This window comes from Streptomyces sp. NPDC050842, from assembly GCF_044456565.1.
Classification (GTDB): Bacteria; Actinomycetota; Actinomycetes; order Streptomycetales; family Streptomycetaceae; genus Streptomyces.
The window spans coordinates 280,712-324,333 of sequence record NZ_JBITGA010000012.1 but is presented as its reverse complement, the minus strand read 5'-3'; the positions used below and the strand labels follow the sequence as shown (position 1 = coordinate 324,333).

34 protein-coding genes (1 of these 34 cut by a window edge) are annotated in these 43,622 nt (G+C 74.1%); 13 read left to right on the top strand and 21 right to left on the bottom strand.

Annotated elements, in window-relative coordinates; translation table 11 throughout:
• Positions 1 to 520: 520 nt before the first annotated feature.
• Together ACIBG6_RS34265 and ptsP are read left to right on the top strand one after the other, a co-directional pair.
• Positions 521 to 970 carry a PTS glucose transporter subunit IIA gene (locus ACIBG6_RS34265; RefSeq protein WP_399226603.1) on the top strand — a complete coding sequence of 150 codons (450 nt, stop codon included), beginning with the start codon at positions 521 to 523 and terminating at the stop codon, positions 968 to 970.
• A gap of 80 nt (positions 971 to 1,050) precedes the next feature.
• Positions 1,051 to 2,721: a phosphoenolpyruvate--protein phosphotransferase gene (gene ptsP / locus ACIBG6_RS34260; RefSeq protein ID WP_399226602.1), complete on the top strand. Its 1,671-nt coding sequence runs from the start codon at positions 1,051 to 1,053 to the stop codon at positions 2,719 to 2,721.
• A 71-nt stretch (positions 2,722 to 2,792) separates the two neighbouring features.
• Here ptsP and ACIBG6_RS34255 read toward each other — a convergent pair whose 3' ends face one another.
• A complete protein-coding gene (locus ACIBG6_RS34255; RefSeq protein WP_399226601.1) occupies positions 2,793 to 3,683 on the bottom strand; it encodes a hypothetical protein in 891 nt (296 codons plus the stop codon).
• 23 nt (positions 3,684 to 3,706) lie between these two features.
• Entirely contained in the window at positions 3,707 to 4,993 is a 1,287-nt protein-coding gene (locus ACIBG6_RS34250; RefSeq protein ID WP_399226599.1) for an MFS transporter, read from the bottom strand.
• Between the two features lie 45 nt (positions 4,994 to 5,038).
• Here ACIBG6_RS34250 and ACIBG6_RS34245 point away from each other — a divergent pair, with 45 nt between their 5' ends.
• A complete protein-coding gene (locus ACIBG6_RS34245; protein WP_399226598.1) occupies positions 5,039 to 6,358 on the top strand; it encodes an aminotransferase class I/II-fold pyridoxal phosphate-dependent enzyme in 1,320 nt (439 codons plus the stop codon).
• A 78-nt stretch (positions 6,359 to 6,436) separates the two neighbouring features.
• Here ACIBG6_RS34245 and ACIBG6_RS34240 read toward each other — a convergent pair whose 3' ends face one another.
• Complete coding sequence (locus tag ACIBG6_RS34240) at positions 6,437 to 8,044, bottom strand: serine protease (RefSeq protein ID WP_399226597.1); 1,608 nt, start codon at positions 8,042 to 8,044, stop codon at positions 6,437 to 6,439.
• Positions 8,045 to 8,177: 133 nt separating this feature from the next.
• Between ACIBG6_RS34240 and ACIBG6_RS34235 the strand changes: the two genes are divergently transcribed.
• The gene (locus ACIBG6_RS34235; RefSeq protein WP_399226596.1) at positions 8,178 to 8,891 is read left to right on the top strand and encodes an RNA polymerase sigma factor; all 714 of its coding nucleotides are present in this window, start codon (positions 8,178 to 8,180) and stop codon (positions 8,889 to 8,891) included.
• Complete coding sequence (locus tag ACIBG6_RS34230) at positions 8,888 to 9,976, top strand: CU044_5270 family protein (protein ID WP_399226595.1); 1,089 nt, start codon at positions 8,888 to 8,890, stop codon at positions 9,974 to 9,976. The genes ACIBG6_RS34235 and ACIBG6_RS34230 overlap by 4 nt, the downstream gene beginning before the upstream one ends.
• Before the next feature lie 66 nt (positions 9,977 to 10,042).
• On the opposite strand, the gene ACIBG6_RS34225 is transcribed toward ACIBG6_RS34230, so the two are convergent.
• Complete coding sequence (locus ACIBG6_RS34225; RefSeq protein WP_399226594.1) at positions 10,043 to 12,013, bottom strand: acetoacetate--CoA ligase; 1,971 nt, start codon at positions 12,011 to 12,013, stop codon at positions 10,043 to 10,045.
• Positions 12,014 to 12,227: 214 nt separating this feature from the next.
• On the opposite strand from ACIBG6_RS34225, the gene ACIBG6_RS34220 reads away from it, so the two are divergent.
• On the top strand, positions 12,228 to 14,618 hold the full coding sequence (locus ACIBG6_RS34220; RefSeq protein WP_399226592.1) for a TIM-barrel domain-containing protein: 2,391 nt from the start codon (positions 12,228 to 12,230) through the stop codon (positions 14,616 to 14,618).
• Between the two features lie 27 nt (positions 14,619 to 14,645).
• Here the strand turns inward: ACIBG6_RS34220 and ACIBG6_RS34215 are convergent, their stop codons facing one another.
• The 4 genes from ACIBG6_RS34215 to ACIBG6_RS34200 all read right to left on the bottom strand — a co-directional run bounded on the left by ACIBG6_RS34215 (position 14,646) and on the right by ACIBG6_RS34200 (position 18,526).
• Positions 14,646 to 16,715 carry a hypothetical protein gene (locus ACIBG6_RS34215; RefSeq protein WP_399226591.1) on the bottom strand — a complete coding sequence of 690 codons (2,070 nt, stop codon included), beginning with the start codon at positions 16,713 to 16,715 and terminating at the stop codon, positions 14,646 to 14,648.
• 7 nt (positions 16,716 to 16,722) lie between these two features.
• A complete protein-coding gene (locus ACIBG6_RS34210; protein ID WP_399226590.1) occupies positions 16,723 to 17,493 on the bottom strand; it encodes an ATP-binding protein in 771 nt (256 codons plus the stop codon).
• A 34-nt stretch (positions 17,494 to 17,527) separates the two neighbouring features.
• Positions 17,528 to 17,863: a hypothetical protein gene (locus tag ACIBG6_RS34205; protein WP_399226589.1), complete on the bottom strand. Its 336-nt coding sequence runs from the start codon at positions 17,861 to 17,863 to the stop codon at positions 17,528 to 17,530.
• 129 nt (positions 17,864 to 17,992) lie between these two features.
• Complete coding sequence (locus ACIBG6_RS34200; RefSeq protein ID WP_399226616.1) at positions 17,993 to 18,526, bottom strand: NUDIX domain-containing protein; 534 nt, start codon at positions 18,524 to 18,526, stop codon at positions 17,993 to 17,995.
• 62 nt (positions 18,527 to 18,588) lie between these two features.
• Here ACIBG6_RS34200 and ACIBG6_RS34195 point away from each other — a divergent pair, with 62 nt between their 5' ends.
• From ACIBG6_RS34195 to ACIBG6_RS34185, 3 genes are all read left to right on the top strand, one after another.
• Complete coding sequence (locus ACIBG6_RS34195) at positions 18,589 to 19,410, top strand: M15 family metallopeptidase (RefSeq protein WP_399226588.1); 822 nt, start codon at positions 18,589 to 18,591, stop codon at positions 19,408 to 19,410.
• Between the two features lie 62 nt (positions 19,411 to 19,472).
• Positions 19,473 to 19,946, top strand: a complete 474-nt coding sequence (locus ACIBG6_RS34190; protein WP_399226587.1) for a Zn-ribbon domain-containing OB-fold protein — start codon at positions 19,473 to 19,475, stop codon at positions 19,944 to 19,946.
• 26 nt (positions 19,947 to 19,972) lie between these two features.
• Complete coding sequence (locus ACIBG6_RS34185; RefSeq protein WP_399226615.1) at positions 19,973 to 21,130, top strand: lipid-transfer protein; 1,158 nt, start codon at positions 19,973 to 19,975, stop codon at positions 21,128 to 21,130.
• 49 nt (positions 21,131 to 21,179) lie between these two features.
• Here the strand turns inward: ACIBG6_RS34185 and ACIBG6_RS34180 are convergent, their stop codons facing one another.
• From ACIBG6_RS34180 to ACIBG6_RS34165, 4 genes are read right to left on the bottom strand one after another with little or no spacing between them, the layout of a single operon-like run.
• Positions 21,180 to 21,785 (bottom strand): ATP/GTP-binding protein, encoded by a 606-nt coding sequence (locus ACIBG6_RS34180; protein WP_384150512.1) that lies wholly within the window; start codon positions 21,783 to 21,785, stop codon positions 21,180 to 21,182.
• Positions 21,766 to 22,191 carry a DUF742 domain-containing protein gene (locus tag ACIBG6_RS34175; protein WP_399226586.1) on the bottom strand — a complete coding sequence of 142 codons (426 nt, stop codon included), beginning with the start codon at positions 22,189 to 22,191 and terminating at the stop codon, positions 21,766 to 21,768. Before ACIBG6_RS34175 ends, ACIBG6_RS34180 begins: the two co-directional genes overlap by 20 nt.
• A gap of 10 nt (positions 22,192 to 22,201) precedes the next feature.
• Entirely contained in the window at positions 22,202 to 22,651 is a 450-nt protein-coding gene (locus tag ACIBG6_RS34170) for a roadblock/LC7 domain-containing protein (RefSeq protein ID WP_399226585.1), read from the bottom strand.
• A complete protein-coding gene (locus ACIBG6_RS34165) occupies positions 22,648 to 25,485 on the bottom strand; it encodes a nitrate- and nitrite sensing domain-containing protein (protein ID WP_399226584.1) in 2,838 nt (945 codons plus the stop codon). Before ACIBG6_RS34165 ends, ACIBG6_RS34170 begins: the two co-directional genes overlap by 4 nt.
• Before the next feature lie 453 nt (positions 25,486 to 25,938).
• Between ACIBG6_RS34165 and ACIBG6_RS34160 the strand changes: the two genes are divergently transcribed.
• Positions 25,939 to 26,319 carry a hypothetical protein gene (locus ACIBG6_RS34160; protein WP_399226583.1) on the top strand — a complete coding sequence of 127 codons (381 nt, stop codon included), beginning with the start codon at positions 25,939 to 25,941 and terminating at the stop codon, positions 26,317 to 26,319.
• 57 nt (positions 26,320 to 26,376) lie between these two features.
• On the opposite strand, the gene ACIBG6_RS34155 is transcribed toward ACIBG6_RS34160, so the two are convergent.
• From ACIBG6_RS34155 to ACIBG6_RS34135, 5 genes are all read right to left on the bottom strand, one after another.
• Positions 26,377 to 31,107: a hypothetical protein gene (locus ACIBG6_RS34155; protein ID WP_399226582.1), complete on the bottom strand. Its 4,731-nt coding sequence runs from the start codon at positions 31,105 to 31,107 to the stop codon at positions 26,377 to 26,379.
• A gap of 76 nt (positions 31,108 to 31,183) precedes the next feature.
• On the bottom strand, positions 31,184 to 32,095 hold the full coding sequence (locus ACIBG6_RS34150; RefSeq protein WP_399226581.1) for a hypothetical protein: 912 nt from the start codon (positions 32,093 to 32,095) through the stop codon (positions 31,184 to 31,186).
• The gene (locus ACIBG6_RS34145; RefSeq protein WP_399226580.1) at positions 32,092 to 32,841 is read right to left on the bottom strand and encodes a hypothetical protein; all 750 of its coding nucleotides are present in this window, start codon (positions 32,839 to 32,841) and stop codon (positions 32,092 to 32,094) included. Before ACIBG6_RS34145 ends, ACIBG6_RS34150 begins: the two co-directional genes overlap by 4 nt.
• Complete coding sequence (locus ACIBG6_RS34140) at positions 32,838 to 34,382, bottom strand: hypothetical protein (RefSeq protein WP_399226579.1); 1,545 nt, start codon at positions 34,380 to 34,382, stop codon at positions 32,838 to 32,840. Before ACIBG6_RS34140 ends, ACIBG6_RS34145 begins: the two co-directional genes overlap by 4 nt.
• 106 nt (positions 34,383 to 34,488) lie before the next feature.
• Positions 34,489 to 35,193, bottom strand: a complete 705-nt coding sequence (locus ACIBG6_RS34135) for a GntR family transcriptional regulator (protein WP_399226578.1) — start codon at positions 35,191 to 35,193, stop codon at positions 34,489 to 34,491.
• Positions 35,194 to 35,355: 162 nt separating this feature from the next.
• On the opposite strand from ACIBG6_RS34135, the gene ACIBG6_RS34130 reads away from it, so the two are divergent.
• Genes ACIBG6_RS34130 through ACIBG6_RS34120 form a run of 3 tightly spaced genes read left to right on the top strand, consistent with a single transcriptional unit; the run spans position 35,356 to position 37,633 of the window.
• On the top strand, positions 35,356 to 36,120 hold the full coding sequence (locus tag ACIBG6_RS34130) for a LamB/YcsF family protein (protein WP_399226577.1): 765 nt from the start codon (positions 35,356 to 35,358) through the stop codon (positions 36,118 to 36,120).
• The gene (locus ACIBG6_RS34125; protein WP_399226576.1) at positions 36,117 to 36,764 is read left to right on the top strand and encodes an allophanate hydrolase subunit 1; all 648 of its coding nucleotides are present in this window, start codon (positions 36,117 to 36,119) and stop codon (positions 36,762 to 36,764) included. The genes ACIBG6_RS34130 and ACIBG6_RS34125 overlap by 4 nt, the downstream gene beginning before the upstream one ends.
• Positions 36,761 to 37,633, top strand: coding sequence for a biotin-dependent carboxyltransferase family protein (locus ACIBG6_RS34120; RefSeq protein ID WP_399226575.1), 873 nt, complete (start codon positions 36,761 to 36,763; stop codon positions 37,631 to 37,633). Before ACIBG6_RS34125 ends, ACIBG6_RS34120 begins: the two co-directional genes overlap by 4 nt.
• Before the next feature lie 9 nt (positions 37,634 to 37,642).
• On the opposite strand, the gene ACIBG6_RS34115 is transcribed toward ACIBG6_RS34120, so the two are convergent.
• The 4 genes in view from ACIBG6_RS34115 to ACIBG6_RS34100 are tightly spaced (at most 32 nt apart) and all read right to left on the bottom strand, a layout consistent with a single transcriptional unit that may run on beyond the window.
• The gene (locus tag ACIBG6_RS34115) at positions 37,643 to 41,251 is read right to left on the bottom strand and encodes a hydantoinase B/oxoprolinase family protein (protein WP_399226574.1); all 3,609 of its coding nucleotides are present in this window, start codon (positions 41,249 to 41,251) and stop codon (positions 37,643 to 37,645) included.
• Complete coding sequence (locus ACIBG6_RS34110) at positions 41,248 to 42,147, bottom strand: SGNH/GDSL hydrolase family protein (protein WP_399226573.1); 900 nt, start codon at positions 42,145 to 42,147, stop codon at positions 41,248 to 41,250. The genes ACIBG6_RS34115 and ACIBG6_RS34110 overlap by 4 nt, the downstream gene beginning before the upstream one ends.
• A complete protein-coding gene (locus ACIBG6_RS34105) occupies positions 42,144 to 43,484 on the bottom strand; it encodes a glycosyltransferase (RefSeq protein ID WP_399226572.1) in 1,341 nt (446 codons plus the stop codon). Before ACIBG6_RS34105 ends, ACIBG6_RS34110 begins: the two co-directional genes overlap by 4 nt.
• Before the next feature lie 32 nt (positions 43,485 to 43,516).
• On the bottom strand, positions 43,517 to 43,622 hold the 3' portion of the coding sequence (locus tag ACIBG6_RS34100; RefSeq protein WP_399226571.1) for a glycosyltransferase family 4 protein. The gene runs 1,016 nt beyond the window's last position; 106 of the gene's 1,122 nt are visible here — the last part of the coding sequence; the start codon falls outside the window, past its right edge — the gene reads right to left on this strand; the stop codon is at positions 43,517 to 43,519.

Sequence of the window (43,622 nt, the reverse complement as noted above, 5' to 3'; positions counted from 1 at the left end):
TGGCGTTGATTTTTGGCACGCTGTTGAGTTCTCAAGGAACGGACGCTTCCTTTGTACTCACCCTCTCGGGCTTTCCTCCGGGCTTCCCTTCGGTATTTCGTGTTTCCAGCTTAGCAGATCCGATTTCCCGTTTCTGCCACCCGCTGGAGCGGGCTGCCAGGTGTGGAATTCGCTTTCGCGTTTTCCGTTCCCGGCGGGGTCAAACATTACCAGGCTTTCTCGGTCCCCCTGACCACTCCCCCGGCGAGCTGACGCACGCAGAGGTGTAGACCACTGGGGTTAGGATCTGGCTTGATAGGTGCTGCCGACCCGCGACTCAAGGCCGCGTTGGGGTCAGGCAGGAGTACGACAGTACATCCCACCGTCAGTAGAGGCAAATCGTTTCGGGGTAGCCCTAGGTCCGCCAACTGGTACGTCTCGTGCGGAACTAGGACTTCTTATGACTTACGCTTCTGAACAGTACGCCGTCCAGGACAGGTAGTGACGGCGCCACACAATCTCCGCCCCTGGGAGGCTTCCCATGACATCCGTGACGTCGCCGCTTGCCGGACGCGCCATCGGTCTCGCCGCAGTTCCCGACCCGGTCTTCTCCGGTGCGATGGTCGGGCCTGGTACCGCCATCGATCCCGTGCGTGAGCCCTCGGAGGCGGTGTCCCCTCTCGACGGGGTCGTCGTCTCCATGCACCCGCACGCTTTCGTCGTCGTCGACAGTGAGGGGCACGGCGTGCTCACCCACCTCGGCATCGACACCGTTCAGCTCAACGGCGAGGGCTTCGAGCTACTCGTCAACAAGGGTGACACCGTGACGCGCGGACAGGCCGTCGTGCGCTGGAACCCCGCCGCGGTCGAGGCCGCCGGCAAGTCCCCCATCTGTCCCATCGTGGCCCTGGAGGCCACCGCGGACTCGCTCTCCGACGTCGTCGAGGACGGCGACGTGAAGGCCGACGACCTGCTCTTCAACTGGAGCTGAGTCGGTTCGTCGTCGTGACGACCGCGAGTTCGACATTCAACGCGGCGGCCGGGGCCGTCGCTCAATCGGAGACGGGTGAGATGGAGACAACGCTGCGAGGCGTCGGCGTCAGCCACGGTGTGGCTATCGGCGAGGTCCGGCACATGGGCACGGCGGTTCTCGAACCGCCGGCCAAGCAGATTCCGGCCGATGAGGCGGAGCGCGAACAGGGGCGCGCCCGTCAGGCGGTGGAAGCTGTGGCCGCGGACCTCAACGCGCGGGGCAATCTGGCCGGCGGCGAGGCACAGGCGGTGCTCGAGGCCCAGGCGATGATCGCCCAGGACCCGGAGCTCATGGCCGACGTCGACCGCCGGATCGCGGTCGGCAGCACCGCGGAGCGCGGGATCTACGACGCGTTCTCGCACTACCGGGAGCTGCTCGCGGGTGCCGGTGAGTACATGGCCGGGCGCGTCGCCGACCTCGACGACGTACGGAACCGGATCGTCGCGCGGCTGCTCGGTGTCCCTATGCCTGGTGTGCCGGACAGCGACGAGCCGTACGTGCTGATCGCGCGGGACCTTGCGCCCGCGGACACCGCGCTTCTCGACCCGACGCTCGTGCTCGGTTTCGTCACGGAGGAGGGCGGGCCGACCAGCCACAGCGCGATTCTCGCGCGGGCGCTGGGTGTGCCGGCCATCGTCGCGCTGCCCGGCGCGGGTGAGCTGGCCGAGGGCACGCTCATCGCCGTCGACGGTTCGACCGGTGAGATCTTCGTGGACCCCAGCGAGGAGAAGAAGGCGGAGCTGACGCAGGCCGCCGCCGCGCGGAAGGCCGCGCTCTCCTCGTCGAGCGGTCCTGGTGCGACCTCGGACGGGCACAAGGTGCCGCTGCTCGCCAACGTCGGCGGTCCTGCGGACGTGCCGGCCGCGGTGGAGGCGGGTGCCGAGGGCGTCGGTCTGTTCCGTACGGAGTTCCTCTTCCTGGACGACAGCAAGCAGGCGCCGTCCGAGGAGAAGCAGATCGAGGCCTACCGCAAGGTGCTCGAGGCGTTCCCCGAGGGCCGTGTGGTCGTGCGGGTGCTCGACGCCGGTGCGGACAAGCCGCTGGACTTCCTGACGCCGGTCGACGAGCCGAACCCCGCGCTCGGTGTGCGCGGGCTGCGGTCGCTGCTCGACCACCCGGAGGTGCTGCGGACGCAGCTGACCGCGCTGGCGAAGGCGGCCGAGGGGCTGCCCGTGTACCTCGAGGTCATGGCGCCGATGGTGGCCGACCGTACGGATGCGAAGGCCTTCGCCGACGCGTGCCGTGAGGCGGGGCTGCGGGCGAAGTTCGGTGCGATGGTCGAGATTCCCTCGGCCGCGCTGCGGGCGCGCTCGATTCTCCAGGAGGTCGAGTTCCTGTCGCTCGGCACCAACGACCTCGCGCAGTACACCTTCGCCGCCGACCGTCAGGTCGGTGCCGTGTCCCGGCTCCAGGACCCGTGGCAGCCCGCGCTGCTCGACCTGGTCGCGCTGTCCGCCGAGGCGGCCAAGGCCGAGGGCAAGAGCTGCGGTGTCTGTGGCGAGGCCGCTTCGGACCCGCTGCTCGCCTGTGTCCTGACGGGTCTGGGGGTCACCTCCCTGTCGATGGGCGCCGCGTCGATTCCGTACGTGCGGGCGACGCTTGCCAAGTACACGCTGGCGCAGTGCGAGCGGGCCGCTGCCGCGGCGCGTGCCGCGGACACCGCGCACGAGGCACGCCTCGCCGCGCAGGCGGTGCTGTCCGGGGAGTGATCCCTGGTTGTTGCCGGTATTAAGGGGCTTCCCGTCACTTTGGTGGCGGGGAGCCCCTTCCGCGTGTGCGGTCAGTGGTGGGCGGGCCACTCGTCGTCGGGGGCGGGGGCGAGGGGGAAGCCCGCGCGGTAGTCGACGCCCGGCTCCGGGGAGAGGGGCTCTCCCGTGCGGGCGTCGGTGCAGTAGGCGGCGAAGACCTCGGCCTCGGTGAGGGGGGTCAGTGTGCCGTCGGTGAGGCGCCAGCCGTGGAGGCGGTCGGCGACGCCGGGGCTGGTGGTCCGCAGGACGAGGCCGCCGGGCGCCGCGAGGGTGATGCCCGCCGCGAGGACTGCCGTGAACTCTGCGGCCTCGGTGCCTTCGAGGTCGCTCGCGCCGTGGGTGTGGAGGACCGCGAGGAGTTGGTCGTCGGCCGCGGGGACGCTGCAGACGAGGTGGTGGGCGCCTGGGCCCGCTGCTTCGAGGAGGCGTACGAGCAGCCGGGAGGCCTGCTCGAAGGCCGCCCTTCCGATGTCCTTGCCGCAGGTCGCGCAGTCGCCGGCGGTGGCGAGGACCGTGGTCGCGTACTCCCAGGTGGCGTGGCGGACGGCAGTGTCGACGAGTTCCGGCAGGAGGGCGCTCAGGGGCTGTCCTGTATAGGTGACGCGGGCTCCTGTGGTGGCGAGGTGCGCGGTGAAGCGGCTGCGGCTCGTGGGGTGGTCCGGGTCGATGGCCGTCTCCGTGCAGTAGGCCTCGTACTCCTCGGGGTCGAAGAGGGTGACCGTCGTGTGTCCGCCCTGGGTGGCGAGGGATTTGAGGAGCGCCTCGATCTGCTGGAGGTAGGTCGTGTGGTCGTCGAAGGCGAAGGTGCTGTAGCGGCGCATGGCCGCGAAGTCCTGCGCGTCCGCGAGGAGTCCGACGGTGCTGGGGACCTCGCGGCGGAGGGCGCGGCGGAGGTGGGTGGTCGTGGTGCCGGTCCTGGTCATGTCTCCCCCTGGTGACAGTCCGATCAGTGCTCACTCACCGTAACCTTCGGCACTGACAGTGACGGTTCGGTGAGGCGTCGGCGGACCAGGCGGTTCTGTGCCGTGCAGGTGGCGACGAGGGCCGCGCCGAGGAGGGGCCAGCCGAGCGGGCCCGTGGAGACGAGTCCTGTCATGAGGAGGGGGCCGGCGAAGCGCTGGGTGGACTGGGCGAGGCCGTGGACGCCGAGGTAGGCGCCTTGGGCGTCGTCCGGGGCGAGGGCCACGGAGATCTCCCAGGAGGCGATGGTGTGGATCATCTCGGCGAACGTGAGGACCACGGCCGCGGTGATCAGGGCGGTGATGGAGAGGGTGCGGCCGGTCAGGGCCGAGGCGGCGACGGCAAGGGTGCCCGTCGCGAAGAGGACTGCCAGCGGGGTGTAGAGGCGGCGGGCGGCTTCGGTGGTCGCGCCGAAGCGGGAGAGCGGGACCTGGAAGATCACGACGAGGGCGCTGTTGAGGACCAGGAGGAGCGGTGCGAGGCCCACGGGGGCTTCGGTCGCGTGGACGATCCAGAGGGGCAGGGCGACCTGGAGGATCGAGTCGTGGAGGAAGAAGACGCCGTCGCCCGCGGTGAAGGCGAGGAAGCCGCGGTCGCGCCAGGGGTTGGAGGGCTTGGCACTCGGGGTCGCGTCGGTGGAGGCCGCCACTACGCGGGACGTCGCTGGCGCCGGGGGCTCGGCGCAGCGGAGGGTGAGTGCGGCCATGACCAGGTAGGAGAGCGCGTCGCCGATGAGGAGGAGCTGGAAGGCGGTGGTGGAGCCGACGGCGAGGGCCGCTGCCGCGCCGAGGCCGCCGAGGGTCCAGCCGAGGTTGGAGGTCGTGCGGTTGATGGCCTGGTAGCGGACGCGGTCGGCGCCTGCCACGCGGGCCGCGTAGAGCTTGGTGAGGACGTTCGTGGCGCGGTCGGGGAGGGCGCCGACGGCCGAGAGCAGGACGAGGAGTGCGTAGTCGTCGGTCGTGAGGAGGGCCAGGAGGGCCGCCGCGCGCAGGAGTTGGGCACCGATGATCACGCGGACGAGGGGGAAGCGGTCCGCGAGGCGGCCGCCGAGGGGCGCGCCCGCGATGCCGGCGGCGCCCGAGAGGGCGATGAGGAGGCCCACCTGGCCGAGGCCGAGCCCGGTGACGTAGGTGAAGTAGAGGGCCATGGCGGTGGACCAGAGGCCGGTGCCGCACTTGTCGATGAAGCCGATGACGAGCATGCGGCGGCCGTCGCGGCCACCGGGGATGCGGTCCTTGAGGGGTGGGCGGGTCGGACGGGCGGTGCGGCTCATGGGTCCCCCTTGCATGTTCCTTTGTATTGATACATACTGTGTTACGTGGCAGCACAATATGTGATCGAAGGGGCTACGGCCAAGGGGATTGCCGCGTCCGTGGAGAGGGGCGTGGCCGAGGGCCGGCTCGCGCCCGGCGACGCCCTGCCGCCGGTGCGGCGGCTCGCCGACGACCTCGGAGTGAGTCCGGGGACGGTGGCGACGGCCTACAAGGAGTTGCGGCAGCGGGGGCTGATCGTCACCCGCGGGCGGGGCGGCACGGTGGTGGCGGACGTGCCGTCGGTCGCCTCCCGGCGGCCCCCGCGCGTGCCGGCCGGGCTCGTCGATCTCGCCGGCGGGCATCCCGACCCCGCCTTCCTGCCCGTACTGCGGCCGCCTTCGGCCGTCGCCCCGGTGTACGGCTCCCATCGCGCGGCCCCGCGCCTCGCGGCGCTCGAGGCGCTGTCCAGGGAGTGGTTCGAACGGGACGGGGTGCCCGCGGAGCACGTGACGTTCGCGCACGGCGCGCTGGACTGCATCGCGCGGCTCCTCTCGACGGAGCTGCGGCCCGGCGACGCCGTGGCCGTCGAGGATCCCGGCTTCCACCACCTGCTCGACCTCGTCCCCGCGCTGGGGTTGCGGATGGTGCCTGTCGCGGTGGACGGCGAGGGTCTCGTCGCGGAATCGCTGCGGACGGCGCTGCGGGGCGGGGTGCGCGCGGTGGTGTGCAGTCCGCGCGGACAGTGCCCCACCGGCGCCTTCTTCACCCGGTCACGGCGGGACGAACTCGTCGCCGTACTACGGAAGTTCCCCGAGGTCCTCGTCGTCGAGGACGATCACAACGCCGAGGTGGGCGGGGCCGCGGCGTACACGCTCGCGGCTGCGGGGCTCGACCGGTGGGCGCAGGTGCGGACCGTGTCCAAGCACCTCGGCATCGACCTGCGGTGGGCCGGGGTCGCTTGTGACGCGGTGACGCTGGCGCGGCACGACGGGCGGATGCTGATGACCTCGGGCTGGGTCAGTCACGTACTCCAGGAGACGGTGACCGGGCTGCTCGCCGACGATGCGGTGCGCGAGCTCGTGGCGGCCGGCGAGGCCGCGTACGCGGAACGGCGTGCCGCGCTGATCGGTGCGCTCGGCACGTACGGGATCCGTGCTGTGGGGGCGAGCGGGCTGAACGTGTGGGTGCCCGTGCGGGACGAGTCCGCCGTCGTCAACGGGCTGCGGACGCAGGGCTGGTGGGTCGCCGCGGGCGCGCGCTTCCGGATCGCCGCGCCGCCGGCCGTCCGGATCACGACGGCGACGCTCGCGCCTCCGGACGCGGTGCGCCTCGCGGCGGACTTCGCCGGGGTGCTCGGGGATTCGCAGGCCACGTACGGGGGGTGAGAGGGCGGTAGACGTGCGGGTGCTCCGGGGGAGTTTACGTCCTCCTCCCGGAGCTTCTTCCGCCGCTTGGACGTCAGTTCATCGGGTGCGGTAGGCGTTCCGCAGGGTCTCGGTGAAGGTGTTGCCCGCGGTGTCGGTCAGTTCCGCGCGGAGCGAGACCGTGCCGCCGGGGCCGGGGGTGCGGAACCCCGCCCGGCCGTCGAGGACCGGGACCCGGGTCCATGTGGTGCCGCCGTCCGTGGACACCGACACGGTGAGGGAGCGGACGCCGGTCGTGGCCGCCGCGCCCTGGACGGTCACCGGGACCCGCGTCAGGGCGCCCGCCGGGGCGGTGCCGTCGAGGTCGAGGGCCGGGGCGAAGCGGACCGTGCTGAGCGGGAGTTCCGCGGGGTGGGAGGCCGCGGCCGAGGTGAAGGTCCAGGACGCCGTGACGCGTCCGCCCGCCGTCGGGCCGCTGCCGTGGGTCGCCATGGCCGTGAGCGTGTACGCGGCTCGGCCGGGTGTGGTGGTGAACTCCGCGCGGCCCGGGGTGCCGTTCCGGGTGCCGATCAGGACGCCGTCGCGGTGGAACGTGGTGGTGGCCGCGTGGAAGCGCGGCGCGCTCGGCGCGTGACCGTCCCCGTCCGCGAGGAGCGGGATGTCGAGGGCGAGGGTGTCGCCGGTACGGAGGCCTGCCGGACGGGCGCCGGGGGACGGGTCGAGGGCGGGGCCGTAGACCGCGTTGTCGAAGGTGTGCGTGGTGGTGGCGCCCGGGCGCACCGCGAAGTCGTTCGCGAAGTAGCGGTTGGGCGGGGTCTCGGGGGCGGCGGGGGCGGCGTAACCGACGTCCCACAGGCCCCGCTCCGGGGTCACGAGGAAGGTCGCGGTGGCGAGGGGTGCGAGGGGCTGGCTGAGTCCGACGGTGGGGCCGGCGCTGGGCTGGATGTCGACGAATCCGGTGCCGGTGGCTCCGCCGGGGGCGGCCGCGCGGACCTTCACGGTGGCCAGCGCGCCGGGGGCGGGGTTCCGGACGAGGCCGGTCAGGGCACGGTCGGACGTGAAGGTGTAGCCGAGTGCGTAGTCGGCGCGCTCGCCGGACCAGTAGGTGTCGATCCACTCCTTCACCGAGCCCGATTCGGCGGCGGGGCCGAGGTGGGCCACTCGCAGGCGGTCGCTCGCCATCATGATGTTCGCCGAGCGGGTCGTCCCCTCGTGGGTGGCCTCCACGAACGCCATGCTGTGGAGGTACCGGGCGCCGGCGTCCTGCGGGCGGACGTTCACCGGGGCCGTGGTGCGGGCGTCGACGGTGATCGCCGTGTCGTGGTCGAGGTCCAGACGGGGCTGGACGATCCAGTCGGTTCCCTCGGCCGGGTCGGCGCCGAGCAGGGTGGAGTCGAGCAGGTAGCGGCCCTTGGGCAGTCGGACGGTGACCGTCCCGGACTCGTCGTAGGGGGTTGCCGAGGCGTCGGCTCCTGGGCCGGAGATGCCGGTGACGCTCGTCTGGTAGCGGCCTGTGGCGGCTCCCGCGCGGTCCAGGTGCCGGATCGTCAGCGTGTACGTCTCGGGGGTTCCGTCCGCGGCGACCGCTGTCGGGTTCAGCGCGGAGAGGGAGGTTCCGGCGAGGACTCCGGCCAGGGCCAGGGTGCGCAGGGCCGAGCGCCGGGTCGTGCGTCGGGTCGTGGAGCGGGGTGTCGTGGGTTCGTTCATGTCCAGCACTGCTCGCGGCGGGCGGGGCGTTCCCGTGACCTGGGACACATCGCGGGCAGGTCGGCCCGGCGGTGTGTCCCAGGTCACGGGAACGCCGGCGAACCAGCGCCCAGTGCCTTGTGTGGAATCACCTATGAGAGATCGTTTCCGCGCCGGAGACCCGGCGGCGCTGGGCGAGGCGTACGACGAGCACGCGCGGGTCCTGTACCACTACGCGTTCCGGGTGTGCGGCGACCGGGCGGCGGCCGAGGACGTCGTCTCCGCCACGTTCCTGGAGGCGTGGCGCTGCCGCGGAAAGGTGCACGCCGACGGCGGCACCCTGCGGCCGTGGCTGCTGGGCATCGCGACCAACATCATGCGTGGCGCCGCGCGGGAGGCGCGGCGCCGGGACGCGGCGCTCGCCAGGCTCCCCGAGCGGGGTGTGCTGCCCGACTTCGCCGACGACGTCCTCGCCCGGATGACGGACGGGGAGCAGGTACGGGCGGCCCGTGCCGCGCTCGGGAAGCTCCGGCGCCGTGAACGGGAGGTCTTCACGCTGGTGGTGTGGGCCGGCCTGGACTACGCCGCTGCCGGAGAGGCGCTGGGCATACCGGTCGGGACCGTGCGGTCCCGGCTGTCCCGGGCCCGTGAGCGGCTTCGCAAGCTCGCGGACGCCGAGCTGCGCGCGCTGCGGCGGCGAGGGCGGTCCGCCGGGCCGGCGGCCGGACGTTCCGGATGGTCCGGACATTCGCCTGGCCTGCCCGACGTCCAACAGTCCGTTGTCCGGGAGCCGCATGTCCCGCACGCCGTCCGCCCCGCCGTCCGCCCCGCCCTCGTGCCCCTCACGACCCCGGAGAACCAGGCATGAACACCTCCCGAAAGACGCACTCGACGCACTCCCCCTCGGACGAGCTCCTGCGCGGCGAGCTGACGGAGCTTCTGCCGCCGCCGCCCGTGCCCGACCTCGCACCCGAGCGGGAGCACGCCCTCCGGTACGCCGTCCTGCGCGACGCCCTGGCCTCCGGGCCCGCCGCGCGCCGCCCGCGTGCCCCCCGCGCCGTCCCCCGCTTCACCTGGATCGCCGCGCCCGCGGCGGCCTGCGCGCTCGTGGCCGGTGCCGTCGTCCTCGCCCCGGCGGAGGTCCCGTCCCGGCCCTCGGGGCAGGTCTCGGCCGGGCAGCCGACGGTGCGCGACGCCGGGCGGCTGCTGTCCCGCGCCGCGCTCGCCGCCGCCGTGGCGCCGGCCCCGGACGCCCGGCCCCAGGACTTCGTCTACGTGCGGAGCCTGGTCGCCCACGCCGGGCGCAGCGCGGCCGGGGGCGTCGCCACGCTGCCTCCCGTACGTCAGCGTGAGGTGTGGCTCTCCGCCGACGGCAGCCGCGCCGGGCTCCTGCGCGAGGCCGGCGCGGCCGACTCCGTACTCTCCCCGCGCCTGCCCGTGTACGAGCTGGACCACCGGGGGGCGTCGCCGGAACCGTCCACGCTGGAGGCGGCGGCGCCGTCCGTCACGAACCCGACGCATACGTACGTGGCCGGCCTGCCGACCGACCCCGATGCTCTGCTGCGGCTGGTCCGGGAGGAGACCCGTGGGGGCGGGGGCGACGCCGATCAGCGGGCCTTCCGCGCGATCGGGACCCTGCTCGCCGAGACCTGGGCTCCTCCGAAGGTGACGTCCGCGCTGTACGAGGCCGCGGCGCGGATCCCCGGGGTCGGCGTCCTGTCGTCCGCGAAGGACGCCGCCGGGCGGGAGGGCGTCGCCGTCTCCCGTACCGCCGACGGCGAGCAGACCCAGTGGATCTTCGACCGGGCGACGTCGGTGTTCCTCGGCGAGCGCACGGTGCTCACCGAGACCACGGCTGCGGGGAGGAAGGGCACGGTGCTCGGTGTGTCGGCCGTCCTCGCCAAGGGCGCCGTCGCCAGGACCGGCGAGCTGCCGGCCGCGCCCCGCGCCTGAGTCCCGCCGCACGCGTACGACGCGAGGCCGGTCCCTGTTCCGGGGACCGGCCTCGTCTCGTGTGCGTCAGGACCTGCGGGTGGCCGCCAGGGTCTCGTAGAAGTGGAGGAGACCGAGGTTGTCGACCGAGCCGGCGTTGACGGCCTTGGCCAGGGGCGTGCCCTGGAGGAGGCGCTTGACCGGGACCTCGATGCGCTTGCCGGTGAGGGTGTGCGGGACGCCCGGCACCTCGATGATGTCGTCGGGGACGTGGCGCGGGGAGAGCTCCGTGCGGATCGTTCGCTTGATGCGGCCGATCAGCTCGTCGTCGAGGGTGGCGCCGTCCACGAGGTGGACGAAGAGCGGCATCCAGTAGCCGCCGTCCGGCTCCTCCAGGCCGATCACCAGGGATTCGCGGATCTCCGGGAGGCGTTCGACTGCCTCGTAGATATCGGCGCTCCCCATCCGCACGCCCTGACGGTTCAGGGTGGAGTCGGAGCGGCCGTGGATGACGACCGAGCCGTGGTCGGTGATCGTGATCCAGTCGCCGTGGCGCCAGACGCCCGGGAACATCTCGAAGTAGCTGTCGCGGTAGCGGCTGCCGTCGGGGTCGTTCCAGAAGTGGATCGGCATGGACGGCATGGGGTTGGTGACGACGAGCTCGCCGACCTCGCCGATCACCGGCTTGCCGGAGGGGTCCCAGGACTGGAGGTCGGTGCCGAGGCCGGCCGCCTGGAGCTCGCCGATGTGGACGGGGAGCGTGGGGACGGCGCCGGCGAAGCAGGAGCACACGTCCGTGCCGCCGCTGACGGAGGCGATCCACAGGTCCTCGCGGACCTCGTCGTGGAGCCAGCGGAAGCCGTCGGGGGGCAGCGGGGAGCCGGTGGTGGCCACACACTTCACGGCCGAGAGGTCGAAGTCACGGCCGGGGTGCACGTCCGCCTTGGCGCAGGCCATGACGTACGCGGCGGAGGTGCCGTACAGGGTGGCGTGGGTGCGTTCGGCGACCCGCCACTGGGCGCCGGTGTCGGGGTAGCCGGGGCTGCCGTCGTACAGGACGACGGTCGTGCCGGTGAGCAGGCCGGAGACGAGGAAGTTCCACATCATCCAGCCGGTGGAGGTGTACCAGAAGAACACGTCCTCGGGGCCGAGGTCGCAGTGGAGGCCCAGCTGCTTGACGTGCTCGACGAGGATGCCGCCCTGGGACTGGACGATCGCCTTCGGCAGGCCGGTGGTGCCGGAGGAGTACAGGACCCACAGCGGGTGCCCGAACGGGACCTGCTCGTAGACCGGCTCGACGTCGGCGGCGACGAGGTCGGCCCAGTCGAGGGTGCCTTCCGGGGCGGGGGTGCCGAGGAGCGGGATGTGGACGACGGCGCGGAGGGTGGGCAGCTCGGCGCGGAGTTCGGCGACGGTCTCGCGGCGGTCGTGCTCCTTGCCGCCGTAGCGGTAGCCGTCGACGGTGAAGAGGACGACCGGCTCGACCTGCTGGAAGCGGTCGAGGACGCTGCGGGCGCCGAAGTCCGGGGCGCAGGACGTCCACACGGCGCCGACGGCGGCGGTGGCGAGGAGGGCCACGACGGACTGCGGGACGTTCGGCAGGTAGCCGCTGACGCGGTCGCCCGGCTGTACGCCGATCGTGCGCAGTTCGGCGGCGAGGGAGCCGACCTGGCGGCGGAGCTCGGCCCAGGTGGTCGGCGCGGGCTCATGTGTCTCGTCCACATGGAGCAGTGCCGTGTCATGGGGTCGCTCGTCCGCGGCGCGCAGGGCGTGCTCGGCGTAGTTGAGCGTGGCGCCGGGGAACCACTCGGCGCCCGGCATCGAGCGGTCGCCGAGGACGCGCTCGTACGGGGTGGAGAAGCGGAGGTCGAACCACTCGACGACGGCCTGCCAGAAGGCTTCGAGCTCGTCGACCGACCAGCGGTGGAGCGCCGGGTAGCCGCCCTCGGCCGGTGCACCGTGGTGCTCGGCCGCCCAGGCCTGGAAGCGGGTGACGGCGGCGGAGGCGATGCGTTCGTCGTCCGGCTGCCAGAGCGGCTCGGTCTGCGCTGATGTCATGGGGCTGCTCCCTGGCTGTACGCGGGGTCGGCGTGTGTCCCGCGCACGTGCTGGGGTGTGCGCGCGACGCGGCTGACAGGACGATGCCATGTGATCGTCTTTCGCACCAGGTCTGCCCGCCCATGGTCGGGTAGTTGAATATGTGCTCCCACCACGGGTGAACGGAAGTTGAACGGAGCTCGTATCGCCCCTGGTGGGTGGCAGGGTGATCACCATGGACGGTCGGGAACTGGTGCGTTCGATCAAGGTGTTCGGCTCGGCGCGGGGCTTGCGGACGGTGCGGGCGGCATGGCGGCAGCGGCGTACGGACGCGTGGGGGCTGCCGCCGAAGGGGGCGGAGCGGGCACGGGTGCCGGGCCTCGCGACGGAGGGGGAGTCGCTGCCGGGCGGGGGAATCGTCCGGTTCGCGCGTTCCTCGCTGCGGATCTCCGTTTCGGTGGGCGGCGCGGTGTTCTGGGGGTGGGACGGGGCCGAGCCTCTGCCGTCGTACGCGTTGGCCGGCGAGGCGCCTGAACCCGATCCGCGGGCCGCCCTGGAGCCGGACACGGACGGCGGGTGGCGGATCGTCTCGGAGCGGGTGACGGTGGCGGTCTCCCGTCACGGGGCGGTGGAGATCCGGACGCCGGGCGGGGTGATGCTGCGCCGGGACCTGCCGCCGCGGTGGTGGGAGCAGGTGGCGGGGGCGGATTCACGGCCGGGTTCGGGGTCGGGCGCGGCTGCGGGCTCGGCGGCGCGGTGGGTGCAGCGCAGTGAGGTGCCGGCGGACGCGCGGTTCTTCGGCCTCGGCGGGCGGGCGGCGGGGCCGCGCCTGCGGGACGGCTCGTACCGGCTGTGGAACACCGACCCCAAGGGGGGCTTCGCCCCCGGGGACGATCCGCTGTACCTCACCATGCCCGTGCAGTTCGTCGTCTCGGACGCCGGGACGCACCTCGCCTTCCACGACAACTCCTGGGACGGGCGGGTCACCCTCGCCGAGGGCGAGGAGGGCGCCGGCTCGGGTCACGACCGGCCGGGGACCAGTGAGGTCCGGATGGGGGGCGGTCCGCTGCGCTGCTGGGTGGTGGTCGGCACCCCCGCGCGCGTGCTGCACGGCTGGGCGGCGCTGACGGGCGCGCCCGCGCTGCCGCCGTCCTGGGCGCTCGGGCCCCAGCACGCGCGCTGGGGGTTCGGCAGCGCGCGGGAGGTGCGGCGGGTGGTCGCCGGGTACCGGGAGCGGGGGCTCCCGCTGTCCGCCGTACACCTGGACATCGACCACTACGACGGGCACCGGGTGTTCACCGTGGACCGGGAGCGGTTCCCGGACCTGCCGGGGCTCGCGGCGGAGCTGCGGGAGCAGGGCGTCCGGCTCGTGTCGATCGTGGACCCGGCGGTGAAGGCCGAGCCGGGGAACGCCGTCTACGACGGCGGGCGGGCGGTCGGGGCGTTCGTGCGGGACGCCCGGGGCAACGAGGTCCGCGGGGAGGTGTGGCCGGGCGAGTGCGCCTATCCGGACTTCACCGATCCGGCGGTACGGGAGTGGTGGGGCGGGCTGTACGAGGAGCGGCTCCGGCAGGGCTTCGCCGGGGTGTGGCACGACATGAACGAGCCGGTGTCCTTCGCGCCCTTCGGTGACATGACGCTGCCGCGCTCGGCGCGGCACGCGCTGGACGGGCGGGGCGGTGACCACCGGGAGGCGCACAACGTGTACGGGCTCACGATGGCCCGGGCGGGGTACGACGGGCTGCGCCGGCTGCGGCCCGACGAACGGCCCTTCCTGTTCTCCCGTTCCGGCTGGGCGGGCATGCAGCGGTACGGCGGCACCTGGTCGGGCGACGTGTCGACCGGGTGGCCGGGGCTGCGGGCCTCGCTCTCCCTGGTGCTGGGGCTCGGGCTGTGCGGCGTGCCGTACTCGGGGCCGGACGTGGGCGGTTTCGACGGGAGTCCGTCGCCGGAGCTGTACCTGCGCTGGTTCCAGCTGGGGGCGTGGCTGCCGTTCTTCCGTACCCACTCGGCGATCGACGCGGGGCGACGCGAACCCTGGGAGTTCGGCCCCGAGGTCCTGGAGCACGCGCGCGTGGCACTGGCCGAGCGGGAGCGGCTGCGGCCGTACTTCGAGACGCTGGCCCGGCTCGCCCGGATGACGGGCGCGCCGTACGTCCGTCCGGTGTGGTGGGGGACGCCGGAGGACCGGGGGCTGCGCGACTGCGAGGACGCGTTCCTCCTTGGTGACGCGCTGCTGGTGGCGCCGGTCCTGACGCGGGGCGCGGACCAGCGGGCGGTGCGGCTGCCGCGCGGCCGCTGGTACGACACGGCGACGGGGCGGGCGTACGAAGGGCCGGGGCAGGTGCTGCTCGACGCGCCGCTGTCGCGGGTGCCGGTGCTGGCCCGGGCGGGGGCGGTGCTCCCGGTGCGCGGCGACGGGGACGGACCGGCTCTGGAGGTGTGGGCGCCCGCGGCGGGGCGGACGGGCGGCGGGCTCGTCGTCCGGGACACCGGGGACGGCTGGGAGCCGGCCGAGATCGAGCGCTACCAGTCACGGCTCGTGGACGGCCGGGTGGTGGTGGAGCGGGTGACGGACGACGGGGTGGAGGCGGTGGGGCTGCCGGTGCGAGTGCGGGGGCTGTGAGGCGTGAGAGGGGTGTGAGGGCCTGATTCAGCCGGTGAGTGCGCGCGCACGGCGGCGTCCGCCGCGCGCCGGAAGATACCGGTGGCGCAGCCTCATCAGGACGGCCGCGGCCAGGAAGGCGCAGACCGCCGCTCCGCAGACGGACAGGGCCACTCCCACGGCGTTCCCCAAGGGCATGGTCGCCATGGCGAGGACCGCCACGCCGATGCTCGTCGTCCTCACGATGCTCAGTGGCTTGTACGCGACGGCGTGCAGAGCGTGGGGTTTCGCGTCGCCGCCTCGGTGGCCCGCCCGGACGGCCTCCACCACGAGGGCGCCGGCGGCGACGAGCGCCGAACCGACCTGGGCCCAGACGAACGGATCCAGCAGGATCTGCAGGACCGCGGCCGTCATCGAGACCGCGGTCCCGAGGACCGTCGCGACGAAGGCGTGGACGAAGTCCTCCCGGGGCAGGACGTACGGCAGCCGCACATGGATCCGCGTCAGGCGTTCGCCACGTTCCCAGGCGGCCTCCCGGCCCTCCGTGGTGTCGAGCGAGAACTCCAGGACATCGTCGGCCGCGTCGGCGTCGACGAGCGGCCGGATCTCGGCGTTCTCGCTCACCAGCGGAGGCCCCGCGACCTCGAGCCCCTCCGGGGTCACGACATGCAGCCGGTTCTGCCGCACTTCCTGGGGGAAGGCGACCTCCGTCGACACCAGTACGGCGCCCCAGCCGAGCCGGTCCACCCGGCACTTGCCGTCGAATTCGTAGCTCACCTCCGACGACATCCCCGGGTGGGCGTCGACGAGTGCCACCACCGGCATGTAACGGATCAGCCGGCGGATCCGCCACCGGTACCTGTCGTCGAGGTCGTCGTTCTCGGCCGCCTGCGTGAGCACGGAGGTGATCTCGTCCGTCTCCGGGCTCCACGCGAGGGCCTGGAGGCTCCGGGCGATCTCCCGTCCCGGAGCGGTGTCCGCGTCACCGTCCGGGGTGAGGAGCCGGTGGACGCCCCGGGCGATCTGCAGCTTCACGTCGGTCGACGTGAGCATGTTGACCGGGCGGCCGTTGCGGTCCTTGAGGTGGAGGTCGTCCAGGAACCTGTCCTCGTCCCAGGGGACGAGATCCACGATCACCGGTGTCCGGGGAGCCGTCTGGACCTCCGCGCCGACGAGCGCGCTGAGCTTCGTCCTGACGTGGTGGCGCGCGACGCTCCGGTCGGGGAACTCCAGCCGGTGGGTGCGGGTCGTGATCGTGGCGGAGATCTCGTCGAGCTCCTGGAACATGCGCAGTTCGTCCCAGCCCGGGGCGGCGGGCAGGCCCCGCGGGTCCACGGTGGTCATCGCCGCGGGCATGACGGAGGCCGTCAGGGACAGCGCCGGGGCCCGCCTCTCCGTGTAGTACGCGACCAGGTCGGCGGCGAGCATGACGATCCGTGAGACCGCGGGGTCCTGCGACGGCGGGTGCTCCGCGAGGTGCTGTTCCAGTTCCATGACCGTGCCGTGCTCCGCCCGGTCCGGGGCGCTGAGGATCTCGGCGACGGACCGGACGATCCGCGCCAGCGGGACGGCGTCGGGGGTGGGCGCGGCGAGGGCGTTCACCGCCGCGGTCGCGGCCCGGCCTGCGGCCTCGGCGCGGCCGACGAGGAGGGCGCTGTGCGCGAAGGAGGCGAGCCGGGTGACGGAGGCGCCGGGCCGGACCGCCGCGAGGTGGCGTACTTCCTTGACGTACCGGTCGAGCCGGTCGAGCCGCAGGGGCTCCAGCGGTTGGTGGTAGTAGGCGGCGGCGAGGCGATGGGCTCGTGCGTGCCGGTCCGGGGCCGTCTCACGGAGGCGGGTGGCCAACGCCGTACGGAAGAAGGACCGGAGGACGTACGCCGTCCGTTCGGGTCCTTCGTCGTCGTCGGCGGCCCAGGGATGTGCCACGGCGTCCTTCTGGACGAAGGGGTTCGCGGCGATCTCGCGCGTGCCGATGCCCAGCGCGAGCGCCCTCGCCGTGTAGGCGACGAGCGGCGGGTCGAAGAGGTCGTGGACGCACAGGGCTTCGATCAGTCGTCGCTCGTCGGTGGGCAGGCGGTCGAAGCGGTCGAACGCGCGCTGGGTCAACTCGTCGTTCATGGCTGCCTCACCCGGTCCCGAGCGGTTCGCTGTGGAGGTCGAGGAACTCGCGTATCAGGCCGGGAATGCCTTGGTGGCTCCGGTGGATGCTCGTCGCCTGTCCCTTGAGGCTGTCGAAGCCGAGCGTGGTGATCCACTCCTCGACGGCGTCGATACCGAACGGGGGCAACACCATGGTGTGGACCGCGGTGACATGGGGGTACGCGAGGCGCGGCACGTGCCGTCCGGCCACGAAGACGCTCGTGCCGCGTCGGCTGAGCAGTTCGGGCAGCAGGTCCGTGCCGAGCCAGTCGCGCATGGGCGCCTCGCAGTGTTCGAAGGCGTCCAGGCAGATGACGGGGTTGCGGGGGTCCCCCGCAAGGGTGTCCAGGAGGGCGTCGCTCATCGCGTCCAGCTGGATCTTGTGGTCCCTCGAGGTGTTGACGACCATCTGGATGTTGGCGTTGCGCGCCCTCATGTCGTGCACGTTCACCGTCGCCGTCGACTGTGCGATCTGGGAGCGCACCGCCTGGTAGCCGGGGACGGGGACGTCCTGGCGGCGGGCCTGCCGCGCCAGATCCCTCAGGACGTCGTCCTTCTCGACCACGCGCTCCAGGTCGACGTAGTAGACACCGGAAGCGATGTGCCGCCGGTAGATCTCCCGGAGCAGCGAGGTCTTCCCGATGCCTTCCGGCCCTTCGAAGAAGAGCGCCTGCTGTTCGTTCCTCGCGTCGACGACGGCCGCGGAGCGTGCCAGCTGCTCCGTCCGGTCGACATGGACGTGTTCTCGACTCTGCACCCCGTCGCCCCCGCTTCCGATGTCCCGATGCGTGTCAGGTGCGGTCGGTGCCGGTGGGCTCGCCGGTGGGAGCGCTGTCGGTCCCGTCGCCTCCGGTGATCGTGAGCTTCGACCGTTTGGCCTTCGAGCGGAAGAACGCGGTCCGCGCGCCCTTCGGCATCGTGAGCTCGGAATGCTTGAACACGGAGTCGTGGGCCTGGAACTCCTGCTCGCTGAGGCCGCGCTGTTCCTCGTTGCTCTCGAAGCCCGCGCTGACGCCGGGCATCTGCACCGTCGCCTTGCGCAGCCTGTGCCTGAGGGCGAAGACGATCGCGACGACCGCTGCGACCCCGACGATGGCGATGACGGCCTCGGGCCAGCCGACATTCATGGACGCTCCCCTCCACATCGTCGTCTTGGGGCGACGGCGAGCGGACAGCATGCCACAACAGTCCGGCACTCAGGGAGAGTTGGAGGCGCAGGTGCACACGCCCGCGCCCCGGCGTACGCCCCCCGCTGCTCAGTCGTACGCCCCTGCTCGGTCGTACGCGCCCGCGAACCACTTCCGTACCGCCTCCGTGTGGAGCGGGAAGGCCAGCTCCTCGGGTGCGTGGAGCAGGTGGTGGCCGCTGGTCTCGTCCGTGGGCTCCGAGGGCGGGAGCGCGGTGGCGGGGCGGGGTGGGAGCAGGCCGAAGAGCAGGAGGTGGCCGCCCGGGGAGCTCATCGCGTCGGCGAGCCGGACGTCCCCGGCGGAGGCCTGGATGCCGGTCTCCTCGCGCAGTTCGCGCGCGACGGCGGTGCGCCAGTCCTCGGCGTGGTCGATGAAGCCGCCGGGGAGGGCGATCCCGCCCCTCTGCGGCTCGATGGTGCGGGTGATGACGACGAGTCCCGTCCCCCGCTCCCCGTCCCCGTCGGTGACGGGGAGGAGGGCGACGGCGACGGGCAGCGGGTTGCGGTAGGCGGTGTGGCCGCAGGCCGGGCAGGTGCGGGGCCAGTCGCCCCTGGCCGAGTGCGCGGCGCCGCAGGCGGAGCAGTGGGAGCTGTGGGAGTCCATCACGGCCCCGACGGTATGCGATCACCCTTTCCCGGCGCTGCCGGAACTGATAGACGGTGCGCATGACAGGACTCGCTTCCGCCCTCCGTACCCTCGCCGTCACCGCCGCGGCCGGTCTGTTCGCCGTGACCGGCGCCGTCGCCGCCCCCGCTCCCCCGGCCTCCGCCGCGCCGGAGCCCAAGGCCCCACGGGAGTTCGTGGCCCTGAGCTCGGTCGACCGGACGATCGTCCAGGAGATGCGCTACACGACGGCGCACAACTTCGTGGGCGAGCCGATCGACGGCTACCGGCAGCCGCTCTGCATCCTGACGCGGCCGGCCGCCGAGGCGCTGCACCGCGCGCAGGTGCGGCTGCTCGCCCGCGGCTACACCCTGAAGGTCTACGACTGCTACCGGCCGCAGCGGGCCGTCGACCACTTCGTGCGCTGGGCGAGGGACCTGGAGGACGAGCGCATGAAGGAGGAGTTCTATCCGCTCGTCGACAAGTCGAGGCTGTTCGCGGACGGATACATCGCGGAGAAGTCCGGGCACAGCCGGGGTTCGACGGTGGACCTGACGATCGTGCGGCTGCCGGCGGTACCCACGCGCGCGTACGTGCCGGGCGAGGAGCTCGTCGAGTGCTACGCGCCGCGGGAGGAGCGGTTCCCGGACAACTCCGTGGACATGGGCACCGGGTACGACTGCTTCGACACGCGCTCGCACACCGACGACCCGCGGATCCAGGGCGAGCAGCGGGCCAACCGGCAGCTCCTCAAGGGGCTGCTCGCGGAGCAGGGCTTCGTGAACCTGCCCGAGGAGTGGTGGCACTTCACCTTCAAGCCGGAGCCGTTCCCGAGCACGTTCTTCGACTTCCCGGTGGCGAGGAGGTCGGTGGCCGGGCACTGAGTCTTTCCCGTCCGGGGCACCCGTGCCACACTTCTGACGGTTCGTCAGAATGGGAGGGTTCGATGGCACGGACGCGCAGACCGGTGGTGGCCCGGTGGTTCACCGACGACTCGGTGCCGGAGGCGGAGTTCCGGCTGCTCGGGACCCGCTGCACGGCCTGCACCTCGGTCTTCTTCCCGCGTGAGGACGACTGGTGCCGCAATCCGGGGTGCCCCGGCGGCGGTGTGCTCGCCGAGGTGCCGCTCTCGCCGCGCGGCCGGGTCTGGTCGTACACGGACGGCCGCTACCGGCCGCCGGCCCCGTACGTCTCCGATCCGGACGCGCCCTGGGAGCCGTACACGCTCGTGGCCGTGGAGCTGGCGGCCGAGGCGATGGTGGTCCTCGGGCAGGCGGCCCCCGGGGTGCGGCCGGCCGATCTCGCGGTGGGCACGGAGGTCGAGGTGGTGCCGGGGGTCCTGAACGAGGACGAGGTCCACATCTGGACCACCTGGAACTGGCGGCCCGTCGCGCGGCAGGAACGGGAGGAGCAGTCGTGAACGACATCGCCGTCCTCGGGGCCGGAATGCACCCGTGGGGCAAGTGGGGCCGGAGTTTCGTCAGTTACGGGACGGCCGCCGCCCGCGCCGCGCTCGCCGACGCCGGGCTCGGCTGGGAGGACGTCGGCTCGATCGTCGGCGCGGACACCATGCGGTGCGGCTACCCGGGTTACGTGGCCGGGGCGACCTTCGCCCAGGCCCTCGGCTGGCAGGGGGCGCGGGTCACCAGCGTGTACGCGGCCTGCGCCTCGGGCGCGCAGGCCATCGGGACGGCCCGCGCCCAGATCCTGGCCGGTCTCGCGGACGTGGTCCTGGTCGTCGGCGCGGACGCGACGCCCAAGGGGTTCCTCGCCCCGGCCGGCGGCGAGCGTCCGGACGATCCGGACTGGCTGCGGTTCCGGGTGCTCGGGGCGACCAACCCCGCGTACTTCGCGCTCTACGCCCGCCGCAGGATGGCCCTGTACGGCGACACGGCCGAGGACTTCGCCCAGGTGAAGGTGAAGAACGCGGCGGCCGGCGCGCTCAATCCGCTCGCCCGCTACCGCACGCGCGTGACCGCCGAGGAGGTCGCGGCCTCCGCCGTCGTCGCCGATCCGCTGCGGCTCCTCGACATCTGCGCGACCTCGGACGGGGGCGCCGCGCTCGTCCTGTCCAGCATGGAGTTCGCTCGCCGGCACGGGCGGCCCGATCCGGTGCGGGTGCGGGCCGTGTCCACGGTCTCCCCCACGTACCCCAAGGCGGTGCTCGACCTGCCCGACATCGCGACCGACTCGGCGGCCGCGGTCTCCCCCGCGGCGCACGGATTCCGCGCGTCGATCGCGCGGGCCGCGTACGAGGAGGCGGGGCTCGGGCCCGAGGACCTGTCCCTGGCGGAGGTCTACGACCTGTCGACGGCTCTGGAACTGGAGTGGTACGAGGACATCGGGCTGTGCGGGACGGGCGAGGGCGCCAAGCTGCTGCGCGAGGGCGTCACGGCGCTGGGCGGCCGGCTGCCGGTCAACACCAGCGGCGGCCTCGCCTCCTTCGGGGAGGCCGTGCCCGCGCAGGCGATCGCCCAGGTCTGCGAGCTGACCTGGCAGTTGCGGGGCACGGCGGGAGACCGGCAGGTGCCCGGGGCGCGGGTCGGCATCACCGCGAACCAGGGCCTGTTCGGGCACGGGTCGGCGGTGGTGGCGGTGCGCTGAACCCCCCGCTGAAGCCCTCACCGAACCCCCTCCGTAAGGAGGGGGTCCCTCAGGTGCCGGCCGGTGCGTGGCTCCTGTCCGCGAGGACCAGGGCGTGCTGGACGACCGCCACGAGGATGTTCTTCACCGACTCCCGGTCGCGGGCGTCGCACATCAGGAGCTCGACCTCGGGGTCCAGGTCGAGCGCCCCTCGCACGCTCTCGGCCGGGAACCTCCGGGCTCCCTCGAAGCAGTTGACGGCGACCGTGAAGGGGATGCCGCGCCGCTCGAAGTAGTCGATGGCCGCGAAGCTGTCCTCCAGGCGGCGGGTGTCCGCGAGGACGACCGCGCCGAGCGCGCCCTGGGCGAGCTCGTCCCACAGGAACCAGAAACGGTCCTGGCCGGGGGTCCCGAACAAGTACAGGACGAGGTCCTCGCGGAGGGTGATCCGGCCGAAGTCCATGGCGACCGTGGTGGTGGTCTTGTTCTCGACGCCGTGAAGGTCGTCGACGGGCCGCCCCGCCTCACTGAGGATCTCCTCGGTGCGCAGGGGCCTGATCTCGCTGACCGCGCCCACCAGCGTCGTCTTGCCGACCCCGAACCCGCCTGCGACGAGGATCTTCAGGGTCACCGGCTCGACGAGCGGCTTCTTGCGGCTAGAGCGCCCGAAGGCCATTGATCACCTCGCGAAGGATGCTCACGTCCGGCAGTTCTGCCGGCGGAACGGGGCGGGTCACATGGACGAGTTCGTCCTCGACGAGATCGCCGACGAGGACCCGGACCACCCCGACGGGGAGGTCGAGTCCTGCGGCGAGCTCGGCGATCGACTGGGGCTGCTCGGAGCAGCGTTCGACGATCTCCACGTGTTCCGGGGAGAGCGTCTGGTCACGGCCGGGGTCGTCGGCGGCGGGCTCGGGGACCACCAGCGCGATCAGGTCGAGCCGGTGACGGGTGGCGGCGCTGGTCCGGCCGCGGGTCATCGCGTACGGACGGACCACCGGCCCGGCGTCGGCGTCGAACCAGTGGTGGTGGCCGGGGGGTCTGTCCTCGGCCGCCTGGTTCGGCTCGGCTGCGTCACTCATGCCGTCCCACTCACCCTCCGGAGGGCAGGCCGGTCCGGGGGGCCGTCGTGAGGTGGGCCCCGACCCGCTTCACCATCAGGGTCATCTCGTAGGCGACCTGGCCGACGTCGGAGTCGGCGTCGGCGAGGACCGCCAGGCAGCTGCCGTCGCCGGCGGCCGTGACGAAGAGGAAGGCGTCCTCCAGCTCGACGACCGTCTGGCGGACCCTGCCCGCCTCGAAGTGACGGCCGACGCCCTTGGCGAGGCTGTGGAAGCCGGACGCCACCGCGGCCAGGTGCTCGCCGTCCTCCCGGGTCAACTGCTGCGAGGCGCCGGTGGGCAGCCCGTCGCTGGAGAGCACCAGGGCCTTGCGGATGGACCCGACCCGCTGGACGAGTTCGTCGAGGAGCCAGTTCAGCTCGCCGTTTCCGTGGCCGAATGCGGGGTTGGTGCTGGGTGCTGCGGCGTTCGGTGCGGTCATCGACCGTCCCCCTCGGGTGTCGTTCCTGGTGCTGACGTGTCGTCCGGGTCCGCTGTGTGCCGGCGTCCGCGCTGCCAGCCGCGCTGCATGGCGGCCATGCGGGCGCGTACCTCCTCGGCGTCGCGTTCGAAGGAGTCGGGTCCGGCGGCGCCGACGGTCGTACGGTCGCCGGCGCCCGCTCCGGTGCCACGGTCGGCCGCGGCCTCGGTCTCACGGAGCTGGGGCGCGAGGTTGGCCTGGCGGACGCGGCGGGGCAGCCCGCCGAACGGTTCGGGAGCCTCCGGCGCCACGGAACCCTCCGGTGGTACGGGAACGAGGGTGGGTCCCTGGACAGGGACCGGGGCGGGGCCGGAAACGGGCGCCGGGGCGGGGCCCGGCGCGGCGTCGGGGCCCGGCGCGGGGTGCGCCCTGCCGGGCTCGTCGACACGGCGGCCGCGGTCCACGATCAGCGTGGGGGTGGAGCGGCGCGGCAGCGGTACGGGGCCGCGTCCGGCGCCTTCGGCGTGCGCGTCGTCCTCGCCGCGGCCGGTCGTCTGGTCGGGCGCCTGCTGGTGCTGCTCGCCCGCCGGGGCGAGGCCGGAGCGGCGGCGGTCGCGGGGCCGGAAGAGGCCGCCGCGCTCGCTCTCGGTGTCGAGGAGGTCCGCGGACCGGTCGAAGAGCACGTCGAACTCGTCGGCGCCGAGCGGCGCCTCCAGCTCGACGGGTCCGTCCAGGACGCCGGGGACCTCGGTCACGTCGGGGACCCGGGCGAGCACGGGACGGCGGGTGGGCAGCGGGGTGGGACCGGCGGTGTCCCCGCCGAGGCGGCCGGTGCCGTCGGCGGTGCCGGCGCGCTCCAGGGACGTGCCGTCCGGGGTCGTGCCGTCCAGCGTCTTGGCGTCCGCGGAGTCGCGGCCCATGGTCTTGCGGTCCAGACGGAATCCGGCGCCCTGGGTCTCGGGTGCGTCGGTGAGCAGCGCGGCCGGGATGAAGACGACCGCGGTCGTCCCTCCGTACGGGGACGTCTGGAGCGAGACGCGGACGTTCTGGCGCTGGGCGAGCCGGCTGACCACGAAGAGGCCGAGGCGGTCGGTGTCCGACAGCTCGAACTCGGGGGTCTCGGCGAGCCGGAGGTTGGCGTCGAGCAGCGCGTCGGCGTTCATGCCGAGGCCGCGGTCGTGGATCTCCAGGGTGAAGCCGTTGGCGACGCGCTCGCCGAGCACCTGCACGGCGGTGTGCGGGGGCGAGAACACCGTGGCGTTCTCCAGGAGTTCCGCGATGAGGTGGGTGAGGTCGGCGACGGCGGGGCCGCCCACGCCGAGGCGCGGCAGTCGGCGCACCTCGATCCGCTCGTAGTCCTCGACCTCGGCGACGGCGGCGCGGACCACGTCCATGAGCTGGACGGGCTTGCGCCACTGACGGGAGGGGGCGGCGCCGGACAGGATGACGAGGCCTTCGGCGTGCCGGCGCATACGGGTGGTGAGGTGGTCGAGCCGGAAGAGGTCCGCGAGCTCGTCGGTGTCCTCCGTGCGCCGCTCCATCGTGTCGAGGAGGGTGAGCTGACGGTGGAGCAGGACCTGGTTGCGGCGGGCGAGGTTGACGAACACCTCGGAGACGCCGCGGCGCAGCTCCGACTGCTTGACGGCGGCCTCGACGGCGGCGCGCTGGAGGGTGTTGAGGGCCTGGCCGACCTGGCCGACCTCGTCCTCCCCGTACCGGAGGTGGGGCACCTCCGTGCCGACGTCGACGTGTTCGCCGGCGGCGAGCCGGCGCATGACGCTGGGCAGCCGCACGCCGGAGACCTCCTGGGCCTCCTTCTGGAGGCGGCGCAGGTCGTGGACGAGCGAGCGGCCGATGCGGACGGAGATGACGATCGAGGCGAGCAGGGCGAGGAAGCCGAGGACGCCGGCGACGCCGACCTTGAGGAGCACGCTGTAGGCGGCGGGCTGGACGCGGTCCTGGTAGCGGTCGCCCGCCGCGGTGTTCTCGCGGGCGAGGTCGTCCAGGACGGGGCTCGCCTCCTCCTGCCAGTACGCGGCCGTGACGGCGCGCGGCTCGTCGGTGGGGCCCTCGTCGATGATCGCCTTCTCGGCGGCCCGCAGCGCGGTGGTCTCGGGGCCTGCCCAGTACTTCTCGAAGCGCTCGCGCTCGGTGGTCGGCAGGAGTTCGAGGTTGACCTCGTAGAACTGCTCGCGGTTGGCGACGAGGTCGGTCATCACGCGGATCTCCGGGGCGGTGATCCGGTCCGCGACGAGCGCCGAGATGATCAGGGCGTCCTCGCGGGAGAGCACCTCGCGGGCGCGGGTGATGCCGACCAGGGCGCGGCCCTGCTTGTCCATCTCCACGTTCTCGAGGGCGTGGAGGGTGACGAGGAAGCCGTAGCAGGGGTCGACGAGCCGATTGTAGAACTCGAGGGCCTGGATCCGGCCGATGCTGCGCTTCTCGACGGAGCGGCGCAGCGACTCGAGGTCGTCGAGCGCTTCGAGGAGGGAGTTGAGCCGCTGGGTGGTGACGGGCCGCATCTCCTCGCGTACGCCCGGCTCGGCGGCGTTCGCGCGGATCCGGGATATCTGCCGGTCGGTGGCCCGGCGGGTCTCGCGCAGGGAGGCGAGGGCCGTGGAACCCCGGGGGTCGGCGAGGTAGATGAGCGACTGGCGGCGTTCGAGCTGGATGACGCGGGCGGTGTCCTCCAGCGGGTAGCCGATCTTGTCGACGATGTAGCCGACGTCGAGGAGCTGGTCGGCCTCGCGGCCCGTCAGGACCGTCGCGAAGCCCCACAGGCCGGTCAGGGAGACGAGCGGTACGAGGAGCAACGCCACGATCTTCCGGCGGATGGACTTCCCGCGAAAGCGCATGGCCTCCCCCAGCTCGGCCCCCGCGCGCCACGGAGGTCCTTCACGTTCGTGACGTCGCGCGTCAACACGAGGCGTCAACCTTCGGTTTCAAACAAATGGCGGCGTGAGCCTACTACTGCATCACGGCCATCTCGAAGGCATGTCCGGACGATTTTCAGCCTGTCGAGTGAGCGTTGATCATGAGATGTCCTGGTATTCGGGGAGTTGGGATCGGCCACTGTGGCACAGGACACCTGATGGTGTGCCATTTCTCCGGCCTGGGGAGATGGCTGGAACTGTGCGTTCCGGTCAGATTCAGGCGAAACCTTTTCCCCTTCTCGTACGTCATTAAGTGCGGGGAGGGTCCTGTCCGCGTAAAGGCGCTCACAACGGGCAGCCAACCCCTGGAGGCGTTCAGCGGTGGGGAGTGACAGGACGATGGAAGACGAGTCGCGGTCGGCGCGGCAGTTGTGGGTGGACGACGAGAAGGGCCGGCAGCGGATGCCCGATCCGGTGCGTACCGCCGCCGTACGCGCCGTGATGATCACGTCGGTGACGCTCGTCCAGGGGGTGGTGGCCTTCTACTGCACGGTCGCGGGCTCCTGGCTGGCGTTCCCGATGACGGTCAGCTCGGTGGCGTCGACGGTCGTGGCCACCTGGAGTGTCCTCGATGTCTGGATCACCCGTCAGGTGTGGCGCCAGCGCAACGGCGTCGTGTCGGAGCCGAGCAGTACGGCGCGTCAGCTGCGCCGAGAGCGGCGCGCGGAGAGCCGGGCTGAAGGTCGGTCGGAAGGTCGTGCGCAGGGCCGGTCGGGAGGCCGGTCGGAGGCGGCTCCGTTTTCCGAAGCGGCCTGACAGGACGAACGAGCGGCCCGGTCCCCCGTCGCGGGGGCCGGGCCGCTCTGTCGTGGGTCAGGCGCCGGCCGGCGGTGCGGTGGGGTCGTCCGAGGCGTGGCGGCGGAACATCCGCGTCGCCGTGATCTCGCCGTGGATCGACTCCCCCTCCCCGGCCACCTGCGGCAGGCCCGGACGCAGGTGCTCCTCCACGCTGATGTACTTGAGCCCGGCCCGCAGGTCGGCGTCGTTCCGCAGCCGGATCACCAGCGGGAACTCGGCCAGTGCCGTCGTGTCGAACAGGCCCGTCGTGTACAGCAGCTGGACGCCGAGCGCGTCCGACACGGCCCGCTGGAGCTCCAGCAGATACGTGGCGTTGGCGCGGCCGATCGGGTTGTCCAGGAAGAGCGTGCCCGCGTGGCGGTGCTTGTCGCGGCCCCGGTCGTTGGAGCGGAGCGCCGCCATCGTGCAGTACAGGGCGATCGCCGCGGTGAGCAGCTGACCGCCGGAGAAGACGTCGCCCATCTGCCCGACGGGCACCCGCTCGGCGCGCAGGACGGCGTCCGGCTTGAGGATCTCGACGGAGATGCCCCGGGGTTCGAGCGCGGCCTGGACGCCTCGCAGCAGCAGGGACATGCCGTCGCGGCGCAGGTCGGAGTTCTTCTTGACGGCGGCGCGGGTCGCCTCGTCGACGACCTCGCCGAGCCGCTCCGCGAGGGTGGCCTGATCGGGCTCCTCGAAGCGGATCCGCAGGAACTCCTGGCCCGACCACTCGCCGAGCCCCTCCGGCAGCCGGGAGAGCCGCTGCGCGGAGCGGAGGGTGGCGAGCGAGGACTCCACGAGACCGCGGAGCCGGTCCACGATCGAGTCGCGGTTGCGCTCCAGCTGCGCCAGTTCGTCCGTGAGGACCCGGAGCCGGGGCGCGAAGGCCTCGGCCCACTTGGCGGCGTGCTCGGGCAGCGCGGACGCGGGCAGTTCGCGGATCTGCTGGCGCGCCGGGGTGCGGACCTGCTCGTAGCGGGTGGAGTTGGCGTGCCGGACGAGGATGTCGCTCGCCTCGCGCACGGCGGCGTCGGCGCCGGACAGTTCGGCGGTGCAGCCGCGCAGCGCGCGGCGCGCCTCGCCCGCCGTCGTGCGGGCCTCCTCCAGGGTGCCGGTGTACGTCTCGGACGCGTCGCGCTCCTCGTCGGCGTGGTCGCGGAGCAGGTCGCGCAGGAGGGCCGCCGTCTCGTCGAAGCCGCCCGCCGCGTCCTCGGCGGCCCGGTGGTCGCGGAGCAGCCCGGCGTGGGCGGCGCGCGCCGCGTCCAGGGCGTCGGTACGGGAGGCGAGTTCGCCGGTGGCGGTACGCAGCAGGGTCTGTGCCTGCTCGGCGTCGGCGGGCACCCGGTCCTCGGGCAGCTCGGTGTGCGCTTCGCCGTCCTCGGGGGCCAGGCGCTCGGACTCGCCCCGGAGCCGGCCGAGCTTCTCGCTCGCCTCCGTGGCGCGCGTCTCCAGCATCTGGACGAGCGACTCGGCGCGGGCCGCGGCCGCCTGCCGGGACGGGCCGTCGGCTCCGTCGGTGGACTCCAGGAGCTGTTCGGCGCGGGTGCGGACCTTGTTGGTGAGGCGGTCGAGCTCGGCGAGGGCGGCGGACTCGTCGCTCTCGGCACGGGCCTGCTCGGCGCGCAGGTCGGCGCCGACGCCGACCTTCTCGTACAGCTGGGAGGCGGCCCGGTAGGCCTCGCGGAGGGTGGGGAGCGCGGTGCGGGGCGCGGCCGGGTCCTCCTCGGGGAGGGTGTCGGGGGCGCCGGCGATCTCGGCGCGCTCGGCGCGCAGGGCGCGGGCGGTGCGGTGGGCGTCGTCGGCGGCGCGCTGGGTCGCGCGGCGGTCCTCGTCGGCGGCGCGGGCGCGCTCCAGGCAGGTCTGGGCGCGGGCCTCGGACTCGGCGGCGTCGTCGGCCAGTTCGCGGAGCTTGGCCTGCCAGGCGGAGCGCTCGCGCAGCCGGAAGGCGAGGCCCGCGAGGGCGTCGGCGACGCGGCGGGCGCGCTGCGCCGCCTCCTGCCGCTCGTCCCGGAGGTGCGTCGCCTCGGCGGCGCCCTCGTCGGCCTCGCCGCGTGCCGTACGGGTCTCGGCGAGGGTCGCGGCGGCGGCCTCCGCGGTCTCGCGGGCGGTCGAGGCGACGGCAGCGAGCTCGGCGAGCATGCCGGGCGGGCAGTCGGCGCGCCAGGCGCCGATCCGGGAGGCGAGGGCGCGGTCGCCGGCGAGGCGGGCGGCGAGGGTACGGATCTCCTCGTCGCGGGCGGTCGCGCGGGCGCGCAGGGCGTGCCGCTCCTCGTCGGCGGCCTGCTCGTCGTGCATGGCGGGGTTCGGCGGGACCAGAAAGACGCCGCTGTCCTCGCCCGTGTCCTGCGTCGGTACGGGGGCGAGGAGGGCGGCGGCGGTGCCGACGGCCACGGTGGAGCGGGGCAGCAGGGCCGCCGTACCGAGGACCTCGCGGGCGCGGCCGTACGAGACGGGGTCGGTGATCACGACGCCGTCGACGAGCTCGGGGCGGGCGGCGAGGACGCGGGCGTGGTCGGCGGGGTCCACGGCCTGGGCGAGGTAGCGCCAGCCGGGGAGCGCGGGGATGCCCTGCTCGCCGAGGTACTCGACGGTGGCGAGGACGTCGGGGCCGGGCGGCAGCAGGCCGCCGTCGCCGAGGGCGCCGAGGATGCGGGAGTCGTCGGCCGCGGCGGTGCGGAGCTCGAAGAGCTGCCGCTCGGCCGAGGTGACGGCCTGGTCGAGCATGCCGCGCAGTTCGTCGGCGTACCGGTCGAACTCGGTGACGGTCAGCGGCCCCTGGGGGCCGGTCCCGGCGGGGAGGCCGAACGCGGCGCCGGGGACGGTGCCGCCCTCGGCGGTCGCGTCCGCGACGTCGTCGTGCGGCGCGGGGTCCTCGGGCGCACGGGTGGCGCCCGCGCGCTGGCCCGGGAGGGGCGAGCCGCCGGCCGGGAGGCTCAGCAGCTCGGCGAGCCGTTCCTCGGAGGCGAGGGACTCGGCGGCGCGGCGCTCCGCGTCGTAGGCGTTCCCCGCGGCCTCGGCGGCGTCCGCGGCGCGGGCGGCGGCGAGTTCGGCGCGGGACTCGGCGGCGGCGGCCTCGCGGGCGCGGTCGGCGGCGGTACGGGCGGCCTCGCGGGCCGTGTCCCAGACGGCGACCGCGGTCTTCTCCGCGTCGCTCGCGGCGAGGGCGGCCCGGGCCGGGTCGGCGTCGGGCGCGGAGTCGTCGAGCCAGCCGGCCCGTACCGCCTCGGCGGTCTCCTGCTCGACCTCGGCGAGCCGCTGGCGCAGGTGGCCGGCCTCGCTGCGGGCCCGCTGGGCCTCGGTGGCGGCGGCCGTGGCGTCACGGTGGGCGGTCTCGCTGGCGTCCTGGAGGGCCGTGGAGCGCTCCTCCTCCTCGGCGGCGTGCCGCTCGCCCTCCTCGGCGGCGGCGGCGAGGGCCCGTACGAGATCGGCCGCGGCCTCCGCGCGGGCCGCGAGGGCGGGGGCCGCGTCGCGCTCGGCCTCGCGGATGGCGGCGGCCACGCGCGCGGAGCGGTCGCCCGCGGCACGGTGGCGGAGGACGACCTCGGCCGCCTGCCAGGCGGCGTGCATGGTGCGGGCGTCGGTGAGCTCGCGGCGCTGGGAGGCGGCGCCCTTCTCGGCGACGGTCAGGGCCAGGGAGGCGTGCCGGTAGGCGAGTTCGGCGGAGATGAGGGCGCTGCGGCCGCGGGCGGTCTCGGCCTCGGCGACGGCGTGGGCGGCCGAGGTGACCCGCTGGGCGAGTTCGGCGGCGCGGCCGCGCTCCTCGTCGGCGCGGGCGGAGAGCCGGCGGGCGAGGGTACGGGTGCGCCGCTCGGCCGCCGTGTGGACGTCCCGGGCGTGGGCGCGGGTGGCGGCGGCCTCGACGATGCGGCCGAGGAGGTCGACGGAGCCGGCCGTGAACTCGCGCTCGGCGGTCAGTTCGGCGCGGCGGCCGAGCTTGTTGCCGAAGCCGCTGACGAGGTCGGCGAGGCCGTCGGTGTCCCGGGTGTCGGTGACGGCGCGCAGCAGGAGGTCGGTGAAGTCGGAGTCCTTCTTGACCGCGAAGAGGCCGGCGGCCTCGCCCTCGTCGGCGTTCATCTCGCGCTGGTAGCGGAAGAGTTCGGGGTCGAGTCCGAGCTCGCCGAGGTGCTCGTTCCAGCGGTCGTGGATCTCCTCCCAGACGACCTCCAGGTGCGGGTAGGCCTTGCCGGCCTCGGTGAGGGCGTCGCGGAAGCCCTTCATCGTGCGGCGGCGGCCGGTGGCTCCGGAGGCGCCCTCGACGGGCCGGCGGACGGAGGTCGCCTCGGCGACGGGGAGATTGTCGAGGCTGAGTCCGGGGCCGGGGCGGAAGGCGTACCAGGCCTCGGCGAACTTCCGCGGGTCGTTGGAGACCTGACGGCCGCGCCACTCGCTGGCCTTGCCGACGACGACGAGTTCGCCCGTGAGGGTGTGCTGCCACTCCAGGGCGACGTGTCCGCAGTCGTCGGCGAGGAGGAACTTGCGCAGGACGCCCGAGCTGGCGCCGCCGAGGGTGTTGCGGTGGCCGGGGAGCATGACCGAGAAGATCAGCTTGAGGAGGACGGACTTGCCGCCGCCGTTCTCCAGGAAGAGCACGCCCGCGGGCGCGGGGCGGCGCGGCGGGCCGACCGGCTCGTCCTCGAAGAACTCCGCCTGGGTGGGGGCGGGGTGGGGCACGGGCGCGCCGACCCCGCGCAGGTCCAGGACGGTGTCGGCGTAGCGCGCACCGGCGGGGCCGATGGAGTAGAGGCGGACCCGGGACAGCTCGTACATGGCGGGGGACTCTCGTGCTCGTCGTGCTCAGGAAGGTCGGTTACGCGGCGCGGGGCGGGGCGGTTGCGCGGGGCTGTTACGCGTGGAACGGGAGGCCCGCGTCGGCGGCGAGCTCCAGGTCGTCGCCCTCGGGCGGCGGGACGAGGGTCGCCGAGCCGTCACTGACCGGCACGACACCGAGTTCGAGGAGCTCGGCCATGGCGGCGGAGCCGGCCATGTCGCGGACCTGGAGCTGGTAGCGCGCGGTCGTGCGGTAGGAGCCGCCCCCCTCGTCGCCGGTGCGCTGGAGGAAGCCGGAGTCGGTGAGGAAGGCCGCGGCCTTGCCGACGATGCCGGTGGTGGATCCGGCGAGACGGCGGGCATCCTTGGTGGCCCCGGTGGCGCTGCGGCGGGCGTAGATCCGCCAGCCGGCCTCCAGGCCGGGGGCGTCGGAGGCCGGGTCGGTGTTCTCGCCCAGCTCCTCGGCCCGCTGCTCCAGCCGCAGACAGGCCTGGCGTACGAAGGCGTCGACGCCGTTGACGGTGAGGCGGCCGATGTACCCGTCGTCGGCGAGGTCCTCGGGGCGGGGGAAGGCCATGGCGGCGACGGCGAGGTGGGCAAGGCCGTGGAGGAACCGGTCGGCCGAGTCCGGCGAGGCGCGGCGGGCGTAGTCGCCCATGCGGACGGCGAAGACGGAGTCCTCGCCGGCGGTGACGGCCATCCCGGCGCGCGGGGAGACCTCCAGGACGACGAGGCCGAGGCCGGTGGCGACGGCGTCGGCGAGGCGCGCGAAGGCGGGGTCCTCGCGGTAGCGGCGGAGCAGTTCGGTGTACTCGGCGTCCCGGGCCGGGAGCAGCTTGGGCTGGAGCCCGAAGGAGACGAGCCGGGCCGCGTCGGCCGCGTCGGCGGGGGTGACGGCGGACGGCGAGGAGGGCGCGGGGACCGCCGGGGCGTGCGGGGGCTCCTGCTCGCTCCACGCGTCGGCGTACTCGGCGTGGGTTTCGCTCACGGCTGGGGCTCCTCGGTGCGGCTCTCGGGCGGTACGTCGTCGGGGACGGGTCGGGGCGGGGGCACGGGCAGGGGCAGCGGTACGGGGGTGACGGCCGCCGGCGCGGGCGCGGGGCGGCGGGAGGGCGCGGCAGGTTCGGCCGTGAGCCGCACGGCGCGCACGGTCGGGACGCTCCTGCGCCGGGACGCGGCGTCGGCGCGGGACGGCTCCGGCGCCGGTACGGCTCCGAGCCGCGGCTTCGTGCCGGGCTCGTTCTTGTGCTCTGCATCGGCCTGGCCACGCGCAACGGCGGGCCGGTCCACGCGCACGGCCCGCACCCGAGGGCCGGCCTCGGCACCGGCCCGGTCGGCTGCCGTACGGACCGGGCCGGGCTCCGGCTCGGGCTCGGGCTCGGGCTCCGGCTGGGGGTCCTGCTCGGGCTCCGGCTGGGGGTCCTGCTCGGGCTGCTGCCCGAGTGCTGCCGTCTCCGGCCTGGGGCCGGGAACGACGGTGGCGACGGCCGGCCCGTCCGCCGGGGCCGCGATCGCCGTCGGCTCGACGGCGGGGCGAGGTGTCGGCGCGGACGGTTCGGGCGCGGAGATCCCAGGCGTGGACGTCAGCAGCGCGGACGGCCCCTGCTCGGGCGTGCCCGGCTCGGACCGTGTGCCTGACGTGTCCGTCGCGGGCGCCTGGGGCTCCTCGTGTGCCTCGGGAGCGGGTGTGGCCGCGTCGGAGGCGTCCGTGGGGGCGGTCGGGATGACGGTCACGTCGCCTCCGAGCGGTCGGCGGCCATGCCCACCGCGTCGAGGAGGGCCGTACCGACGATGAGGTCGGCGCCGCCGAACTCGGGGTCGTCCAGCGGGGTGCCGTCGTCGACGGCGAAGAGGAGGCGCTCCTCGCCCTGTCGGTAGGCCGTGCCGACCGGCGGGCTGGCGGCGTGCACGGCGAGCAGGGCGACGAGGTAGGGCAGGTCGTCGTCGAGGAGGCGGGCCTCGGCCAGCAGACCGGAGAGGCGGCGCGGGGCGTCGTGCTCCAGGTCGAGCAGGCGCATCGCGCTCGCGAGCTGCTCCTCGCTGAAGCGGGAGTCGTCGGGGGTGGCGATCAGCTCGGGCTCGGGCATCTCCGCGCCGAGGTGCTCGCGCTCCACGGGCGGGGTGAGGAGCAGGTCGACGAGGTCGCCGAGGCGGACGGACGCGGGGGTGCGCAGTCCGGTGCCGTGGGCGAAGAAGGCGTCGGTGACCCTGCCGGCCTGCTCGACGGGGAGCGGCAGGATCGGGGCGACCAGCTGCCCGTACAGGTCGAGGCCGGTGTACGCGGTGGGGGCGGCGAAGGCCTGCCGGTCCTGTTCGGCGCGGAAGAGCGGCCCGGCTTCCAGGAGGCGGGACTGGAGCTGGGTGTGGCGCCGGATGCAGTCCTTCACTATGTCGACGAGCTCGGCGGCACGGCGCTTGTGTTCGGCTGTTTTTGGATCAAGCCCGGTCTCGGCCTCGTCGCGGGCCTTGCGGATGTTGGTGAGGATCGCGTTCTCGTGGCGGTAGCGGTCGGCCACGTGGTCGAGGGCCTCGTCGATCATGTCCGGGACCGCCTGGAGCCAGTCCACCGCGCGGACGTTGCGCCGGGTGGCCTCCAGGGTCTTGCGGAGGCTCTCCGCGTACTGCACGGTCCGGTAGCGCGCCTGCTCGGCGGCGAGCTGCGCGTCGGCGAGGCGGCCCCGGCTGATGAGGACCTCCAGCTTCACCTCGGCGGCGATCTGGGCGCTGGTGACGTCGGTGTCGAGGGCGCCCACGAGGACGTTGACCGCTTCGTCGGTGGTGCGGAGGTAGACGCCGCCCCCGTAGCCCGGGACCTCCTCGATGAGCTTGAAGTCGTAGTCCCTGCGGACGTAGACCCCGTCGGTGCCGAAGGTGCCGTAGACGGCGCGGAAGCCGCGGTCGACGCTGCCGACGTTGATCAGGTTCTCCAGGACCCAGCGGGCGACGCGCTCGTGCTCGGCGGCGGGGCGGGAGGGTGCCTGGGCGGCGACGCGGGGCAGCAGCCGGGCGACGATCTGCTCGTGGTCGGCGCCGGTGTCGAAGTCCATGTTGAGCGTGACGAGGTCGATCGCGGAGAGGGCCACCTCGGCCATCGCGTAGACCGTGTACTCGCCGGCCAGGTTCGCCTTGCGCGCGTCGAGGTCGTGCAGCGGGGCGGTGCACGCGAGCGCGCGGAGGCGCCGCGCGAGCCCTTCGTCGGCGGCCGGGCCCTGCGCGGGCCGCGGCGCCGCGCTGAGCTGGGGCGGAGCGAGGTCCGTCGAGGCAGGCGAAGTCACGGTGGACAGATTAGGTCCTCGAACTGACAACGGTCGAAACGGCGCAGATGCGACCGGGCCCGCGGAGGCGGCCGGGCCCTCCGTCGGGGGCCTGCCGGGCGGGCCGTCAGGGGCCTGTCGGGTCGTCCACGGCCTGGGCGTAGGCGGCGGTGACGCGGGCGCGGGAGTCGTCGAGGTAGCGGGCGAGGAGCCGCTCCGCCGAGGCCCGCTCCCCGGCGCGCAGGGCGTCCAGGATCTCCCGGTTCCGGAGGAGATAGGGCTCGTGCAGCACGCGCGGGTCGTCCACGACGTGGAAGGCGAGCCGGAGTTCGGCGAGGACGCCGCGCATCAGCTCGTCGGTGCGCGCGCTGCCGGCGAGGGCGACGAGCTCGCGGTGGAAGTGGATGTTGGCCGTGGAGACGCCCGGCCAGTCGTCCGTGCGGGCCGCGTTCTCTCCCTCCTCGACGGCGGCGACGAGGCCGTCGACGGCGTAGGGCGGCTGTCCGAGGCCTCGGACGACGGCGCACTCGACGAGCCGCCGGGTGCGGTAGATGTCGTCCACGTCACCCACGGCGAGGACCCGGACGAAGACCCCGCGGTTGAGCTCGTGGACGAGCAGGCGCTCGTGGGTGAGCAGCCGGAAGGCCTCGCGGAGTGTGTTGCGGGACACACCGAGGGCGCCGCCGATGCTCTCCTCGGAGAGCCGGACGCCGGGCGGGAAGTAGCCCTCGGCGATCCGGGTCCGCAGGATGTCCGCGACCCGCTCCGCCGTGCTCGTACGCCCGAGCAGCGCGCGGTCGTCCGCCAGACCTCCGGTCTCACTCACGTCCACAGCGCCTCTCCCGTTCGGTCGTCCGCGGCCGAGTCAACCGCAGAGAGCAGGGATCCGACAACATTCCTCTTGTCGGATCGTTGAACAATCCCCTACCTTGGCCCGGCGCCACACCGAGCAGCACCGCACCACCGCACGACCAGGTGGGAAAGGAAGCACCGCATGACCTCGGCCTCGATCGACCTCAACGCCGACCTCGGAGAGGGCTTCGGCCGCTGGACGCTGACCGACGACGAGCGACTGCTCTCCGTCGTCACCAGCGCCAACGTGGCCTGTGGCTTCCACGCCGGGGACGCGGCCACCATGCGGCGCGTCTGCGAGCTCGCGGTCGAACGGGGCGTACGGATCGGGGCCCAGGTGTCCTACCGGGACCTGGCCGGCTTCGGGCGGCGCTCGATGGACGTCCCGGCGGAGGAGCTGGCCGCCGAAGTGGCGTACCAGATCGGCGCCCTGGAGGTCTTCGCCCGGGCGGCGGGCTCGCGCGTCGCGTACGTGAAGCCGCACGGCGCGCTCTACAACCGGGTGGTCCGGGACGAGGAGCAGGCCGCGGCGGTCGTCGAGGGCGTCCTGCTCGCCGACCGGACGCTGCCCGTCCTGGGGCTCCCGGGGTCCCGGCTGCACGAGGCCGCGTCGGAGGCCGGACTTCCGGTCGTCCCCGAGGCCTTCGGCGACCGCGCCTACCGGGCCGACGGCTCCCTGGTGCCACGGGGGCAGGAGGGGGCCGTCGTCAGCGATCCCGCCCAGGTCGTGGAGCGCTCGGTGGCCATGGCCCGGTTCGGGATCGTGACGGCGCACTGCGGGAGCTCCGTCGCCGTGCGGGCCCGGTCGCTGTGCCTGCACGGGGACACCCCCGGCGCGGTGGAGCTGGCCCGCCGGGTCCGGGAAGGCCTGGAGACCTCCGGGCTCCGGGTGGAGGCCTTCGCATGAGCGTGCGGACGCTGCGCGTGGGCGAACGGGCCCTCCTGGTGGAACTGGCCGACGGCACGGAGACGGAGGCCTTCCACGCCGAGCTGCTGCGCCGGCGGGCGGCGGGGGTGCTCCCCGCCGTACGGGAGATCGTGCCGGCGGCGCGGACGGTGCTGCTGGACGGGGTGGCGGACCCCGCCCGGCTCGCGGCCGAGGTGGAGCGCTGGGAGGTCGGGCCGCTGCACGCGCGCGTGGGCGCGGTGGTGGAGGTGCCGGTCCGCTACGACGGGCCCGATCTGGCGGAGGTCGCCGCGCTGTGGGGGGTGTCCGTCGAGGAGGCGGTACGCGTCCACACGGCGACCGGGTTCCGGGTCGCCTTCTGCGGGTTCGCGCCGGGCTTCGGCTATCTGACCGGTCTCGGCGAGCGGTACGAGGTGCCCCGGCGGGCCACACCGCGCACCGCCGTCCCGGCCGGGTCGGTCGCGCTCGCCGGGCCCTACACGGGCGTGTACCCGCGCTCCTCCCCCGGCGGCTGGCAGCTGATCGGCACCACGGACGTGGTGCTCTGGGACGCCGGACGGGAGCCCGCCGCGCTGCTCGCGCCGGGCACCCGGGTCCGGTTCACGGATTCCACGGCACAAACGGCAAAAGGCGGGCGGCGGTGACCGACCGTGCCGTCGCCGTGGTCCGGTCCGGGGCGCTGACCACCGTGCAGGACCTGGGGCGCACGGGGTACGCGCATCTCGGCGTGCCCCGCTCGGGCGCCCTCGACCCGGGAGCCGTGCGGCTCCTCAACCGGCTCGCCGGCAATGTCGGCGCCTCGGAGGGGGCTGCGGTCCTGGAGACCACCGTCGACGGGTGCGCGCTGCGGCCCCGGTGCGCCGTCACCACCGCGGTGGGCGGTGCGCCGTGCCCGGTCCGGGTGGACGGGCGTCCGGCCGCCTGGGGGACGGCGATCCGTGTGCCCGCCGGGTCCCTCCTGGAGATCGGCGCGGCCGTCCGCGGGCTGCGCTCGTACGTGGCCTTCGGCGGCGGGATCGCCGTCGAGCCGGTGCTCGGCAGCCGCTCCACCGACCTGCTGTCCGGGCTCGGCCCGGCGCCGCTGGCGGAGGGGGCGGTGCTGCCGCTGGGAGCGGACACGCCCGTACGGGCGTCGGTCGACGCTCCTCCCTGGCCGGGCCCGCCGGACGAACTCGTCCTGCGGGTCCGGCCGGGCCCCCGCGACGACTGGTTCACCGCCGCCGCCCTGCGTACCTTCGCCACGCGCGCGTACCGGGTGTCGTCGGCGAGCAACCGGATAGGGCTGCGGCTCGAGGGACCGGCGCTCGACCGGGCCCTGCCGGGAGAGCTGGCGAGCGAGGGCATGGTCCTCGGCGCGGTGCAGGTGCCGCCGGACGGGCGCCCGGTGGTCTTCCTCGCGGACCATCCCACGACCGGGGGCTACCCGGTGGTCGCGGTGGTCCGGGAGGCCGATCTGGGCGCGGCGGCGCAGGCGGTGCCGGGAACGCCGGTGCGGTTCGTGCCGGTGCGCTGAGCGGGTCCCTCAGGGGGAGGCGGGCGGCGGACCGTAGCCACCGCCGCCGGGGGTGCGCAGGACCAGGACGTCGTCGGGGCCCGTCTCGGTCGTCGCGGCGCCGTCGAGGTGCTCGACGGTGCCGTCTGCGCGTTCCATGAGGTTCTCGCCGAGGGCGCCCGGCTCGCCGCCGGCCATGCCGTACGGCGGGACCCTGCGGTGTCCGGTGAGGAGGGCCACCGTCATCGGCTCCAGGAAGCGGATGCGGCGCTCCACGCCGTGGCCGCCGTGCCACCGGCCGCGCCCGCCGCCGTCCTCCCGTACCGCGAAGGAGTCGACCCGGACCGGGTGGCGCCATTCCAGGACCTCGGGGTCGGTGAGCCGGGAGTTGGTCATGTGGGTCTGGACCGCGTCGGCGCCGTCGAAGCCGTCGCCCGCGCCGGAGCCGCTGGCGACCGTCTCGTAGTACTGCACGCGCGCGTTGCCGAAGGTGAGGTTGTTCATGGTGCCGGAGCCCTCGGCCTGGACGCCGAGGGCCGCGTACAGCGCGCCCGTGACGGCCTGGGAGGTCTCGACGTTCCCGGCGACGGTGGCGGCGGGGTGGACGGGCGCGAGCATCGAGCCGGCGGGGACGCGGACCTCCAGGGGTTCCAGGCAGCCGCTGTTGAGCGGGATGTCCTCGTCGACGAGGGTGCGGAAGACGTACAGGACGGCGGCCATGACGACGGAGGTGGGCGCGTTGGCGTTGCCGGGCAGCTGGGGCGACGTGCCGGTGAAGTCGACGACGGCGGAGCGCCGTTCGCGGTCGACGCGGACCGCGACCCGGATGACCGCGCCGCCGTCCGTCTCGTAGCGGTACGCGCCGTCGTGGAGGCGCGCGACGATGCGGCGGACGGACTCCTCGGCGTTGGCGCGGACGTGCCGCATGTACGCCTGGACGACGTCGAGACCGAACTCGTCGACCGTCCTGCGCAGTTCCTCGATGCCCTTCTCGTTGGCGGCGATCTGGGCGCGCAGGTCGGCGAGGTTGGTGTCCGGGTCGCGGGAGGGGTGGCGGGCGCCGGTGAGCAGGGCCCGGGTCTCGGCCTCGCGGAGCCGGCCGTCGCGGACGAGCAGCCAGTTGTCGAAGAGGACGCCCTCCTCCTCGACGGTGCGGCTGAAGGCGGGCATGGAGCCGGGGGTGATGCCGCCGATCTCGGCATGGTGGCCGCGCGAGGCGACCAGGAAGCGGAGTGCCCCTCCGGCATCGCCCGCCTCGTCGAACACCGGGGTCACGACGGTCACGTCGGGCAGGTGCGTGCCGCCGTGGTACGGGTCGTTGATGGCGTACACGTCGCCGGGCCGCAGGTCGTCCGCGCGCCGCCGCAGGACCTCCTTGATGGACTCGCCCATGGAGCCGAGGTGGACGGGGATGTGGGGCGCGTTGGCGATGAGGTTGCCCTCGGCGTCGAAGAGGGCGCAGGAGAAGTCGAGGCGTTCCTTGATGTTGACCGAGTGGGCGGTGTTCTCCAGGCGCACGCCCATCTGCTCGGCAATGGCCATGAAGAGGCTGTTGAAGACCTCCAGGAGGACCGGGTCCACGTCCGTCCCCGCGGCCACGCGCGCGGGGCGCGGTGTGACGCGGTGCAGGAGGAGGTGTCCGCCGTCGGTCGCGGTGGCCCGCCAGCCGGTGTCGACGACGGTCGTGGCGTCGGCCTCGGCGAGGAGCGCGGGGCCGTCGACGGTGTCGCCGGGGCGGAGGTCCTCGCGCCGGTGGAGGGGGGTGTCGTGGGGGGTGCCGCCGCTGTGCATCCGGACGGTGGCCCGGGGGGTGAGGGGGCCCGTCCGCTCGCCGGTGTCGACGAGGACGGGGCCGTGCGGTCCTGCGCTGCCGACGGCCTCCACGGAGACCGCCTCGACGACGAGCGGCTTGTCCATGGTGAACGCGTACCGCGTCCGGTGGAGGGCTGTGAACGCGGTTTTCATCGATGCGGCGGGGGCGAGGTCGACGGGGAGGCTCGCGTCCGTCCCCGCGTACCTCAGGAGCACGCGCGCGTGGGTGGTGACCGCCGCGTCCGGCAGGCCGTCGGCGCGCAGCTCCTCGCGGGTCCGCTCGGCGAGTTCGGCGCAGAGGGCCGTCACGCGCGCGTGGGTGCCGGCGGCGTCGAGCTCGGCCTCGACGGACCGCTCCCGCATGGCGGTGGCGTCGGCGAGCCCGATGCCGTAAGCGGAGAGCACGCCGGCCAGTGGCGGTACGAGGACGGTGTCGATGCCCAGGGCGTCGGCGACGGCGCAGGCGTGCTGGCCGCCGGCGCCGCCGAAGCTGGTGAGGGCGTACCGGGTGACGTCGTGGCCTCGCTGGACGGAGATCTTCTCGACGGCGTTGGCCATGTTGAGGACGGCGATCTCCAGGAAGCCCGCGGCGACCTCCTCCGGGGTCCGGCCGCCGCCGGTCTCCGCGGCGAGGGCCGTGAACCGCTCGCGTACGACCTCGGCGTCCAGGGGCCGGTCGCCGGTCTCGCCGAACACGGCGGGGAAGTGGGCGGGCTGGACGCGACCGAGCATGACGTTGGCGTCGGTGACGGTGAGCGGGCCGCCGCGGCGGTAGCAGGCGGGGCCGGGGACGGCGCCCGCCGAGTCGGGGCCCACGCGGTAGCGGCGGCCGTCGTAGTGGAGGACGGAGCCGCCGCCCGCCGCGACGGTGTGGATGCTCATCATGGGGGCCCTCATCCGCACCCCGGCGACCTGTGTACCGAGTTCACGCTCGAAGGCGCCCGCGTAGTGCGACACGTCCGTGGACGTGCCGCCCATGTCGAAGCCGATGACCCGGTCGTGTCCCGCCTGTGCCGAGGTGCGGACCATGCCGACGACGCCGCCGGCCGGTCCCGACAGGACGGCGTCCTTGCCGCGGAAGTGGGCGGCCTCGCGCAGTCCGCCGTTGGACTGCATGAACATGAGGCGGATTCCGGCGAGTTCGCGGGCGACCTCGTCGACGTACCGGCGCAGGATCGGCGAGAGGTAGGCGTCGACGACGGTGGTGTCGCCGCGGGGGATCAGCTTGATCAGCGGGCTGACCTCGTGGGAGCAGCTGATCTGGGTGAAGCCGGCGGCCTTGGCGGCCTCGGCGATCCGGGTCTCGTGGGCGGGGTGGCGGTAGCCGTGCAGCAGGACGACGGCGACGGAGCGGAACCCGTCCTGGTGGGCGGCGGCGAGCGCCTCGGCGACGGCGGCCTCGTCCAGGGGGAGGACGACGTGGCCGTGGGCGTCGACCCGCTCCGGGACCTCGGCCACGCGCGCGTACACCGCCTCGGGCAGCACGATGTGCCGGTCGAAGAGCCGGGGCCTGTTCTGGTAGGCGATGCGGAGGGCGTCGCGGAAGCCCTCCGTGATGAGGAGGAGGGTCGGTTCGCCGCGGCGCTCCAGGAGGGCGTTGGTGGCGACGGTGGTGCCCATCTTGACGACGGCGATCCGGTCGGCGGGAACGGGTTCGCCGGGGCCGAGGCCGAGGAGCGCGCGGATCCCGGCGACGGCGGCGTCCTGGTCGCGCGTGGGGTCGTGCGAGAGCAGTTTGCGGGTGACGAGCCGCCCGTCGGGCCGCCGTCCGACGACGTCGGTGAAGGTGCCGCCCCGGTCGATCCAGAACTCCCAGCGCCCGTTCATCTCCCCATTGTGGCCGCGAGCGCGGCGGCGAGGGCGGCGTCCGCGCGCGCGTCCAGGGGTTCGGTGCCGGTGCCGTCGGCCCAGTGGCGGAGTTCGGCGCCGGCGAGCAGGAGCAGCTGCGGGAGCAGGTCGCGGCCGCGCCGCAGCACCCAGCCGGTTCCGGCGGTGGCGAGCCAGAGCAGGGCCTCCGCCCGCGTCGGCGGCGGTTCCGCGGGCTCCCGCGCGGGCGGTGCGCCGTGGGCGAGCCCCCGGGCGGCGAGGAGCCGGTGGAAGCCCGCGGCGACGGCCCGGTGGCCGCGTTCGCCCGGGTGGAGCCGGTCGGCGCTCCAGAGGGCACGGTCCTCGGTCCAGGTGGCGTCGGCGAGGTGCAGGTGGACCGTGCCGTACCGGTCGGACAGGGCGTGCACCACCGCGTTGACCGTGCGCTGGCGCCGGGCCAGCGGGCGGGCCAGCGGCGGCGGCAGCCCGAGCATCCGCCCGGGGTCGGGCAGGCACGCGGTCAGCACGACGGCCCCGGCCGCGTCGAGGTCCGCGAGGACGCGGTCGAGGCGGTGGGCGAGGAGGCCGATGTCGAAGGTGCGGCGCAGGGTGTCGTTGACCCCGACGACCACGGAGGCGAGGTGCGGCCGGAAGGCGAGGGCCCGGGGCCGCTGGTCCTCGTCGACGTCCCCGCTGAGGGCGCCGCCGACGGCGAGGTTCAGGAGCACCGTCTTCCGTCCCTCGGCCGCGAGCCCGTCGGCGAGCAGGGGTGCCCACCCCCGCCAGGCCCCGTCCACCCGGTCGCCGAGGCCCTCGCTGAACGAGTCGCCGAGCACGGCGAAACGGAGGGGGCCGTCCGGGGTTCCGGACCCGGGAGGCACCGCCGTCCGGGTCCCGAGGGACGACTCGACGGTCATCGGCGTGCCTCTTCGGTACGGGACAGGGCGGCCTGCGGCGGCGGCAGCGAGGCCCAGGAGACGGCGGACGGTAGGGGCGGCGGGATGGGAGACGGTACGGGCGAGGGGACGGGAGACGGTACGGGCGCCCGGACGGGAGACGGTACGGGCGCCGGGACGGGAGACGGTACGGGCGCCGGCAGCGCGTCGTGGGCCTGGAGGAACGCGACCACCGACCGGTCCCAGGTGAATCGCTCCGCACGCGCGCGTGCGGCCGCGCGGCGGGCGGCCTCGGGAACGGCCAGCACCCCCCGTACCGCCTCCGCGAAGGCCTGCGGGGTGTCGGCGGCCACGGCCCCCGCGGCCCCGACGACCTCCGGGAGGGCGGAGGAGGCGCTGACGACGACCGGCGTCCCGCAGGCGAGGGCCTCCAGGGCGGAGAGGCCGAACGTCTCCGCGGGCCCCGGGGCAAGACACACGTCCGCCGCTGCCTGGAGATCCGCGAGGGCCTCCCGGTCGGCGACGTGCCCGAGGAACCGCACCGGGAGGCGTCGCTCGCGTGCCCGCCGCTCCAGGGCACCCCGCAGGGGCCCGTCGCCCGCGACGACCAGCGCCACCCTGACCCCGGCGCCCCGGAGCTCCGCGAGGGCGTCCAGGGCCGTGCCGGGCCGCTTCTCGACGGAGAGCCGCGAGCACAGCGCCAGGAGGACCCGTTCCCCGTCCGCGTACCGGGCGCGCAGCACGGTGCTGCGGCGGCCGGGCCGGCACCGCTCCAGGTCCACGCCGAGCGGAGCCCGTACGACGTTGCGCGCCCCGATCCGCAGGAACTCGCGCTCCGCCCACTCCGTGGTGCAGACGATCCGGGCGAAGGCCCAGGCCGTGCGGCGGTTGAGCCGGTCCGCCGCGCGGGCCGCGAGCGCGGGGGGAACGCCCCAAGTGCGCAGCACCCCGTCCGCCGTCTCGTGGGAGACCATCACCGACGGCACCCGGGCGCGGCGCGCCCACTCCCCCGTCCACCGCAGGGTCGTCCGGTCCGAGACCTCGATCCGGTCGGGGGCGAGCTCGTCGAGGAGGCGGCCGACCCGCCGCCGGTCGGCGAGGACCCGGTAGCCGCCGGTGGCGGGCAGGACGGGTCCCGGGAGGGTGATGACCCGGCCCTGCTCGGTGTGGTGGTCGCTCGCGACGTCGCCGGGGACGAGGAGGACGGGTTCGTGCCCGGCGGCGAGGTAGCCGCGGCCGAGCTGGTCGAGCGCGGTGCGCAGACCGCCGGAGGTGGAGGTCACGAAGTTGGCGAGCCGCACGATCCGGAGCCCGCCGCCCGGACCGCCGCCCGGACCGCCGCCCGAGCCGTTTCCCACACCGGTACTTCCCTGAACGGGAGGAGTGCCGTTCACGCCGCCACCGCCGTCCGCTCGCGCAGGACCTCCTGGTAGTGGCCGATCAGCTCGTCGCCGAGCGCCTCCCAGGTGCGGCCCTCGACGGCGGCCCGGCCGGCG

What these genes read in the sequence shown, in the direction of transcription:
- ACIBG6_RS34265 (WP_399226603.1), top strand. Translation starts at nt 521, where the DNA reads ATGACATCCGTGACGTCGCCGCTTGCCGGACGCGCCATCGGTCTCGCC.
- ptsP (WP_399226602.1), top strand. Translation starts at nt 1,051, where the DNA reads ATGGAGACAACGCTGCGAGGCGTCGGCGTCAGCCACGGTGTGGCTATC.
- ACIBG6_RS34255 (WP_399226601.1), bottom strand. Translation starts at nt 3,683, where the DNA reads ATGACCAGGACCGGCACCACGACCACCCACCTCCGCCGCGCCCTCCGC.
- ACIBG6_RS34250 (WP_399226599.1), bottom strand. Translation starts at nt 4,993, where the DNA reads ATGAGCCGCACCGCCCGTCCGACCCGCCCACCCCTCAAGGACCGCATC.
- ACIBG6_RS34240 (WP_399226597.1), bottom strand. Translation starts at nt 8,044, where the DNA reads ATGAACGAACCCACGACACCCCGCTCCACGACCCGACGCACGACCCGG.
- ACIBG6_RS34235 (WP_399226596.1), top strand. Translation starts at nt 8,178, where the DNA reads ATGAGAGATCGTTTCCGCGCCGGAGACCCGGCGGCGCTGGGCGAGGCG.
- ACIBG6_RS34230 (WP_399226595.1), top strand. Translation starts at nt 8,888, where the DNA reads ATGAACACCTCCCGAAAGACGCACTCGACGCACTCCCCCTCGGACGAG.
- ACIBG6_RS34225 (WP_399226594.1), bottom strand. Translation starts at nt 12,013, where the DNA reads ATGACATCAGCGCAGACCGAGCCGCTCTGGCAGCCGGACGACGAACGC.
- ACIBG6_RS34220 (WP_399226592.1), top strand. Translation starts at nt 12,228, where the DNA reads ATGGACGGTCGGGAACTGGTGCGTTCGATCAAGGTGTTCGGCTCGGCG.
- ACIBG6_RS34215 (WP_399226591.1), bottom strand. Translation starts at nt 16,715, where the DNA reads ATGAACGACGAGTTGACCCAGCGCGCGTTCGACCGCTTCGACCGCCTG.
- ACIBG6_RS34205 (WP_399226589.1), bottom strand. Translation starts at nt 17,863, where the DNA reads ATGAATGTCGGCTGGCCCGAGGCCGTCATCGCCATCGTCGGGGTCGCA.
- ACIBG6_RS34200 (WP_399226616.1), bottom strand. Translation starts at nt 18,526, where the DNA reads ATGGACTCCCACAGCTCCCACTGCTCCGCCTGCGGCGCCGCGCACTCG.
- ACIBG6_RS34195 (WP_399226588.1), top strand. Translation starts at nt 18,589, where the DNA reads ATGACAGGACTCGCTTCCGCCCTCCGTACCCTCGCCGTCACCGCCGCG.
- ACIBG6_RS34190 (WP_399226587.1), top strand. Translation starts at nt 19,473, where the DNA reads ATGGCACGGACGCGCAGACCGGTGGTGGCCCGGTGGTTCACCGACGAC.
- ACIBG6_RS34185 (WP_399226615.1), top strand. Translation starts at nt 19,973, where the DNA reads ATGCACCCGTGGGGCAAGTGGGGCCGGAGTTTCGTCAGTTACGGGACG.
- ACIBG6_RS34180 (WP_384150512.1), bottom strand. Translation starts at nt 21,785, where the DNA reads ATGGCCTTCGGGCGCTCTAGCCGCAAGAAGCCGCTCGTCGAGCCGGTG.
- ACIBG6_RS34175 (WP_399226586.1), bottom strand. Translation starts at nt 22,191, where the DNA reads ATGAGTGACGCAGCCGAGCCGAACCAGGCGGCCGAGGACAGACCCCCC.
- ACIBG6_RS34170 (WP_399226585.1), bottom strand. Translation starts at nt 22,651, where the DNA reads ATGACCGCACCGAACGCCGCAGCACCCAGCACCAACCCCGCATTCGGC.
- ACIBG6_RS34165 (WP_399226584.1), bottom strand. Translation starts at nt 25,485, where the DNA reads ATGCGCTTTCGCGGGAAGTCCATCCGCCGGAAGATCGTGGCGTTGCTC.
- ACIBG6_RS34155 (WP_399226582.1), bottom strand. Translation starts at nt 31,107, where the DNA reads ATGTACGAGCTGTCCCGGGTCCGCCTCTACTCCATCGGCCCCGCCGGT.
- ACIBG6_RS34130 (WP_399226577.1), top strand. Translation starts at nt 35,356, where the DNA reads ATGACCTCGGCCTCGATCGACCTCAACGCCGACCTCGGAGAGGGCTTC.
- ACIBG6_RS34125 (WP_399226576.1), top strand. Translation starts at nt 36,117, where the DNA reads ATGAGCGTGCGGACGCTGCGCGTGGGCGAACGGGCCCTCCTGGTGGAA.
- ACIBG6_RS34115 (WP_399226574.1), bottom strand. Translation starts at nt 41,251, where the DNA reads ATGAACGGGCGCTGGGAGTTCTGGATCGACCGGGGCGGCACCTTCACC.
- ACIBG6_RS34110 (WP_399226573.1), bottom strand. Translation starts at nt 42,147, where the DNA reads ATGACCGTCGAGTCGTCCCTCGGGACCCGGACGGCGGTGCCTCCCGGG.